The organism is Streptomyces sp. NPDC005195, assembly GCF_040608315.1.
Classification (GTDB): Bacteria; Actinomycetota; Actinomycetes; order Streptomycetales; family Streptomycetaceae; genus Streptomyces; species Streptomyces kaempferi.
This window is the reverse complement of sequence record NZ_JBEXHZ010000035.1, coordinates 1-57,671: the sequence shown is the minus strand read 5'-3', so window position 1 is coordinate 57,671 and position 57,671 is coordinate 1. Positions and strand designations below refer to the sequence as shown.

Annotated in this window: 36 protein-coding genes and 2 pseudogenes (1 of these 38 running past the window's edge); 12 read left to right on the top strand and 26 right to left on the bottom strand. The window is 66.7% G+C overall.

Annotated features, from left to right (window positions below):
• The 3 genes from ABZV34_RS27500 to ABZV34_RS27490 form a co-directional block, all read right to left on the bottom strand.
• A protein-coding gene (locus tag ABZV34_RS27500) for a hypothetical protein (RefSeq protein ID WP_356282036.1) crosses the window boundary here: on the bottom strand, positions 1-177 show its 5' portion. Its footprint begins 249 nt before the window's first position; the window shows 177 of its 426 coding nt (coding positions 1-177); the start codon lies at positions 175-177; the stop codon falls past the left edge of the window.
• Between the two features lie 109 nt (positions 178-286).
• Positions 287-874, bottom strand: a complete 588-nt coding sequence (locus ABZV34_RS27495) for a hypothetical protein (RefSeq protein WP_356282033.1) — start codon at positions 872-874, stop codon at positions 287-289.
• Positions 871-1,431: a hypothetical protein gene (locus tag ABZV34_RS27490; protein ID WP_356282030.1), complete on the bottom strand. Its 561-nt coding sequence runs from the start codon at positions 1,429-1,431 to the stop codon at positions 871-873. The genes ABZV34_RS27495 and ABZV34_RS27490 overlap by 4 nt, the downstream gene beginning before the upstream one ends.
• Before the next feature lie 123 nt (positions 1,432-1,554).
• On the opposite strand from ABZV34_RS27490, the gene ABZV34_RS27485 reads away from it, so the two are divergent.
• Positions 1,555-2,904: a hypothetical protein gene (locus ABZV34_RS27485; protein ID WP_356282027.1), complete on the top strand. Its 1,350-nt coding sequence runs from the start codon at positions 1,555-1,557 to the stop codon at positions 2,902-2,904.
• A 561-nt stretch (positions 2,905-3,465) separates the two neighbouring features.
• Here ABZV34_RS27485 and ABZV34_RS27480 read toward each other — a convergent pair.
• Positions 3,466-3,963: a hypothetical protein gene (locus tag ABZV34_RS27480; protein WP_356282024.1), complete on the bottom strand. Its 498-nt coding sequence runs from the start codon at positions 3,961-3,963 to the stop codon at positions 3,466-3,468.
• Positions 3,964-4,357: 394 nt separating this feature from the next.
• On the opposite strand from ABZV34_RS27480, the gene ABZV34_RS27475 reads away from it, so the two are divergent.
• Positions 4,358-5,836, top strand: a complete 1,479-nt coding sequence (locus ABZV34_RS27475) for a S1 RNA-binding domain-containing protein (RefSeq protein WP_356282021.1) — start codon at positions 4,358-4,360, stop codon at positions 5,834-5,836.
• A 58-nt stretch (positions 5,837-5,894) separates the two neighbouring features.
• Here ABZV34_RS27475 and ABZV34_RS27470 read toward each other — a convergent pair whose 3' ends face one another.
• On the bottom strand, positions 5,895-6,686 hold the full coding sequence (locus tag ABZV34_RS27470) for a methyltransferase domain-containing protein (protein ID WP_356282018.1): 792 nt from the start codon (positions 6,684-6,686) through the stop codon (positions 5,895-5,897).
• A gap of 658 nt (positions 6,687-7,344) precedes the next feature.
• Here ABZV34_RS27470 and ABZV34_RS27465 point away from each other — a divergent pair.
• Together ABZV34_RS27465 and ABZV34_RS27460 are read left to right on the top strand one after the other, a co-directional pair.
• Positions 7,345-7,887, top strand: coding sequence for a winged helix-turn-helix domain-containing protein (locus tag ABZV34_RS27465; RefSeq protein WP_356282015.1), 543 nt, complete (start codon positions 7,345-7,347; stop codon positions 7,885-7,887).
• 47 nt (positions 7,888-7,934) lie between these two features.
• Positions 7,935-8,411 carry a transposase gene (locus ABZV34_RS27460; RefSeq protein ID WP_356282012.1) on the top strand — a complete coding sequence of 159 codons (477 nt, stop codon included), beginning with the start codon at positions 7,935-7,937 and terminating at the stop codon, positions 8,409-8,411.
• 24 nt (positions 8,412-8,435) lie between these two features.
• On the opposite strand, the gene ABZV34_RS27455 is transcribed toward ABZV34_RS27460, so the two are convergent.
• The 3 genes from ABZV34_RS27455 to ABZV34_RS27445 all read right to left on the bottom strand — a co-directional run bounded on the left by ABZV34_RS27455 (position 8,436) and on the right by ABZV34_RS27445 (position 13,834).
• A complete protein-coding gene (locus tag ABZV34_RS27455) occupies positions 8,436-9,260 on the bottom strand; it encodes a HEAT repeat domain-containing protein (protein WP_356282009.1) in 825 nt (274 codons plus the stop codon).
• 253 nt (positions 9,261-9,513) lie between these two features.
• The gene (locus ABZV34_RS27450) at positions 9,514-9,720 is read right to left on the bottom strand and encodes a hypothetical protein (protein WP_356282006.1); all 207 of its coding nucleotides are present in this window, start codon (positions 9,718-9,720) and stop codon (positions 9,514-9,516) included.
• A 112-nt stretch (positions 9,721-9,832) separates the two neighbouring features.
• Positions 9,833-13,834, bottom strand: coding sequence for a LamG domain-containing protein (locus ABZV34_RS27445; RefSeq protein WP_356282003.1), 4,002 nt, complete (start codon positions 13,832-13,834; stop codon positions 9,833-9,835).
• Between the two features lie 250 nt (positions 13,835-14,084).
• Between ABZV34_RS27445 and ABZV34_RS27440 the strand changes: the two genes are divergently transcribed.
• A complete protein-coding gene (locus tag ABZV34_RS27440; protein WP_356282000.1) occupies positions 14,085-22,328 on the top strand; it encodes a ricin-type beta-trefoil lectin domain protein in 8,244 nt (2,747 codons plus the stop codon).
• 63 nt (positions 22,329-22,391) lie between these two features.
• Complete coding sequence (locus tag ABZV34_RS27435; protein ID WP_356281997.1) at positions 22,392-22,904, top strand: hypothetical protein; 513 nt, start codon at positions 22,392-22,394, stop codon at positions 22,902-22,904.
• A gap of 109 nt (positions 22,905-23,013) precedes the next feature.
• Here ABZV34_RS27435 and ABZV34_RS27430 read toward each other — a convergent pair whose 3' ends face one another.
• Complete coding sequence (locus tag ABZV34_RS27430; protein ID WP_356281994.1) at positions 23,014-23,421, bottom strand: hypothetical protein; 408 nt, start codon at positions 23,419-23,421, stop codon at positions 23,014-23,016.
• A gap of 201 nt (positions 23,422-23,622) precedes the next feature.
• Here ABZV34_RS27430 and ABZV34_RS27425 point away from each other — a divergent pair, with 201 nt between their 5' ends.
• Positions 23,623-26,124: an AAA family ATPase gene (locus ABZV34_RS27425; protein WP_356281991.1), complete on the top strand. Its 2,502-nt coding sequence runs from the start codon at positions 23,623-23,625 to the stop codon at positions 26,122-26,124.
• A 413-nt stretch (positions 26,125-26,537) separates the two neighbouring features.
• Here ABZV34_RS27425 and ABZV34_RS27420 read toward each other — a convergent pair whose 3' ends face one another.
• The 3 genes from ABZV34_RS27420 to ABZV34_RS27410 are packed head-to-tail and all read right to left on the bottom strand — an operon-like array spanning position 26,538 to position 28,676.
• Positions 26,538-26,768 (bottom strand): UDP-N-acetylmuramoylalanyl-D-glutamate--2,6-diaminopimelate ligase, encoded by a 231-nt coding sequence (locus ABZV34_RS27420; protein ID WP_356281988.1) that lies wholly within the window; start codon positions 26,766-26,768, stop codon positions 26,538-26,540.
• 35 nt (positions 26,769-26,803) lie between these two features.
• A complete protein-coding gene (locus ABZV34_RS27415; protein ID WP_356281985.1) occupies positions 26,804-27,928 on the bottom strand; it encodes a protein-L-isoaspartate(D-aspartate) O-methyltransferase in 1,125 nt (374 codons plus the stop codon).
• A 28-nt stretch (positions 27,929-27,956) separates the two neighbouring features.
• Positions 27,957-28,676, bottom strand: coding sequence for a radical SAM protein (locus ABZV34_RS27410; protein WP_356281982.1), 720 nt, complete (start codon positions 28,674-28,676; stop codon positions 27,957-27,959).
• 61 nt (positions 28,677-28,737) lie between these two features.
• Here ABZV34_RS27410 and ABZV34_RS27405 point away from each other — a divergent pair, with 61 nt between their 5' ends.
• Complete coding sequence (locus tag ABZV34_RS27405; protein ID WP_356281979.1) at positions 28,738-29,649, top strand: site-specific integrase; 912 nt, start codon at positions 28,738-28,740, stop codon at positions 29,647-29,649.
• A 6-nt stretch (positions 29,650-29,655) separates the two neighbouring features.
• On the opposite strand, the pseudogene ABZV34_RS27400 reads toward ABZV34_RS27405, so the two are convergent.
• A pseudogene (locus ABZV34_RS27400) lies at positions 29,656-30,150 on the bottom strand (IS3 family transposase); the annotation flags it as partial.
• A gap of 592 nt (positions 30,151-30,742) precedes the next feature.
• Here ABZV34_RS27400 and ltrA point away from each other — a divergent pair.
• The gene (ltrA, locus tag ABZV34_RS27395; protein ID WP_356281976.1) at positions 30,743-32,002 is read left to right on the top strand and encodes a group II intron reverse transcriptase/maturase; all 1,260 of its coding nucleotides are present in this window, start codon (positions 30,743-30,745) and stop codon (positions 32,000-32,002) included.
• Here ltrA and ABZV34_RS27390 read toward each other — a convergent pair.
• The 4 genes from ABZV34_RS27390 to ABZV34_RS27375 form a co-directional block, all read right to left on the bottom strand.
• Positions 31,935-32,486 (bottom strand): IS3 family transposase, encoded by a 552-nt coding sequence (locus tag ABZV34_RS27390; RefSeq protein ID WP_356281973.1) that lies wholly within the window; start codon positions 32,484-32,486, stop codon positions 31,935-31,937. The two genes, ltrA and ABZV34_RS27390, sit on opposite strands and share 68 nt — an antisense overlap.
• Positions 32,483-32,788: a transposase gene (locus tag ABZV34_RS27385; RefSeq protein ID WP_356281970.1), complete on the bottom strand. Its 306-nt coding sequence runs from the start codon at positions 32,786-32,788 to the stop codon at positions 32,483-32,485. Before ABZV34_RS27385 ends, ABZV34_RS27390 begins: the two co-directional genes overlap by 4 nt.
• A 909-nt stretch (positions 32,789-33,697) precedes the next feature.
• Complete coding sequence (locus tag ABZV34_RS27380; RefSeq protein WP_356281967.1) at positions 33,698-33,904, bottom strand: hypothetical protein; 207 nt, start codon at positions 33,902-33,904, stop codon at positions 33,698-33,700.
• A 110-nt stretch (positions 33,905-34,014) separates the two neighbouring features.
• Positions 34,015-38,016 (bottom strand): LamG domain-containing protein, encoded by a 4,002-nt coding sequence (locus ABZV34_RS27375; protein ID WP_356281964.1) that lies wholly within the window; start codon positions 38,014-38,016, stop codon positions 34,015-34,017.
• Positions 38,017-38,346: 330 nt separating this feature from the next.
• On the opposite strand from ABZV34_RS27375, the gene ABZV34_RS27370 reads away from it, so the two are divergent.
• Together ABZV34_RS27370 and ABZV34_RS27365 are read left to right on the top strand one after the other, a co-directional pair.
• Positions 38,347-46,935 (top strand): ricin-type beta-trefoil lectin domain protein, encoded by an 8,589-nt coding sequence (locus ABZV34_RS27370; RefSeq protein WP_356281961.1) that lies wholly within the window; start codon positions 38,347-38,349, stop codon positions 46,933-46,935.
• A 129-nt stretch (positions 46,936-47,064) separates the two neighbouring features.
• Complete coding sequence (locus tag ABZV34_RS27365; RefSeq protein ID WP_356281958.1) at positions 47,065-47,487, top strand: hypothetical protein; 423 nt, start codon at positions 47,065-47,067, stop codon at positions 47,485-47,487.
• A gap of 81 nt (positions 47,488-47,568) precedes the next feature.
• Here ABZV34_RS27365 and ABZV34_RS27360 read toward each other — a convergent pair whose 3' ends face one another.
• Entirely contained in the window at positions 47,569-48,891 is a 1,323-nt protein-coding gene (locus tag ABZV34_RS27360) for a tyrosine-type recombinase/integrase (RefSeq protein WP_356281955.1), read from the bottom strand.
• On the bottom strand, positions 48,891-49,076 hold the full coding sequence (locus ABZV34_RS27355; protein WP_356281952.1) for a helix-turn-helix domain-containing protein: 186 nt from the start codon (positions 49,074-49,076) through the stop codon (positions 48,891-48,893). Before ABZV34_RS27355 ends, ABZV34_RS27360 begins: the two co-directional genes overlap by 1 nt.
• Before the next feature lie 137 nt (positions 49,077-49,213).
• Between ABZV34_RS27355 and ABZV34_RS27350 the strand changes: the two genes are divergently transcribed.
• Positions 49,214-49,591, top strand: a complete 378-nt coding sequence (locus tag ABZV34_RS27350; protein ID WP_356281949.1) for a hypothetical protein — start codon at positions 49,214-49,216, stop codon at positions 49,589-49,591.
• Positions 49,592-49,728: 137 nt separating this feature from the next.
• Here the strand turns inward: ABZV34_RS27350 and ABZV34_RS27345 are convergent, their stop codons facing one another.
• From ABZV34_RS27345 to ABZV34_RS27315, 7 genes and pseudogenes are all read right to left on the bottom strand, one after another.
• Positions 49,729-49,896 (bottom strand): hypothetical protein, encoded by a 168-nt coding sequence (locus tag ABZV34_RS27345; RefSeq protein ID WP_356281946.1) that lies wholly within the window; start codon positions 49,894-49,896, stop codon positions 49,729-49,731.
• Between the two features lie 378 nt (positions 49,897-50,274).
• On the bottom strand, positions 50,275-51,609 hold the full coding sequence (locus ABZV34_RS27340; RefSeq protein ID WP_356281943.1) for an IS3 family transposase: 1,335 nt from the start codon (positions 51,607-51,609) through the stop codon (positions 50,275-50,277).
• Positions 51,609-53,032: pseudogene (locus ABZV34_RS27335) on the bottom strand (amino acid permease). The gene ABZV34_RS27340 and the pseudogene ABZV34_RS27335 overlap by 1 nt, the downstream one beginning before the upstream one ends.
• Before the next feature lie 216 nt (positions 53,033-53,248).
• Positions 53,249-54,268 (bottom strand): hypothetical protein, encoded by a 1,020-nt coding sequence (locus ABZV34_RS27330; RefSeq protein WP_356281940.1) that lies wholly within the window; start codon positions 54,266-54,268, stop codon positions 53,249-53,251.
• Positions 54,269-54,493: 225 nt separating this feature from the next.
• Positions 54,494-55,489, bottom strand: a complete 996-nt coding sequence (locus ABZV34_RS27325) for a thiopeptide-type bacteriocin biosynthesis protein (protein WP_356281937.1) — start codon at positions 55,487-55,489, stop codon at positions 54,494-54,496.
• The gene (locus ABZV34_RS27320; protein ID WP_356281934.1) at positions 55,471-56,703 is read right to left on the bottom strand and encodes a lanthionine synthetase C family protein; all 1,233 of its coding nucleotides are present in this window, start codon (positions 56,701-56,703) and stop codon (positions 55,471-55,473) included. The genes ABZV34_RS27325 and ABZV34_RS27320 overlap by 19 nt, the downstream gene beginning before the upstream one ends.
• On the bottom strand, positions 56,700-57,671 hold a 972-nt coding region (locus tag ABZV34_RS27315), incomplete at its 5' end, for a thiopeptide-type bacteriocin biosynthesis protein (protein ID WP_356281931.1). The genes ABZV34_RS27320 and ABZV34_RS27315, both read right to left, overlap by 4 nt.

Below are 57,671 nucleotides of genomic sequence, written 5' to 3'. Positions count from 1 at the left end.
GATGAGCTCTTGGTCCGCCCGCCGCTCGGCGACGGACGAGGCGAGTACGTAGGCCGCGACACGCACCGTACGCCGAGCCTTTTCGGCGACCTGCTGCTCGTACGAGCGCCGCAGGTTCTCCAGCCGCTCGTCAGCGGGAGCGGGGGAGAGATCAGGCCGTCCGCTGGGTGTGGTCACGCCGTGTCCTTCACGGTTGGGGGCCCTGCCACCGGGTGCCAGATCAGGGGTCCCGGCGGCAGGGCGTGGGCCGCGCGCGGCAGGGCGGAGCAGCCGCCGCACGCGGAGTTCAGGAGGTGGTGCTCAGGAGATGGCCGAGGAGTTCTTCGGCGGGTATGGGGCCCGGCCGGAACTGGTCGAGGGCGTCCCACAGCGGCAGCCGCGGGACGAGCCGGTCACCTCGGCACGGGCGCAGCCAGTACGGGCCGGGGGGCTCCGTATGGGTCATGGCGGGGAGGACGAGCTCGTACGGGGCGCCCAGGCACGTGCCCCACCGGTTGGGCTCCCAGACCGCGTGCGTGCCCGGCGGGACGAGCCAGATCAACCAGTCGTGTTCGGGGTCCGCGATCACCGGGCCGCACGCCGGCGCGGTGGGGCGCGCGCCGGGGATGCGCTGGATCTCGTCCATGAGCCGGACAGCCGAGGCTGCAGCCGGGCCGGCCGCGGTGACGACGATGTCGAAGAACGATCCGCCGAGCGGCAGTTTCAGCGGCGTCCCGCGCTGGAGGTCCATCAGGTTCCGCACCCGTGCGGCGAGATGGTGCATGTCCTGGGCGACGTCCTCGGGTTCGATGACCCGGGACGTGCTGCCGAAGGCCACGTGGCCCGGACCGCTTTCGAACTTCCGCTCACGCTGCGGTAATGGCGTCTGGTTCATGCGGCACCGTCCCAGGTCTGGGGGAGGAGGGCCTGAACGGTCTTCCCGATGACCGTGTTGGTGACGTCCCGTTTGGCGTCCCAGGACAGGACGCCGCGGTAATGGGCCACCCACCACAGCCCGGTCGGCCGTCCCGGGACTTCACTGCCCTGGTTGGCGACCTGCTGGAACCCGGGGAACTGCGGCAGGGCGTCATCGACCTCGATGGCGAGAAAGCCGTCGGAGAAGCCGAACACGCGCAGCGTCACGATCCCGCCGTCGCTGGGGAAAGCCTTGGCGTGCCGGACGGCGTTGTCGACGAGCTTGTCAGCAACCCGGGAGGCCTGGTCGGCGTTGCCCGCCCAGTGATGCCTGACCCACGGCATGACACGGATCCGCGCGTTCGGCCCAGCACCCCGGTTGGCGGTCAGGTGGCAGGACTCCAGGAACGTCGCGGAATCCTTCGTGCGCGGCAGCAGCACGACCGTGCCGGCGGCCGGTGCTGGGCCCGCTGCGTCTGCGGTGGTCGCTCCCCCGTGGGCGGGGGGTGTGGGGGTGGCTGAATGCTGCGCGTTCACGGGGGCTCCCTAAAGGATCGCTTCTCGTAAGAGGTAATCGCTTGGTGACGCTCTGCGGGTACCGTTGGTAGCTGGTGGGACCGTGAACACCGTGAACGCCATGAGCTGTCGGGAGTTGAGTACATGGCCACGAGGAAACGAACGCCCAACCCTGCCCTGGACAGGCTGCTTGAGCAGGCACGTTGGACGCGCACACAGCTTGCTCAGCAGGTCAACAGGCTCGGTCCGCAGGCTGGGTTGGATCTGACGTACGACCGGACGGCGGTAGCGCACTGGATCGCTGGTACGCCGCCGAAACCGCAGGTCAGGCCGCTGATCCTTGAAGCGCTGTCCGCGCGCTTAGGCAGGCCGGTCACGCACGCGGAGGCTGGCCTGCAGCCCGCTCTGCCCGTCGGTGGCTCTCTCGCAGTCGACACTGTGGAGGAGTTGATCGACCTCGGAAGGGCGGACATGGACCCATCTCGTCGAAGCCTCCTGGCTGCGACACTGTTCACTGCGGCACTCTCGGTGCCTGCCTTTCAGCAGGGTGCACGGGCGGCCAGCGAGCCGATAACGCCGGGCAAGGCCACCACTCGGATCGGAGCGTCGCAGGTCGCCTCGGTCCGGTCGATGACGAAGCGTATCGCGGACATCCTCGACGAGTTCGGGGCCGGGCACGCGCGCCCGATGGCTGCCGCGTTCCTCGTCAACACCGTCGGGCCGTGGCTTCGAGCGCAGGCCTCCGAGCCGGTGAAACAGGACATGCTTGCCGCTGCGTCCGATCTGACGTACCTCACCGGCTGGATGGCCATGTACGAGAAGGCCCACGGCCTTGGCCAGACGTACTACGTGAACGCGCTCAAGCTCGCCAACGAAGCGGAAGACCACGTTACCTACTGCCGGACCCTGCGCGGCATGTCGCTGCAGGCGTCGAGTCTGAGGCACGGGCGTATGTCCCTTGAGCTCGCGGACTCGGCTGCAGAGGCGGCACCCTCGGCCGGCCCTCGGCTCGTGGCCTTCTTACGCGGGCAGCAGGCGCACGCGGCTTCCATGGTGGGTGACCGGCGGCAGGCTCATACCCGGCTCCGGGAAGCCGAGACGGCCCTGTCGAGGGCGGACAACCGGCGGGACGCGATCGGCGGATACGACAAGACCGCCTACCTGTTCCACGTGTCGCACGTGCTCATGGAAGAGGGAGACTTGGAGGGCAGCATCGCAGCGGTGCGGCAGTCCATCCGGCTGCAGCCCGCTCAAGAGCGCCAAGGCCGTGTCCACGCCTACGCCGTGCTCGCACAGCGCCAACTCCGCATCGGGCACGTGGATGCGTCGTGCGACTCGTGGGGGCGATTCCTGGACGAGTACGAGCATGTCTCGTCCGTACGCGGTGACGACCACTTCGGCACCATGCGCAAAGAGCTCGCCCCGTACGCGACATCCCGCTCCGTCAAAGAGCTGGGCGGGCGCGCCCGCGAGGTGGCTGCGGCCAAGGGCTGAAACGCCGGGCGCCTCCGGAGGAGCTGCCAGCAGCCCCCGGAGGCACCCGTCACGATAGGGCCATCCTGCTTCATACAGGTCGGCCAGGACGAGATTGCCGCTTTGGTTCTTGGCGGCCGATGAACGACTAACCCGCGTCTTCGCCCGGCGCCGGGCCGTGGCGGGGGAGCTCCGAGCGCGGTGAGCTGCTGTTGGGCGTAGTGGCTGCCCTGCTCCTGGCGGCGGATCTTCCGCGCGTGCTCCACTATGGAAGACGGTGCCGTCGGGCAGGAGCTTGACCGTGCGGGCGGTGGCTCGGCCGGCGTATACGGCGTTCGTCGCGGCGTAGTCAGCCGTCTCCAGCGTCACCAGTGCTCACCGTGATGATCCGCACCGCCCGCTGACCCGGGCGGTGCCCGCAACAGCTCTCTGGACTTGGCGAGTCCTGCCCGGCACATGCTCCGAAAACTGCTGTGTGGCGGGGCCGCCGCCTGCACAACGGCACCGCGTCGAGCAGGTCCTGGGGCTGACGTCGTGCGGGCGCGGCTGTCGGCAGGGACGTGCGGTGGCTGGACGTCGTGTTTAGCAGCCGCCGCAGTTGTAGTAGAGGACGTCCCAGTGGTTGCCCTCGTCGGCGTAGATGTTGCCGGAGGCGGACTTGTATTGTGGCGCCCCGTCACCGCGTAGTCTGATGTAGGTGAAGTTGCTGTTGATGTATGCGGTGACGCAGCTGTTTTTGCCGTAGTCGAGTTTGTAGCCGTTCCAGTGCGAGTACGTGCCGCTGGCGTGGCCGGTCTTGGTGCCGCCGGTGATGTTCAGCGTGCAGCCGCTGGCCCCTTTCAACGTCTGGGCGCCCTGCGCGGTGGCGAGGTTGAGCTGCTCGAAGGACGTGCAGGTGGGGTTGTTCCGGTCGGAGCAGCCGCCCGATGAGGACCAGGTGATGCCGGACGAGCGGAGCATCGAGGTCGCCGTGGCGTGGCTGATCTTGGTGACGGCGAAGGCGTCGGTGGAGGTACCGATGACGGCCACGCCCGGGGCGACGACCAAGGTGAGGGCGGTCAGGACGGAACGGAGCTTCATGAGGGACCCTTCCTGCGGATGACCGTGCTTCCTGTGGGGGCGGTTGTGCAGGCGGTGCACGGGAGATGATGCCGGGGGTCTACGCGCGTTCGCCAGAGGGCGTCGGAACCTGCCCGGCCTGAGGACCAGACTGCACCGGCGCGCTGGCGCCGGCACCGCTCACCGACCTCGCCGGCGCATGACCCCCACTGCCGCATACACGGAGGAACCAGCGTGATGGAAAAACCCCAGGCCGACTGCGGCTTCAGCCGCATGCCCTTCGGCGGTGACCTCGCCCCCGGCATGCTGAACCGCCACACATCGCCCTTGTGCACCGGCCGCACTGGCGTCCGCGAACTCGCAGAGCGCTGGCTGCCTTCAGTGGTGGCATCGTCGGCTCGGGCGGGGCGGTGACGTGCTGCCTTACGTGTATCGGGTCACCAAGTACGACCCGGCCGACCGGGACCAGCGGGGAAGCTACATCGGCACCGAGCCCGCGGTCAGTGACCACGGGCCCGTCGAAGCCGCCTACCTGGAGGCCGTGATCGCCTTCGCGCACGAGAGCGGCGTCGGCGAGTTGGCTGTCCGGGAGCCGCATCTCGCCGGATTCGGCCACTTCGGGGTAGAGCCGCCGGTCGACGGCTCCGGTGTGGCCGGCCTGTTCCCCGATGGACTCGCCGGATTCCACGACGGTGCGCAGGTGCCGATCACGGTGGCGGCGGAAATCGTCCGGGCCATGCTCCGGGACAACGGTGCCTGGTGCCGCCTGGAGGCGGAGGGGGCCATGACGGTGCACGTCGGCTGGGACCAGTACCTCTACATCGGCACCAGCCAGCACTGCACAGCAGCCGTGGCCCGCAGCCGCGCGCTCGGGCTGTTCCCGGAACGCCTTGACGCATCACCGTACGACTTCGCCCCGGACGACCCCGCGTACGTGCAGCGACCGGCCGACGCGGACTTCTGGGCCCGCCTGAACTGGGTGGTCAGCGTCCACAGCGCCACGTTCCTGGAGGAGACTTCCACCGCGAACGCTGCCCGGTGGCACCGCCTGACCCGCGACAACATCGAGACGGTGCGCTCCCGACTGGCTCCCCGCGCGCAGTTGACGGTCTGGCCCGACCTGTTCACGGACGTCGACACAGCCGTTGCGGCCCTGCCCGACGAGGGCCTCGTGGAGCTTGTCTGGGAGGACGAGAGCGGACCGATCACCAGCGCGGTCGCCGACGAGACCCAGTTCGCGGCAGTGGCGTCCCAACTCGCGGCCGCGTCCGCCGCCGCCGTCCTGCCCATGCATGCCGATGCGCGTCAGCCGCTGTTCACTGCTGTACTGCCCGACAGCGACGGTGTTCTGTGCGCTCGCTGGCAGACGGAGCCGACGCCGAGCGACCGGGACTGGGCGTTCCTGAAGACCCTGCGGCGCAGCCAGGTTGTGTCCGGCACGGTGACATCCATCGCCGACTTCGGCGTCACCTTCGTGGACATCGGCGGCTTCACCGCGATGATCAACATTCCGCAGCTGTCCTGGCGTCCCGTCGACCATCCGTCCGACGTCGTCAGCGTCGGCCAGGAGATCACCGCCGAAGTCCTCGACGTCGACATGATCCGGGAACGGGTGCCGCTGTCACTACGGGCCCTGCAGGAGGACCCGTGGCCGCAGATGTCGCGGAGGATCGGGCAGGTGGTCACGGGACCCGTCACCAAGATCGCGCCCATCGGTGTCTTCGTCCGCATCGAAGACCGGAGAGACGGCTTCGAGGGGCTCGTAACCACCGGCGAACTGGGCGGATCGCCCAAGGGTGTCATCGAGGTCGGTGACACTCTCAGGGTGAAGATTATTGACGTCGATCCTGTTCGGCGCCGTATCGCCCTCTCACAGAAGCAGGTCGGCCGGTGACAACGCGGACGCGTTGCTGCTGGCACGATGATGTTGCCTGATTCTTCTTCGCGGACGGTCATCTGGTCAGGCCTATGAGCGCGCAGGCCCGGACCTGTTCGATGAACGGCTGGGCTGTCGGCAGGGCCTGGCGGATGTGTTCGGCGAACGCTGCACGGTCCTGCGGTGCGGGCAGTTCGCCCTCGGGTATCGCGGAGTAGATACCGCCGATGAGCTGGTCGAAGTCCAGTTCGTCGCTGCACTCGGTCACGACCTCCTGCACATCGTGAAAACCGGCGCCGTCAAGGGCCCGGGCGTACGCCCGCCGGTCCTGTGTGCTGGTGCCGCACATCGCCGAGAGCTCTGTGCCGAAGTGGCGCTCCAGACAGGTCCTGAGCGCACGAGACCACGAGCTGCCCTGGAGCCAGAGCGGCGTCCCGTTCGCGACCACGGCGATGCCGCCTTGCGGGCGCAACAATGGCTTCAGGTCGCGGAAAAGGTCCTCGTGCCGCATCCAGTGGAGAGCCTGTCCGATGACGGTCATCGCCAGGGAACGGGGCCCCGCCAGCTTGCCGATCGCGGGAACGTCAGTGTCGCCTCCCACGACCCACGTCGCATTTGTCACGCCCTGCCCCGCGGCGCTCTGTCTGGCCAGGAGGAGCATGTCCGGCTCAGGGTCCATGCCGATCACCGAGCGGACCCGTGAGGCGAGAGGAACGGCGAGCTGCCCCGTTCCGCATCCCAGATCGAGAACCGCGTCGTCGGTGGTCAGGGCGAAGGCTGCTTGCAGTGCGTCGAACAGCTCGGACGGGTAACCCCGCCGGAACTTCGCGTAGTATTCGGCGACCTCACCGCCAAATCCCAAAGTCATGGACTCACCCTGCCCCGCCGCCAGCCGGGCAGAACCAGCCCGCTGGAGATGATCGCTACCGGCTGAAGAGCGCAGTGCAGGCCGACGGACCTCAGGGCCGGGTGTGGCCGTCAGCCGGCAGTGGTCTGCACGGATGGTCCGGCACGAGGCGGACGTGGCTGTGTGCCCCAGCGGTCTGCAAGCGCGGCCCCGCGGGCCATCCTTGGTGAGTGTTGCGGTGGTGATGCCGTGCTTGAGCTCGAGGTCGGCGGCGACGCGGCTGGCTATCTCACCGTCGGCGACGCAGACGGCCGTGGTGGATAGCGGCGGCCTGGGCGGCCAGGCGGACCCTGGGATTGGGCCCAGGGTCTGCCGTAGACGTCGCCGCTCTCGTCCAGCCCAGCTCAGCCCAGTCGGACCGGTTCGGTCAGGGGTGAATTGGGCCTGCTCGGTGGCTTCGCCGACGGGTGCGTTCGGCTCTGTGCCGCGGCCTCGCAGGTTCACGGAGCTCGCCCAGCTCACGCTGCGGTGGGCGGCGTGAGCTTTCGGCGGCCGGTAAAGGCACGCCGGGTCACTCGTCCCAGGTGCTCCTGTTCTCGGCCCGGCCGTCTAGAGATCTTTAACGGTGCGGGTTACGTCAAGTCGTGACGGTTGTCGTGAGCCGCGCTATGCAGGGGGAATGAGGTATCCCGATGGCGGTGGATTGACGGCCGGGGAACGGGCTCGGCGCGAGCAAGTCCGGCTCGCAGCCGCTGACCTGATCAAGGCCGGAGCCAGTGACCGGGAGGTGGCCCGGCGGTTCAGGGTGACCCGGATGTCGGCGAACCGCTGGCGGCGGGCGTTGACTTCGGGTGGTCGGCAGACCCTGGCCTCCAAGGGTCCCGGCGGGGCCCGCTGCAAGCTCAATGCGGGACAACTCCGTGTTCTGCAGACGGCGTTGGATGCCGGTCCGGCCGCCTCCGGCTGGAGTGACCAGTGCTGGACGCTGGCCCGGATCGCCGAGGTCGTGCGCCGCCGGTGCGGTGTGGAGTACACCCTGGCCGGGCTGGACCTGCTGCTGCACCGCATCGGCTGGAGCGTGCAGGTCCCCTCCCACAAGGCCACGGAGCGGGACGAGGTGAAGATCGCTGCCTGGAAGGACGAGCAGTGGCCCGTCATAAAAAGAGGGCGGCGGACTTGGGCGCCTGGCTCTGCTTCGAGGACGAAGCTGGCCAGGGCCTGAGGCCGCCCAAGGGTCGAACCTGGGGCCGACGGGGCCACACCCCGGTGGTGCAGGTCACCGCCGCAGGCACCAAACGCGTCTCGATGGCCGCGCTGATCTGCACTAAGGCAGGCCACCGGCCACGGTTGATCTACCGCATCCACCTCGTCCGTGGGCCCGCTAAGGGCCGGCGGAAGGGTTTCGCCGCGACGGACTACGCTCACCTGCTGGATGCCGCGCACCAGCAGCTCGGCGGCCCCATCGTTCTGGTCTGGGACAATCTGAACACGCACGTCAGCCGCACCATGCGGGAGCTGATCGCCGCTCGGTTATGGCTGACCGTGTACCAGCTGCCGCCGTACGCTCCCGAGCTCAATCCCGTCGAGGGCGTGTGGTCGCACCTGAAGAGGTCGCTGGCCAATCTCACCAAACACAGTCTCGACCAACTCACCGCTCTGGTGAAGACACGGCTGACACGAATGCAGTACCGCCCCCGCCTCATCGAGGGCCTCATCGCCAAGACCGGACTCGGCCTCTGTGTCTGAGTGTTGTAGATAGCCTCTTGGCGGTCAGCTCGTCGGCAGTTCCAGGACCGCGCGTGCGGCATCGCGGACATCCGAGTCTTTGTCTGCCGCAAGCCGTTCGAGCGCGGCGCGGACGTGCGGGCCCGGCCGTCGGGCCAGGGACCATGCGGCCCAGAACCGAACCCCGCGATCTGTGTCGTCGGTGCGGGCCACAAGCAGGTCGGTGACCGTCTCATCACGCGATGAGCCGAGGGCCGCCACGGCTGCCCCTCTGACCTCGGGGGCGGGATCGCGGGTGCCCGCGCTGAGGAGGGACAGGGCCCGCGGGGGATTCCCCATGCCGAAGATGGAGCCGAGGGTGCTCATCACGTCGGCGCGCACCCGCGGGTCAGGGTCGGACGCCGCGTCGGCGACCGTCCCGAAGAACTTCGTCCCGCCGAAGTCGATGACGCTCAGGCCCCAGATGCCGACCAGCCGCGTCCCGGGGTCGTCCGAGGCGACGCAGCCCAGGACCAGCCTGAGCGACGCCTCGGGCCAGGAGGAGAACAGGTCGAGGAGGTCGAGCTCCAGAGTGTCCCCGTCGTCATTGCGATCACTAACCCTCGCCCGTAGCAGGGCGGGCAGGGCCGCCGCGCCGCAGGCGCCCGCCAGGACATGGGCGATCCGGTCCCGCGCGAAGGAGTCGTCCGCGTCGACGTGACGGGCGAGTCGACGCTGCAGCTCCGGACGCAGGAACGCCGCCGCCGGTGTTCGCAGTCGTTCCACCAGCGGCTCCACCAGACGGTGCGCTCCGGGCCCGCGTTCGGTGTTCGTGGCAAGCCGCGCGTCCAACTCGCTCAACACACGTCGCAGTTCCGCGCGCTTCGTCACCCCGTCCCCTGACACACCATCCCCCGTCATGCCGCTCACCCTACGGGGCGTGTGGTGTCACCACCCTCCAACACCGCTCGCACGGTCAGCGGCGCAGGCCCGCAACGACGGTTGTCCGACGCTGCGGGAACTCTCCCCAGGCTGAGTTGCAAACCCAAGCCGTAACCTCAGCCGTTAAAGATCTGTAGACGTGCTTGTGCGAGTTGTGCGTTAACCGGGCGTGTGATTCGGAGTGCTTGTTTTTGCATGCGGGTCAGCTGTCAGTCAGGACAAGGGCTGCACCGGTCAGTATGAGGAAGAGTCCGAGCGTGATGCCGATCCAGCCGAGGGTGACAAGAAAGACTGGCCTGTGAATCATCGGCGAGGATGAGGCCGCACCTTGGTTCAGATGCCGACGGCGTATGCCAAATGCCTGAATACCTGCAAGTATTGCAAAGATTCCTATAATGATATACTGCATTTAAACTACTCTTTTCTTGGTTTTTCTGTTGCGCTTACCGCCGATGGGAGGCGGTGCAGTCGATGTCCGCACCCGGAACCTCCGGGTGCGGACATCGGGAATGGCCGGTTCGTCAGTCGAGTTGGCTGACCTTGGGCAGGTCGCCGTTGGCTGCGGCGTCGGCCGGGGGGAGTGCGTTGGGGTAGATGCGGACGTTGCTAATGGTGCCGTTGGTGTATTCGCCGTAGGTCCCGGATGCGAGTTTCCGGCCGATCTGGACGGGGCCGGTGGCGTTCCAGGGCGTGTATGTCCAGTCGTTGGTGGACACGAGTTTCCCGTCGACGTAAAGGTGGATCTCCTTGGCGGAAGCGTCGTAGATGCCGACGAGGTGGGTCCAACGACCGGCCACCGGTTTGCCGCCGTAGGTTGCTCGCCAGACGGCGCCGGTGGCGTCGGTGCTGTGCCGGCCGAACGCCCAGGCTTGGGCGCCGGAGGAGTAGTAGAGCTGGAAGCCGTTGTTGGTGGTGCCGTTCTGGGAGAGGAATGTGCTGTTGGCAGTCAATGAGTTGAGCTTGGCCCAGGCGGAGACGGTGAAGCTCTTGGAAGTGTCGACGGCCGGCCCCGTCGTATTGCCGTAGCCGGTGGTGCCGTTGAGGGTGACTGCGTTTCCTCGGTCGGTGTCGCTTGTCCAGGAGTAGCCGCCGGACAACGTGGCGTTGAGTGTGCCGGTGCTGTCGGCGGTGGTGGTACCGCTGCCTTCAGCGAGCTTCCACCAGTGGGTGGCGGTGTCTGTGACCGATCCGAGCGTGACCGGTGAGGCGAAGCCGTAGGTGGGCGGCGAGGTCAGGACCGGGCTCTGGCGATAGTTGTACTCGACCAACTGTCCGAAGGGGCCGAGAGCGTAGAGGTCGGGGTTGCCGTCCGGGGCGCCGGGGTTGGTGTCGCCGGTCTGGACGGGGCTGTTGACGTCGCCGGGGGAGGCGACCACGGGGTAGAGGGTCGGTGACAGGGTGAGCCCGAGGCTGGTGCGCGCGGTCGGATGGAGCAGGGCCGGCAGCAGGGTGGTCGGGTCGACAGTGACCGGGTAGCTGTACAGCTGGCCGGTGGCGTTGTCGCGGGACCATAGGACCGGCTTGTCCTTGAAGGTACCGGCTGCGATGAGGGTCTGGGTGGTCCAGTCACCGTCGCCGAGCAGAATCGGGTTCTTCAAGTGGTATCCGCCGTCGGACTGGTATATCCAGAGTTCTTTGTTCTCGACGGTGATGACGGCGGGATAGTCGTCGGTGTTGCCGAAGACGTTGCCTGGGGCGATGAGTTGGCTGATATTCCAGTTCGTGCTGTTGTAGTCGGTGGTGCGGCAGCGGGTGTCGTCCGCGACGACATCGGAGGGTGCGCAAGCGTCCTTGACGACGCGGTCAAAGCGCCTGTCGACGAAGCCACCGAAGGTGGACCAGGGCTTTCTCGGAATGGCCGCGTCATCGACCGGATCGAGGTCGTTCTTGACGATGTAGAGGTTCTGGCTGGTCTTGTTGTACGCCCAGAGGTCGTCGCCGTTGGCGCCGTGCAGGTTGCCACGGTGGGTGATGAGGTAGTTGTTCCAGCCGGTGCCGTCGGGTGAGTCCTCCTTGGTGGACACGGTGACCGGGCTGGTGACGGCCGGTGGGGTGTCGGTGACCGGGTCGCTGTGGACGGGGGCGGTGGCCTGTGCGGGGTCCTGGTTGCCGGGGACGAGGTCGAGGTCGCCGGTCTTGGTGGTGGCGAGCAGGTCCGGAACGCCGTCACCGGAGATGTCACCCGGCTTGATTTTCGTCGCCGGATTCCACGGCACCGTGAAAGTGTAGCCAGCGGTGCTGGTGGAGATGTTGCCGGCCTTGTCGACGCCGGCGACGTACAGGGTGTGTACACCCCAGTCCTGGATGGGGACTGGGATGGTGGTGGTGGAGCGGCCCTGGCTGTCGGTGCCGGAGGCCGGGGCGGTCTGGCCGTCGGCGTCGGTGGGTGGCGAGTCGAGCTGCCACAGGAAGGACTTCATGCCGCTGGACTTGCACGTGCCAGGGTCGCAGGTGTCGTCGCTGGCGGGGGCGTCGGTGCCGGCCACGGTGAAGGCGGTGGTCTTACCCGGGCCGGCGTAGACGGGGTCGCCGTCTCTGGCAGTTCCGACCTGCGGGAAGGAGGGGTTGCCGGAGATGTCAGGGGTGGGCGGAGCGGTGAAGTCGGTGTTGAACCAGCAGTGGTCGGACTTGCCCGAGGTCAGGTTCTGGTCGGGTGAGTCGTCCTCGGCGTAGACGTCCCAGCCGTACTGGTGGCCGTCCTTCAGTGTGGCTCCGATCGGCATCGCTGCGTCCGTGCCGGAGGCCAACCAGCCGCTGTCCGGGGTTGAGACGGAGGCGCCGTTGCCGTCGCCGTCGGGGTCGATGGTGCGGTCCCAGACGTAGTAGTGCGCTTTGACCTTCTCGCCGGAGATCTGGCTGGTGACAGTCGAGTGCAGGGTGATGTTGCTGCCGGCGTCGGAGTAGGTGGTGGAACCGATCCAGCCCACGCTGCTGGTGGTGCAGGCGGCCGAGGCGCCGCTGGCGGCCGGCGTGGTGTGCAGACTGGTGGGGATACCGGGCGGGATGTCGAACTTGGTGGTGAGGGTCAGCGTGGTGGAAAGGCGCAGGTAGTCGTCGTTGCTCGACGACTCCGATTCGTTGCCGTACAGGCCGATGGTCCAGGTGTTGGTGCCATCGCCGAAGGTGCCGTCCGCGTCGTAGCCGTTGCCGTCCTGGTCGGCGATCTTCTGGGCCTGGTCGGTGACGTGGAAGGTGGCGGTGCTGTTGCTGCAGGAACTGCCTGAGTTGGCGCCGCTGGGCACTGTGTCGGTCACTGTCGGGAAGGCGGTGTCGTGGACGCCGGGACGGGACAGCCAGTCGGTGCTGGAGCTGATCGCGTTGGTGGTGTGGAGCGTGAGCGGCTGGTCCTGGCTGCAGTTGAAGCTTGCCGCGTACGTGGTGGAAATCTTCACGTAGGCGTCGTAGACGACGAACGAGGAGTGCAGCCCACTGGTGTTGATCGCCCAGTACGAACGCTCCAGGCCGACACCGCAGGCTCCACCCCATCGCTGGTAGCCCGCACCCTGGCCGTTGGTCTGCGCCTTGTCGTACTGCGGGGAGTTGTCGCAGGTCGAGCTGGAGTAGACCTCGGTGTAGTGGCCGGCGGTGGAGGTGACCGGATTGGTGTAGGGGTCGATGTACACCGGGTAGGTGGTGTCGGGATCGGCGAGCATGTCCGCGTCTGGAGTCAGCGTTACGGCTTTGCTGGTTGCGGTCATGGCGACTGGCTCGGTGTCGGCTTCCGGACCGGGGCCCTCCACCGAGGACGATCCGTCGGTCAGCGGTCCGCCAGGCTTGGCCGGTGTGATGGAGGAGTCCCACATCAACGGCTGAGGGGTGGTGTAGGCCAAGTTGCCCTCGGCGGTGGTCGCCTTCATCGTGTCGGAGTCGGTGGTGGCCAGCGTCAGGTCGTGGGCATCGACCGCCAGCTTGAGTTGCTGCAGTTGAGGGTCAGCCGCGGCGTGTGCGTCATGAACGACAAGGACGTCGCTGAATCCGCCCTGATCGGTGACGGATACCGACAGGTCGACGCCGGGAAGCACCGAGGGGTAGAACGCGGTGTCGTTGTCGACGGTCGGTGCCGGCAACTTGAAGGGCAGGGTCAGAGCCATGCTGGGTCCGTCAGCGTGGGTGAGGGTGACCAGTGGGCCGTCTCCCCCGCCCGAGAGGGTCACTGCGTTCGGCGTGGCCCTGGGCGTGTAACCGCCGTGCCCGTCGGCTACCAGTGTGGAATCCACTGGTGCCCATACGCCGTCTTTGAGGACACGGGTGGGCAGTGCGCTGGTGGTGTTGGTGAAGGTGCCGTCCGGCAGTGCTTCGGTCGTGGAGACCTCGGTGGTCAGTGCGTCGACGGGGACGTTCTTTCCGGTCGAGAGGGCCTCGGCCCGGGCTGCGAGGAGCGGGTCCGACGGGGCGGGTGTGGCGTCGTCGGCCACGGCGGGGAGCTGGGGGAGGGCTACAACCAGGCCTAGTGCGGTGGCGATCAGGGCCAGTTTGCCGGCCGCAACGGCGCGTCTGCGGCGGTTGCGTATCGGAGGTCTCAACACCGGTCGGGCTTCCTTCGGTTCGCGGGGCAGCGGGATGGGGAAGCCCGTGTGCCACAGAGGTCTGTGAAGTGATCAATTTCGACACAGAACCTACACAGGATCCGTCATAAACATGCATGGTCTTGTCATGGAAATGGCAAAGGGCCTTGAGTGGCGATCATGGCCGTACCTAGCCTCCACACGATCACTCACCTGTGGTCTTGCTGCATGACGGCCCCTCAAGAGGGGCGTCGTTGGGGGTTTACGCGTGAGTGGCAGACGGCGCTGGTTCGCGAGCACGTGGCACCGGAGGTTCTTCGGCGGTCTGGGGCTGTGGATCATTCCGGTGGCGCTGTTCTCGCTGCTGCTTCCGGTGGCGATCGCCTCAGGGTTCGGCATGCCAGGGTTCCTGGCCGGCCATTCCGACGACGACTTCGGCCGGCACGGTGGCTTCTCGTTCGACGGCAAGGTGTGGCGGCCCAAGAAGCTTCCCGCTACCAATGCCGTTGGGGCGCATCTCCTGCAGCCCAAGACGTCCAAGCACCCCAAGGGCTACAAGGCACTGGGGGCGTACCGCGCGCAAACGGCCCGCTGGCCCAAGGCCGGCAGCGCCGTTGTCGACTTCACTCCCCGGGCCAAGTCCAAGCCGGTCAAGGCAGGTTCACTTCCTGTGTGGGTCGCTGATGCCGACAGGAAGCGCAAGGTCGACTCCGTTCGGGTGCAGGCCGCATCGCACACCCAGACACTGCGCACCGGTGCGAACGGCATGCTCCTGGGCATCACCCCCGCCAGTACGGCGACTGCCGGGGGTCGGCTCAAGGTGGTCATCGACTACTCGGCGATCGCTCGCCAGTACGGTGGCGGTTATGGCTCCCGTCTGCAGTTGGTGGAGCTGCCCGGCTGCGCGCTGACGACCCCGCAGAAGGCGGGGTGCCGGAAGGCCACCCCGCTGAAGTTCACCAACCGGGCCGCCGCCGAGCAACTGACGACCACCATCACCGTGGCTCCCGTGTCAGGCGACGACGACATGGCCGACCCCAGTGCGAGTGACAACACGACCAGTGAGACTCCGTCGGCGAGCGTCAACGCCTCGCCGTCGCAGCCGTCCAGCACCGAGGCCGCCACGCCGAACGCCGGTACAGAATCCCCGAAGCCCGACCAGAGCACTGCATCCGCTAAGCCGTCCGAGAGCACGAACGGGGCGGCGGCGATGTCAGAGCGCACCGCACCACTGAGCGCAGTAGGCACCATGGCGCTCGCCGTGAGTTCTGCAACCTCCGGCTCGCAAGGTGACTATGGGGCGAGCAAGTTGTCGTCCGCTGGCACCTGGCAGACCTCCGCCACCGGCTCCTTCACTTATTCCTATCCGATCTCCGTGCCGTCCGCCGTCGGCAGCAACGCGCCGACTGTCGGGCTGAGTTACGACTCGCAGTCCGTCGACGGCGAGACCACTGCTCGCAACTCCCAGGCGTCTTGGGCCGGAGACGGCTGGAGCTACCAGGTCGGGTCCGTGCAGCGGGCCTACCGCCAATGCGACTCCCTGCTCGACTCCGACGGAGACAAAATTTTTAAGAGCTCCGGCGACGAGTGCTGGGGCGGCGACAACGCCGAGCTGTCCTTCGGCTCGCACTCCGGGACGCTCGTGCCCGACGGCGTCGACTCGAGCGTGCCCGGCGAGATCGAGCAGTGGCGGCTGCAGGGCGACGACGGCACTCTGGTACAGGAACTGTCCGGTGCCGAAAACGGCCTGCAGGATGGGGAATATTACCGGGTCCTGACCACGGACGGCACCGCCGCCTACTTCGGCGCGGACCACGCCCCCAGCGGCGCAGGCAGCGCGGCCATGCCCGCAGACCCCGCCGACGCCTCCACCCACTCCGCCTGGGGCATCCCGGTTCTGCACCCGCGTTCGAGCGACCCCTGCCACGACGACGCCAAGGGCAAGGCGTCCCGGTGCGACAAGCCCGAAGGCTGGCGTTGGAACCTCGACTTCGTGGTATCTCCGACCGGATTCGTGCAGCGCTACGACTACACCACCGAATCCAACTACTACGACCTCGGCGGCGGCCAGGCTACCGAGTCGGCCGATCAGGACGACACCGGCACCCTCACCTCCTATACCCGCGGTGGCGCGCTGACGCTGATCTCCTACGGTTACACGCTGGCCGACGAGCAGGCGGGGCGCACCCCTGCCGCCGAGGTGGACTTCGCCCTGGCCCAGCGCTGCCAGACCACCGGTACCTTCACCGACTGTTCGGCCGGCAACCTGAAGGACAGCACCGCGACCCACTGGCCTGACGTCCCATGGGACCTGCACTGCGACTCCACCGACAAGACCAAGCTCCTCGACGACGCCACAAGCGTTCCCGACGACGTGTGTGTCACGCCGAGCCCCACCTTCTGGACCACCACAAGGCTGGCGTCCATCACCACCATGGTCCACGTGAAGGCGACCGACCAGCTCACCGCGGTCGACTCCTACAAGCTGGGCCAGGTCTACTCGGACGCGGGCGGCACCGTGGACCCGGTCACCGGCACCACGGTGGACCCGAAGGACGCCGGGATGCTGCAGGCCGTGATGTGGCTCCAGTCGATCCAGCACACTGGCAAGGGCACCTACGGCAACGGCAACGACGACATCGCCCTGAACCAGGTGTCGTTCACCGGCACCGAGATCGACAACCGTGTCGACGACGACTCCCCGTCCGCTCCACCGCTGTACCGGCCGCGCATATCCAGCGTGCAGACGGAGACTGGTGAGTCCATCGCGGTCGAGTACAACTCCGCGCCCTGCGCGGGCAAGATGCTCGCCATCGATCATGCGGACAGCAACACCGAATCCTGCTATCCCGTGTACTGGACCGTACCCGGCGCCTCGAAACCGATCGCGGACTGGTTCAACAAGGTCACGGTCGACAGTGTCGCCGTATCGGACCTGACCATCGCCGGCCAGTACAAGCCAGACGCGCAGAACAACCCTGCCGGCTCGGAGACGCAGATCTCCCGCTACAGCTACACCGGCCCGGCCTGGCACCGCGACGACTCCGCGCAGACCGACGACCAGTACCGCACGTGGGACCAGTTCCGTGGCTTCCGCACTGTCACCGTGCAGACCGGGCAGGCCCCGGAACCGGTCACCCAGCAGACCACTACCTACTTGCAGGGCATGGACGGCGACTACAAGGCCGACGGCACTCGTCGCTCCGTCTCCGTCGACGCCAAGGTAGGCGGCCAGACGGTGCTGAGCGTGGCCGACTCCGACCTGATGTCCGGCTCCGCGCTCGAGGACGACACCTACACCAAGGCCGGCGGCACCGTCGATGCCGTTGCCGTCAACGGCCCGTTCAACTTCACCGCCACCGCCTCCAGTAACCAGACTCCCTGGACGGACTGGACCCAGGTGGACAATCCGGGCGACAACGAGCCGGACCTGTCCACTCTGCCCGACCTCGTCGCCCACAGGATCAAGTCCAGCAGTGGCATGAAATATGAACTCCTAGCGGACGGGACCTGGCGGCACACCAATACCGACACCGCGTACGACAGTCGGGGCCGCTTGTCCACCATCGACGAGCACGGCGGCGGCGATCCCCAGCAGGAGAAGTGCGCCACCACGACCTACGCGACGCCGCCGTCAGGTAACCCGATGGCCCTGTCCTACCCCGACCAAGTCACCACCGTCAGCGGCCCGTGCGGCACTGCGGCCGACGCCGCCACGCTCATGGCCGACCGCAAGCTCTACTACGACGGCGACGGCAGCCTCACCAGCCTGGGCGCCTTCGGGCAGCTTGAGCAGACCGGCAGCACGGCGGTCGGCAGGGTTACCGCCGTCCGCACGGCCACCGGCTACACCGGCACCACGGAGAACTGGCAGACCAACTCGGCGATGAAGTACGACGGCGCCGGTCGGATCACAGACACGCTCGACGTCACCGGACAGAACACCCACACCGACTTCACCCCGGCGTGGACCTCGGCCGGCGGCAACACCGACCCTGCCGCCATCACGACCACCAACTCCAAGAGCTGGAAGGTCAGCTCCGTCCTCGACCCGCTGCGCGGCCAGCCCACCGAGAACGTCGACGCCAACGGCCGCAAGACCGAGATCACTTACGACGCGCTCGGCCGGCGCACCGCAGTGTGGCTGCCCGGCCGAGATAAGACAGCCGGGCAGAGCGCGGACCGCACCTTCACCTATTCCATCAACCCCGGCGCCATCCCCGCACCGGGGGACACGATCACTCAGCCGGGCGCGCCGTCCGCGATCACCACGAAGACGCTTCGCGACGACGGAACGTACTCGACCTCCGTCACGATCTACGACGGCATGCTCCAGCCCCGGCAGACCCAGGCCACTGCCATGGGCGACTCCAACTCCGGCCGGGTCATCTCCGACACCTTCTACGACTCACACGGATGGCAGACGGCGGCGTACGCGCCGTACTCCGAGCCGACCACCTTCCCCTCGACCACGCTGTACGCCGCGAACGAGAACCAGATCCCCTCGGAGAGCACCACCGCCTACGACGGAGAGGGACGCTCCCTCAAGGAGACCCTCTGGCACCAGGCCGTCGAGCAATGGCACAGCTCAACCGGCTACCCGGGCGCCGACGAGGTCGACTCCACGGCACCAGCCGGGGGCCGCTCCACCGCCTCCTTCACCAACGCCGTCGGCCAGACCACCAGCACCGTGGTGAAGAACACCGGCTCCACCGTCACCCTGACGGCCGGCTCGGTGATCCCCTCCGGTACGTCGCTGACCTCTGGCAGCGTGCGCCTGACGATGCAGGCGGACGGCAACCTCGTACTGTCCGCCCTGGCGACCGGCACGACCATCTGGTCTTCCGGCACCTCTGGCCACGCCGGCGCCTGGGCCAAGTTCGGCACCGACGGCAACTTGATCGTCTACAGCACGGCCGCGGCCGTGTTGTGGACCACCGGCCTGACCGCGACCACCGGCGCCACCTTCCAGGTCCGTAACGACTCCGCCGCGGCCGTCGTCGCCTCCAACGGCACCACCATGCTGTGGAAGCAGGGCACCGCGGGCGCCGTCGCGGCAGCAGACGCCACCACCAAGTACACCTACACCCCCGCGGGCCAGGTCGACACGATCAAGGACAACGCGGGCAACACCTGGTCCTACACCTACAACCTGCTCGGCCAGAAGCTGACCCAGACCGACCCAAACACCGGCAAGACCACGTTCGACAAGTACGACGTCGCCGGCAACCTGCTGCAGACCACCGACTCCCGCGGCCAGGCGATGTCTTTCACCTACGACTGGGACAACCGCCCCACTGCGGAGTACGCCGCCGCCTGGTCGGCCACGCCCGACCAGGCCAAGCTGCTGGTCTCCCACGTGTACGACACGCTGGAGAAGGGCTACCTGACCTCCGCGACCCGCTACGTCGGCGGTGCCTCGGGAGCCGCCTACAGCCAGGCCGTCACCGACTACAACACGGCCTACCAGCCGCTGGGCACCACACTGACCGTCCCGTCGTCCGACGGCTTCGCGGCCGCAGGGCAGACCAGCGCTCCCGCCTCCGGCAGTGTTACCTACAGCTCGACCAACCGCTACACCGACACCGCCGGCCTACTGTCCACCACGCACTTCCAGGCGGACGGCAACCTGCCGGCCGAGGACATCGACTACGGCTACACCCAGCAGGGCAACCTCGACGGCATCGGCGGCTTCATCAACTCCGCCAACACACCGGCCTACCTGGACACGACTGTCCACGACGCCTTCGGAAGCGTGCTGCAGGCTGACTACGGCCGCACTGGCAAAGAGCTGGCGACTTTCGCCCAGTACGACGCCACGACCGGGCGGGTCACCCAGACCAGCAGCATGCTGCAGACGTCCACGACCGCTATGGACGTCACCAACCTGCGCTACAACCAGGCCGGTGAAATCACCGCCGTCGACGACCTGCAGGACAACACCAAGCACGACACCCAGTGCTTCACCTACGACTCCTTCCAGCGGCTGACCGCCGCCTGGACGGACACCGCCGGCATCACGGACCCGAACGCGGCCACCCCCGGTGCGACCGGCAGCTGCAACACCGCGCGGGTGCAAACCACTTCCACGTCCCCGATCACCGCTTCGACGGTCGGGGGTCCGGCCCCGTACTGGCAGACGTACACGTACGACCAGCTCGGCGACCGCACCGGCACGGTCAACCACGACTCCACCGGCAACGCCCTCAGCGACACTACGCAGAGCATTGCTTACACCGGTACCAACGGCACGGCCGGTGCGACCCTGCCTGACCAGGCGGGAACGACCACCGTCACCAGCCCGGGGGGTACGGCCACCGTTGCTCCGACGTACACCGACCCCGCGTACGGCAACGTCAACGCCGGCGACACTGTCAGCCGGAAGGTGACCAGCACCGGTCCGCTGACCAGCTCCTTCACCATCACCGGCGGCGGTAAGCGGTGCATCGACGACGCGGGCGGCTCCATCACGGCCGGGACCAAGGTGCAGGTCAACACCTGTAACGGCGCCACCAGCGAGAAGTGGAACATCGGCACCGACGGCACCGTGAAGGTCCTCGGTATGTGCCTGGACACCACCGGTAACGCCACCACCAGCGGCACCCTCGTGGTGATCGACACCTGCAAGACCGACGCCACCCAGAAGTGGAAGGTCACCACCACCGGCACCCTGGTCAGCAACGCCAATACGGCGATGTGCTTGACCGACCCGGCCGCCTCCGCCACCACCGGCACCCAGCTGACCCTCACCACCTGCGGCGGCACCGGCCAGACCTGGACTAACGCCGCCACCGGCGCCATCCCGGCCGGCCAGGGCCAGACCTTCACCTACGACGCCGAGGGCCGCACCGCCACCGTCGCCACCACCTCCGGCAGCCACACCAACACCAGCAAGTACCTCTACGACGCCCAGGGCGGTGTCCTCGAGCAGACCGCCGCGGTCGACGGGCTCGACAAGACCCGCGTCCTCTACCTCTTCGGTGGCGCCGAGCAGATCACCCTCAACGTCTCCGCCAAGACCTGGACCGGTCTGCGCAACATCACCGGCCCCGACGGCACCACCGTCACCCGCTCCAGCACCGGCACCGTCACCTACCAGGTCGCCAACGGCCAGGGCACCGCGATGACTGCAGTCGACGCCTCCACCCTGGCCGTCACCCGCCGGTTCTTCGATCCATACGGCAACCCGCGTGGCGCCAAGCCGAGTACCTGGGTGGCCGCAGACGAGAACCATGGGTTCCTAGGCCAGCCGGCCGACCCCGTCAGCGGCCTCGACCTGCTGGGCGCCCGCAACTACGACCCCGTCACTGGACGCTTCCTCACCCCCGACCCGGTCTTCCAGGCCGGCGACCCCAACCAGATGGGCGGCTACACTTACGCCGCCGACAACCCCGCCAGCAGCAGCGACCCCACAGGGTTCGACCCGGCCAGCTGGGGGGAGTCGCCCCAGTGCCAGGCAACCGGCATCGGCTGCGGCGGCGGCAAGAAGACGAAGAAGCACCACAGCGGCGGCGGCACCAAAACCTCCAGCGGCTCGGCCTCGCCCTCACCGTCTACCACTCCGACGCCTCCCACGGGGCCGAGCCCGGCCTCCACGCAGACGCCGACCCCCACGCTTGGCGAAACCCCCTGCCAGCCGGAGGACTTCGGTACAGACCGCTGCGAGAGTTATGACGGCGGCCAACTGATCTATACAGCCACCGGGATGTTGGCAGTGCCGGCCGCCGCGTGGTGTATAGGCACCGGCGTCTTGGACTGCATCGCGGGAGTGTTCACCGGCGCCGCAGATGCCGACGCGGGCGGCAGCATGCTGCTCGGCGTCCGGACAGTGGGCCTGGGCGTGGGTGCCGCACGGGCCATAGAAGAAGGCGGAGCAGAAGCTGCTGCGGGTGCCGAAGCCAGCGCAGCGAACGAAGCAGTCGACGACGCGGCCGACATTGTGGCTGCCAAGCGCGCCAACGCGCAGGAGCGTGCAGCAGAGGCATCCGCCGAAGCTGCTGAGCCGAGCTCGCCCAGTGCAGGGGCATCCGGGACGAAACCCTCGGCGCGGGACTCACGAGCGCCTGTACAGAAAACCGCTCCTGGTCGTAAGGCCTCGGCTGCGGCGACCGTCACCAAAACCACGGTGCCCAGGGGTACACGGATCGAGGATGGTCTTGCTGGCGCCCGGAACCTCCGTAATCGGATGGCGCAGCGCACCCTCTTCCCGAACGGTGACGGCATCCCGGCGAGCAGCGGCATCATGAAGAAGACATGGACAGCCGGCTACAACGCGGAGACGGGAGAGATCGCTGCTGCGTCGTCCGGATGCGGATACTGCGCTGAAGGGAATGTGATCAACGCCCTGGGCGGAGACGCCAACCGTGTTTCACTCACACGTGCTGTGATCTGGGACGCCCAGCTAGGAGCGTGGGACGAGATGCCGATCTGCGGTAGGTGCCAGGTGTTCCTGACTCCTGAGGACGTCGAACCCGGAGCCCTGTTCATGGACGGACCTTGGAGCGATGGGTGATCGGTTTACTCCTATACTCCGGGCTATGGACAACGAGCCGAGAAAATTGCATGGAGGGCGAGCATGGGCGTAAGTGTGTCCTTGATAGAGGCTCAGCGGATTGATTGGAGCTCCTTGCGATGTGGGTGCGGTGAGACGGGTGCTCATATCCCGGAGGTTTTCGCGCGCTTGTTGCAGGCTCGCACTCCGAGCGAGATCGCGGACGCGACACTCGATGGTCATATCAACGTCCAGTCCCTTCTCTTCGAGGTGGCGGTTCCGGTGACCTCACTCATCGCGGCAGCCTTGCAGGAGGACCTGCCCGAAGCCGTCCGCGTTCAACTACTCGATCATCTGCTGACCTGTGTCGCAGGGGAGTCCCATTGGACTGAGGTGGAAGCGGGCGCACCGGAGATCGAGGTTGACTGTCAGATCGTGGCTCGCGAGGCGATCTGGACGCTGTATCAGGAATACGCCAGTGGCCACGCGATGCTCGCCCGATACATCCTCGAAGAGGTGGACCCGGATCAGGAGCGGTTTTCCTTCTTCGATGCAAAGTTGATCAGCCGGATTCAGAAAGCGGTCAAGCGCCACTGAGCTGATTGGTCGGCAAGGCCCCTAGGCTGTTGTGAAACGAGGTCAATTAGCCTTGATCTTTCTTGAGGGTCCGCCGACTCCGTCGGCGGACCCTCAAGAAAGATCAAGGCTAATGGTCTTTTAGTGCCGCTTGTACGTGACGTTCCAGGGCGTCAGCGATCGCCCAACTCGAGCCGTCGTCAAGACGTTTCCAATTGCTGGTGGACCGGCATGTGAGGAGGGCATGGGTCTTGCCATCGGTGATGGTGATGTCTATGGACACGCGGATCTCGGGTCCGTACGGCGTCTTGCAGATCAGCGAAACCTTTCCGTGGCTCAGTTCGAGCACCTCGGAGATCACTGGTGGCTGTGCTTTCCTGATGGCATGAAGGGCGCTGTCGGCCAGCCGGAATGCGGTGGCGCCTGGCGCGTCGGCGGCCACGTGGCGGATGCCGGGCAGCCTTGCCGCCGTCGGCTTCAGGGACAGCCCGTAGTGGGCGACCGTACGGACAGCGGTGACTGTGTCCGCGGTGGTCACGACCAGTGTGAAAAGGACTCCGCAGGTCAGCCCGATGAGTGTGCTCTGTGTGAGCGTGGATGCCCAGGGTGCGTCGCCGCCCACGAGTAGCGCTGTGAGTGTCGCAGCGCCGACCACAAGGTCAGTAGTCCGCAGTTTGGGCACGATTCGCGCGCGTTGGTGTCACAATGCGGAGATCAACACGGCACCCTAGGGGGGCAGATGAAGCTGGACCGTGTCTACGTCCGGTTCTTCCGTTCGTTCAACTTCGACTATGAGCGCAAGGCCCACCGGGAGGTGAGCGCGCTCGAGTGGGAACGAACCAGCCTCGGTTGGTACCCGTTCGTACGATTGGACGTCGATCCTTACGTGACTGCGGTGGTCGGTGCCAATGAGTCGGGTAAGAGCCACCTGCTTGATGCGGTGAGCAAGCTGTTGACCGAAGAGTCCGTTGATCGTCGTGACTTCTGCCGTTACTCGGATCTGTACTCTGTGGAACACGGGGAGCGTCGCGTCTCGGATTTCGCCGGACGTTTCTCGGTTGAGACTGAGGAAGACACCGAGTTGATGGAGGCTCTGGGCTACTCCGGCGACGATGCGCGCGAGTTGCACTACGTGCGTTCGGGCAGCGGATCCTCCTTTGTCTTCACGGCGCGTAATACCGCACGCCGTGATCTTACGGCTGAAGAGGAGAAGGATCTTCGCGCTACGTTCCCGGATGTATTCCGGCTGGAGACGGAGGTGGCTCTGCCGGCGAGCATGCCGATCAGTCGGCTGGCTGGCCAGACCGTCGATGGTCACCCGGATCGCGCTGGCCGCCGACAGCTTCTGGACTCCCTTCCCAAGTTCGCGGTTGCGGACAATGAGATTCCCGCTCTTTGGTCCAGGATCTCCGGATTCCTCACGCCTCCGGTAGTCGATCCCACTATCACCCAGGCTCGTGAGAAGGAGTTCGAGCTCGGGCGTAGGCTGCTGCACGATGTCGCGCGAATCGATCCCGCTGCTTTCCGTGATCTCGACGCCGCTCTCACTGCCGAGCGTGAAGGCGAAGTCAACGCGATCATTCAGCGAATGAACGATGCCATCGCCAAACACCTGAACTTCCCGAAGTGGTGGGCGCAGGATCGCGACTTTCGACTTCTTCTGTCGCCGCGAGAGCGGGAAGTCGCCTTCACAATTCGCGACCGCACCGAGACCGAGTACTCATTCGCCGAACGCAGTCGGGGTCTGCGGTACTTCCTCTCCTACTATGTTCAGCTTCGCGCCAACCAGCGCCCGAGCGGACGCGAGCAACTCCTACTGCTAGACGAACCGGACGCCTACTTGTCCGGGGTCGGCCAGCAGGACCTCTTGCGCATTTTGGAGGAGTTCGCGAAGCCGGAAGACTCCTCGCCCGGTGGGCAGGTCATCTACGTGACGCACTCGCCCTATCTCATCAACCGTAATGCTGCGCATCGCATCCGTGTACTGGACAAGGGCAGCCACGACGAGGGCACACGCGTTGTCACCGATGCCAGCCGGAACCACTACGAGCCGCTGCGTACATCGCTGGGCCCCTTTGTTGCCGAAACGGCGTTCATCGGTGGCGCCAATCTGTTTGTGGAAGGGCTCGCCGACCAGGTCCTGCTTGCTGGGGTCTCCTCGCATCTACGTGGCTGCGGCGCGGCCCCCAGCCAGACACTCAACCTCAATGAGGTCACGATCGTGCCGGCGGGATCGGCAGGGGCCATCCCCTATTTGGTTTTCCTGGCCCGAGGACGGGACGAAATCAAACCACCATGCGTGGTTTTGCTGGACAGCGACAAGTCGGGCAACGATGCGGCGTCGCGTCTTCGTAAGAGTCCGGTCGGCCGACGAGCCTTCATCAATTCTAAGTTCATCCTTTCCGTCGGCCTATGGGCGAAGGACGTCGACCTGGCTATCGAACCCAGCGTGGTCGTCGAGGAACCGGAAGACCTAATTGCACTCGCGGTCGCCGCGGCAGCCTCCCGCCACTACGCCCAGCACGTGATCGGCCTCAAATACGAGACCACAGCCAAGCTCACCACGGGCGCCATCAAGGCGGCCATGGAGGAGAAGCCGCATGTCTGGGACGCAACAGTCAAGGCATTTTCCCTGGTCTTTCCCGGAGAGCACATTGAGAAGGTTGGCTTCGCGCGTGAAGTTGTGTCGGTGCTGGATGCCATGACCTCGGATGACGGGGACAGCGTGCTTGTGGAGGCTGTCGAGGCCACTAGAGAAAACTTCAGTCAGCTACTCGGACATCTTGCCGACCTGCTGCACGACGCCAGGACCATGGAGGACGACGCTCAGCAGCGAGACCGCGTCACCCGGCTCATCCGGGGTTTCCTGCGTGATCACGCGGATGGAGTCATCCGAGATCGTGCTCGCATTCTCTTCCGTGAGATTGAGAAGGCACTGGAAGACACGGATGAAGGTGACGCTCGCCGGACCCGGCTCGCTGACATGCGGCGCCGGTACGACCTCGGCAGTGAGCCGTTGCGACCCGTGCCGGACTACGACAACTTCAAAGAAGAGCTCGACGCCTTGCGTTATCAGGAACGGCTTGCACATCAGGACCGGCCAGATGAACCGGCGACGCTTCCCGAACTACCAGTCACCGAATCGGCCAGGGCAGCAAGCACACCAACGCCAGAGCCGCAGTTGACCTCGACGGAAGCGCCTACGACGTCATCTGTAACCGCTGGGTCGCCCGCAGGGTGACCGGAGCACAGCGGTGAGAATCCATCTGCTGTGAGACGTAGGCAGCTGCGGTGCCGGTGGGAGCTCTTCTCTAGGGCTTCGCTCAGGTTGCCTGCTGCCTGGGCTGTTCCCTGAGTGTGAGGTATTCGGCCCAGTTGCGGCCCCAGCAATCGCTCCAGCGAGGGATGGTTTTGTGTCAGCAGGCCGGCGGCCCCCGCAGCGTCAACGTCCCGTGCCAAATGGACGCAGTGAGCGCGTCGGGCGTTACGCGTAGGCGAGATGAAGCCGCGCAGCAGCGGCGAGGCCCCTCCCGGCTCAGTGGCGTGCACGGCCCCCATTCCGCTGCGCGCGGTTCAGTGGTGAACTCCATCGAGGCGGCGGGGAGCGCCGACTGGGCGAGGTCGCCCGGCAGGATGATGCGGCAGAAGTCCGGGTCAGCTGAGGATTCCGGTGAGGGGCTGGCCGGTGAGAGCCTGGGCGATCTGCCACCGCATTCCGCCCCGCGAGCCCTTGATGATGACGATGTCGCCGGGCTGGAGGAGCTTTTCCAGCAGGTCGGTGGCTGTTTGGTTGTCGCCCACGATGGCGGTGTCCACCCCTGCGTGTGCCGCGCCGAGAGCGAGCTGTTTCGCCAGTTGGTCGCCGACTGCAATCACGATGTCCACGCCGAGTTCGCCAGCCTCCTGGCCGCATCACAGCGTCACGGACCACGTTCCGCGGGAGAGAGTGGTCTGTCCGTCGGGTGTGATGGTGACCCGGGCGCCGTGGACGGGCAGGGACCCGACGGTGTTGAGCCGGTCGCGGATGGATTCGAGGTCGTCCCAGAGGCGGCGGGGCCGCCCTGATGCACCGTCGGCAGGATCAATCGGCCGGACGTGGTCGCCCGCGCCCAGGAGCCATCACGGTGCATCAGCCACACGGTCCGTAAGTCACCGTCGCGGCTCCTGTGGTGCTCGACTCCCGGAACGGTGAGCTCCAGCATCGACATCACGTCCCAGGCGTCCGGGACGTACACCAGCGGGTATCGGCTGACGCCCAGTTCTTCCCCGTCGCCGTGCGCCTTCTCCCACAGGTCCGTGCTGGGGGAGTTGTCCTCGTAGTCCTCGCCGGACCGGACGCGCATGAAAGCAGCACCGTCGTGAGGAATGTGTCCCTCGGCTCCCCCGTCGGCGGTCTTGTCCGCAACGAGGATGAGCCCGGTGTCGGTGATGGTGGTGACCATCCGCCCGTTGGGGCGCAGGGCATCCAGCCAAGTCGTCGGGATCTGCCGCACGGACACGGTGGCGACGATCCGGTCGTACTCGCCGGGAAGGGGCTTGGTGAGATCCGCGACGGCCACCTCCGGGTGCAGCCCGACGGCGTCGAGACGTTCGGTGGCCGCGGCCACCAGGTACGGGTCGACGTCGAGGCTGGTCACGAGCTCGTCCCCGAGCCGCCGGCAGATCAGGGCTGTGCCGTAGCCGGTCCCCGTCGTCACCACGGTGCGGCTGCCCTCACCGAGGGCCGCGTGCCGGTACATGCCCACCACCAGGCTGGGGTGCGTCGACGACGATGTGGTTCTGCCCGACTCGACGACGGCCCCCGAGGCGGCGTGATCGGCGTGGTGGGGGCCGACACGGGTGACGAGCGTGCTGTCGGTGTAGACGGTCCGCATCCACGCTTCGGGGTCGCTCTCGCCGGTGCGGAGCTTCCGACCCGTTTCACCCCTGACCCACCACCGCGGCACGAAGGCGTGCCGCGGTGTGGTCGCAAGGGGCTCGTGCCAGCGCGACTCCGGCCGGACCAGTTCGCCGGCCAACCGTCGTGCGTGCTGCTCCCATTTCATGTCCGCTCCTTGCATTTGGTACGGCAGCTCAACTTGCCGGGTTGCATGTGTCGTTGCCCGACGGCTGACACGAATCGTCGTTCGGTGAGCAGTCGGGCGGGCAGGGGGCCACCCCGCGCGGGGAGGGGATACTCGCGGCGAGCTGGTCCCACTGCGGGCTGGCCAGAATCTTGCCCAGTGAACCCGCCCTGACGTCTCCCACGCTCAGGAAACGGCCGATCTCGCACACCGCGACCCTCCCGTCGGGGAGGATCGCCGCCTTCCCGTCGGCGCAGCGCCCGCACAGCTCCCCCGTGGAAGGGATGCGGGACGTTGCAGCGTTGCCGACGGCGCGAACGCGGCTGATGCTGACGCCCGAAACACCCAACGTAACCATCTCGGCGCGGGCCTCTTCTGCTCGCTGCCCGTTGCCCCCGTCGACGATGGCGACCTTCACGGGGATGTTCCGGCGCACGGCCTCGATGATGTTGGCGCGGGTCGCTTCGTGGGAGCCGAGCCGTCCGGAGATCTTGTCGTGCTGGGCGGAGTCATCGCTGTGGTAAGTCGTCGCGACCCTCACGTGCGGGTCGGAGAACAGCGCCCAGTGTTCGGCGCGGAATCGGAAGAGGTTGGGGTAGATCCGAACCCGGACGCCGGTGTTCAGCGCGTGCTGAACGAGCTGGGTGAAGTCGGGGTGCAGGGTGGGCTCGCCCCCGTTGTCTCCGCTTAGTTGAGCTGTCTCTTTGAGGTCCCGAGAGGCACTAGCCATCCAACCAATCTGCCATCTGTCGTTTGCAGTTGAGTGTGTCTCATACCTAGAGTCGCGCGTCATGCAACAGACGTTCTTCGCCGCCGAGGGCTGGCAGCCCTGGGGCCTCGATGCCAGGCCGGTGATCCCCGACGGCATGCCGGTGCTCGTCGATGACGACTTGCTGTACGAGGACGGCGGAGCGCCGCGGCCGACTGTCGCGGTGAATCGGTGGCTACGTGAGCTGCCGTCGAGCGGCTGCCCGTCACCGCGGTCGTGGCGGTACTACGCGCAGGTGCTGCGCTGCTGGTTGGAACATCTGGCTGCGCACGGCTTCGGCCCGTTCGAGGAGCGCACGCGTCTGAAGGCCGCGCTGAGTTCGTACGCGGTGCTCCGGGCGAACGGTCCACTGGAACAGCGGATCGAGGCCACGACCTGGAACCAGCACATGAGCATCCTTTCCGGCTTCTACCGGTGGGCCGTGGCCGAGGGCTTGGCGTCAGCGGAACCGTTCTCCTACAAGCAGGCCCAGACGTTCTTCGGGGGCCAGGTACGCGAGCGGACCGTGAACATGGCGGTCCGACGCACTCCGAAGGCCCACGTCACGATCAAGTACCTGGAGGCGGACTTCGCCGAGCTGTTCCTGCGCAGCCTGGCCGGGCTGGGACCCGACGGGCGCGAGGATGAACGCTTCCGGGGTCGGGAGACCGCTCGAAACGCCGCGGTCGGACGGCTCGCGCTGTCGACTGGCCTGCGCCGCCAGGAGTTCACATATCTGCTCGCGGCCGAGATCCCGCCGCTTCCGCCGCAGTCGACCACGCTGCCGATCCCCTTCCCGGTGCCGGGCGGGATCACCAAGGGCCGAAAGTACCGAACGACCTGGATCGAGTACGGGGCACTGGCCGAACTCCACTGCTACATCGACCTGTTCAGGCGGCTGTCTGTGGAGGGTGCGGGGTGGAGTCCGCCTGCGGCCCTTGGCCCCGGATGTTGAACACGTCTATGCGGCTTGGGTCAGGGTAGTTGCTGCTGGTCGGAGGGTGTTCTCGTAGGCGATCGGCGACCGCTGGCCGAGGCGGGAGTGCCGGCGGCGGGTGTTGTATCGGGTCAGCCAGCGGAAGGCGTCGAGCCTGGCCTCACGCTCGCTCGGCCAGGCTTTGCGGCCTTTGAGCGTCTCTCTCTTGAAGGCGGCGTTGAAGCTTTCCGCGGCTGCGTTGTCCGCGCTTGATCCGATCGCGCCCATGCTCTGCCGGACCCCAGCTGACCTGCAGAGTTCCGCGAAGGCCCTGCTCGAATATTGAGATCCGTGGTCCGTGTGCATGATCGCTCCGGCCAGGCTCCCGCGGGTCCGCTCGGCCGCCGTCAGGGCGTCGGTGACGAGCTCGGTTCGCATGTGGTCGGCGAGGGCCCAGCCGGCCAGCCGTCGTGAGGCGAGGTCGATGACGGTCGCGAGGTAGAGCGGCTTCGCGCCGCTGACCGGCAGGTATGTGATGTCGGTGTGCCACGAACGCATGAAGAGGGGTAATTGATGTTCAGGTAGGTGCCCTTTGGAATGCGGTGCTGCGTGAAAGATGAAGGTAGGCCCTTCGGAGCCGCCCTGCGGGGGGAGGCTTCAAACCGCCACATGCTGCGTTGGCTGAAGACCGTCGTGGTGAGCGATGTGGAAAAGGCGTCCGCGAGACGTCAGGTGGGGATCAGGAAGGCGAGCGCAAGCGAATCGCTGATGACGTGTCGAAAACATACTCAGACGGCATCGAAACTGGGGGTGTAGATATGGCTCCAGGACAAGTCTGGCGGAAACCCGATTTACTGGCCAGATGGTGCCCGGCATGGAGGCGACGCGAGCCTGGTCTGCTGCTTTCGCGTGGAACGTGGGAAGGCGAGCCTCGTGCTGTTGCCCGTATGGGCGACCGCAGGGAGCGCCCCGAAACGGCGGAAACCGTGAGGGGCTGAGTACCGATACGGGGCTCGCTGGCGGACCGGTCCGTAGTAGTGCTGAAGCCTCTGTAATGGAGGTGGAGCGAAGGGACCGGGTCATCCGTGGCTGTGTTCGTCCGATCAACCAGGCGTTCCCTGGGAGGAGTCGCATGGATGCGCTGAAAGCGTCAGAGAAGTCGTTCACTATCTCGAAGTGGGAAGTATGGGAGGCATGGGAGAAGGTTAGGGCGAACAAGGGTGCGCCGGGGGTGGATGGCTGCACGATTGAGGAGTTCGAGAAGGATCTGAGGAGGAACCTCTACAAGGTCTGGAATCGAATGTCTTCGGGCAGTTATTTTCCGCCTCCGGTGCGAGCGGTAGAGATTCCGAAGTCGCATGGCGGCGTCAGGATTCTTGGTGTTCCCACGGTCGCGGACAGGATTGCGCAAACCGTGGTCGCCGCCCGGCTGGAACGGAAGGTGGAACCGGTATTCCACTCCGATTCTTTCGGGTATCGGCCTGGACGGTCCGCTCTGGACGCGGTGGAGAAATGCCGGGAAAGGACGTGGAAGAGGGACTGGGTGGTCGATCTGGACATCCAGAAGTTCTTCGACAGCGTCCCCTGGAACCTCATCGTCAAGGCGGTGGAGGCTCATACCGACGTCGTTTGGGTGAAGTTGTATGTGGAACGGTGGCTCCGGGCACCGCTCCAATTGCCCGACGGCACCTTGCAGAGGCGGGACCGCGGAACCCCTCAAGGTTCAGCGGTCTCGCCTGTGTTGGCGAATCTGTTCCTGCACTACGCGTTCGACGTGTGGATGGCTCGGGAGTTCCCTGACATCCCGTTCGAGCGGTATGTGGATGACGCGGTCGTGCACTGCGTCAGCGAGCGTCAGGCCAGGAGACTGGTCGAGGCGATCGGGAACCGGATGGAGGAGGTCGGGCTGCGTCTGCACCCGGCCAAGACCCGGATCGTCTACTGCAAGGACGCGAACCGGCGGGGCGCATACACGCAGACGTCGTTCACGTTCCTGGGGTTCACGTTCCGAGCCCGCGCGGCCCGCAGCAGGCACGGGGTGACCTTCCGGTGCTTTCTGCCGGCGGTCAGCAAGGATGCCTTGAAGAGAATGAGTACCGAGGTACGCAGTTGGCGTATTCATCGGCGCACCCGCCATACCTTCGCTCAACTAGCACGGTTCATCAACCCGATCGTGCGGGGATGGATCCAGTACTACGGGGCGTACTACCGCTCCGCACTGGAGCCCCTCCTGCGGCGCGTCAACGCCTATCTGGTGCGCTGGATCCGCCGAAAGTACAAGCGGCTCGCGGGTTTCAAGAAGGCCAAGGAATGCTTCCAGGGAATCACACAGCGATACCCAGGGATGTTTTTCCACTGGCGGTTTGCCCGCCACTTCTGGTGCTCAGGATGACAAGAGCCGTGTAACGGGAGACTGTTATGCACGGTTCTGTGGGAGCCGGAGGGGGAAGTTCCCTCCGGCTACCCGACCCGACGTACTTCATGTTGACCTCGGCCGCAGTGAAGTGACGGCCAATCAGGTCCGGTGCCTTCGCCGCGGCCTGATCCGCGACGGTGGTGCGGTGCCGGCGGCGCAGACGGACTCCCTCGATTCCGATGGTCCGCATGATCCTGGCGACGCGCTTGTGGTTGACCGCCGGGCCGCCCTCGTCGCGGAGTTCCGCGGTGATTCTGGGGGCTCCGTAGGTGCCGTCGGAGTCCTGGTGGACCTTGCGTATCCGGGCCGCGATCCCGGCTTCGACGGCCTGGCGGGCCGCTCTCGCGGATGCGGTGCGGCGCCAGTAGTAGAAGCTGGAGCGGGCCAGGCCAAGGATGTCGCAGAGCCGCTTCACGCCGTGTCGGCGCTGGTGATCGTCAACGAACTGGTAGCGGTTCACCAGCGCGTCTCCGTCGCGAAATACCGGGCCGCCTTGCGGAGAATGTCGCGTTCTTCCTCCAGCTCACGAATCCTCTTGCGGGCGGCAGCCAGCTCCGCCTGAACGGCGTCGCCGACGGCCTGCGAGGCGGCCGACGGTGCGCAGTGGGCGCCAGCTCGGCGCCCATCAGCGGCCCGGATCCAGTTCCTCAGCGTCTCGGTGTTCACCCCGAGATCACCGGCGACCGACTTGATCGTCGCTCCCGGCCTCGACCGGTACAACGCGACCGCGTCCGCCTTGAACTCGGCGGGGTAATGCTTCATCCCCACAGGGGACTCCGTTCTCCTGGACCATCAAGATCCAAGTGTCTCCGGTGTCCAAGATCCGGGGTCAAGGCCCAACGACGACATCGATACCGTGTCGGGTGACGGGCATCCATGCGCGGCTGTTGCCCCTGCCCTCCATGTTCGTGACTCAACTGGGGCCCGGGCCAACCAACTTCGACGCCCGCGTGGCCGCCTGCTTCGCGTGATCACGGTCCCGGAGAACGATCCGCGGGTTCGAGCCGAATCGGCAGCAGCCGGCCGCGTCCACCAGAATCATGATCGTGGGCCAGGACGTGATCCGCGGGGACGTGTTTGGGGAACGCGACAGCGAGCGGCCCCAACATCGCCCTGGCGGGCGAATTCGCACGCGAGCCCTGGGCGCGGGCTTTCACGTAGTGCTCGGAGGGATCCTGTACGCCGACTGCTGCAGCCACATGATCATGTTTCTGGTTGAGGACCATCGTGGTGATTCCAGCGTTCCTCCGCACCGCCCACCTGCACGCGGCAGCTGGGCCGCCCGGGGGCTCGGGTCTACTTCGCTCCGGACGATCCGCAGGGCCAGCCTGCCGCGCTGGACCTGACTACCTCGCGGCGCTTTCTGCTGACCGGCGGAACCGATGAGAGCCTGCTGGACATCCGGGTCGAGATTGACGTCCCCGCAGCCGCGGCACAGAGCCGAACGCACGCGTCGGCGAACGAACCGAGCAGGCCCATGCACCCTGACCGAAGCGTCAAGTTCCTGCTCTGCAAGCCCAAGGACCCAGAAGCCAAGGGAGGCGCGCCGGTAGAGGGACGCCGGGTCACTCGTCCAGGTGCTCCTGTTCTCGGTCCGGCAGTGTAGACGTGCTGGTACGAGTTGTGCGTTGACCGGGCGTGCGGTTCGCGGTCCTTGTTAATGCATGCTGGTCAGCTGCCAGTCAGGACAAGGGCTGCACCGGTCAGGACGAGGAAGAGTCCGAGCGCGGTGCCGATCCAGCCGAGGGTGACAAGAAAGACCGGCCTGTGAATCATCGACGAGGATGAGGCCGCTCCTCGGTTGAGATTACGACGGCGTATGCCGAATGCCCGGATACCTGCAAGTATCGCAAAGATTCCTATAATTATATACTGCATGAAAATACTCCTTGATGGTTTTTTCTGTTGCGCTTATCGCCGAGGGGAGACGGTGCAGTCGATGTCCGCACCCGGAATCTCCGGGTGCGGACATCGGGATGGCCGGTTCGTCAGTCGAGTTGGCTGACCCTGGGCAGGTCGCCGTTGGCTGCAGCGTCGGCCGGGGGAAGAGCATAGGGATAGATGCGGACGTTGCTGATCGCGCCGTTGGTGTATTCGCCGTAGGTCCCGGAGGCGAGCTTGCGGCCCAGCTGCAACGGACCGGTGGCGTTCCAGGGGGTGTATGTCCAGTCGGTGGTGGCGGTGAGTCTGCCGTCGACGTAGAGGCGGATCTCCTTGGCGGAGGCGTCGTACATGGCGAGGAGATGGGTCCACCGGCCGACGACTGCCTTCGTGCCGTAGGTTGCCCGCCAGACTGCGCCGGTGGCGTCGGTGCTGTGCCGGCCGAACGCCCAGGCTTGTGCGCCGGAGGAGTAGTAGAGCTGGAATCCGTTGTTGGTGGTGCCGTTCTGAGAGAGGAATGTGCTGTTGGCAGTCAATGAGTTGAGCTTGGCCCAGGCGGAGACGGTGAAGCTCTTGGAGGTATCTACTGCGGGGCCGCTCGCACTGGCGTATCCGGTGGTGCCGTTCAGCGTGAGGGCGTTGCCGCGGGTGCTGTCGGTGGTCCAGGAGGAGCCGCCGCCCAGAGTGGCGTTGAGTGTGCCGGTGCCGTCGGAGGCGGTGGCGCCGGTTCCCTCGGCGAGTTTCCACCAATGGGTGGCGGTGTCGGTGACCGATCCCAGCGAGACCGGTGAGGCGAAGTCGTAGGTGGGCGGGGAGGTCAGGACGAGACTCTGACGGTAGTTGTATTCGATGAGCTGGCCGAACGTGTCGACGGTGTACAGGTCAGGGAGCCCGTCAGGTGCACCGGGGTTGGTGTCGAGCGGCCGGACCTCGCTGTTGACGTCGCCCGGGGAAGCGACGACGGGGAAGGCGGTTGGCGACAGGGTGAGCGGCAGGTTGGTGTGCGTGGTGGGGTGGAGGAGAGAAGGGATCAGAGTGGTCGGGTCGACGGTGATCGGGTAGCTGTACAGCTGGCCGGTCGTGTTGTCGCGGGACCACAGGATGGGCTTGCCCTTGAAGGTGCCGGCGGCGATCAGGCTCTGGCCGGTCCAGTCGCCGTCGCCGAGGAGGAGCGGGTTCTTGAGGTGGTAGCCGCCGTCGGACTGGTAGATCCAGAGTTCCTTGTTCTCGACGGTGATGACGGCGGGGTAGTCGTCGGTGTTGCCGAAGACGTTGCCTGGGGCGATGAGCTGGCTGACGTTCCAGCTCGTGCTGTTGTAGTCGGTGCTGCGGCAGCGTGTGTCGTCCGTGACGACGTCGGAGGGTGCGCAAGTGTCCTTGACGACGCGGTCGAAGCGCTTGTCGACGAAGCCGCCGAGGGTGGACCAGGGCTTTCTCGGAATGGCCGCGTCGTCGACCGGATCGAGGTCGTTTTTGACCAGGTAGAGGTTCTGGTTGGTCTTGTTGTACGCCCAGAGGTCGTCGCCGTTGGCGCCGTGCAGGTTGCCGCGGTGGGCGATGAGGTAGTTGTTCCAGCCGGTGCCGTCGGGCGAGTCCTGTGCGGAGGACACGGTCACCGGGCCGGTGACCTGGGGTGGGGTGCCGTCGACAGGGTCGCTGTGGATGGGGTCGACGTTCTGGGCGGGGTCCTGGTCGCCGGGGATCAGGTCGAGGTCGCCGGTCTTGGTGGTGGCCAGCAGGTCGGGTATGCCGTCGCCGGAGATGTCACCGGGCTTGATCTTGGTTGCTGGGTTCCACGGAACCGTGAAGGTGTATCCGGCGGTGCTGGTGGAGATGTTGCCGGCTTTGTCGACGCCGGCGACGTACAGGGTGTGCACACCCCAGTCCTGGATGGGGACCGGGATGGTGGCGGTGGAGCGGCCCTGGCTGTCGGTGCCGGAGACCGCGGCAGTCTGGCCGTCGGTGTCGGTGGGCGGTGAGTCGAGCTGCCACAGGAAGGACTTCATGCCGCTGGACTTGCAGGTGCCAGGGTCGCAGGTGTCGTCGCTGGCCGGGGCGTCGGTGCCGGCCACGCTGAAGTTGGTGGTCTTACCCGGGCCGGCGTAGACGGGGTCGCCGTCTCTGGCAGTTCCGACCTGCGGGAAGGAGGGGTTGCCGGAGATGTCAGGGGTGGGCGGCGCGGTGAAGTCGGTGGTGAACCAGCAGTGGTCGGACTTGCCCGAGGTCAGGTTCTGGTCGGGGGAGTCATCTTCGGCGTAGACGTCCCAGCCGTACTGGTGGCCGTCCTTCAGCGTGGCGCCGATCGGCATCGCTGCGTCTGTGCCGGAGGCCAACCAGCCGCTGTCCGGGGTCGAGACGGAGGCGCCGTTGCCGTCGCCGTCCGGGTCGATGGTGCGATCCCAGACGTAGTAGTGGGCTTTGACCTTCTCGCCGGAGATCTGGCTGGTGACGGTGGAGTGCAGCGTGATGTTGCTGCCGGCATCGGAGTAGGTGGTGGCGCCGATCCAGCCCACGCCACTGGTGGTGCAGGCGGCCGATGCGTCGGTGGCGGCCGGTGTGGTGTGCAGACTGGTGGGGATGCCGGGCGGGATGTCGAACTTGGTGGTGAGGGTCAGCGTGGTGGAAAGGCGCAGGTAGTCGTCGTTGCTCGACGATTCCGATTCGTTGCCGTACAGGCCGATGGTCCAGGTGTTGGTGCCATCGCCGAAGGTGCCGTCCGCGTCGTAGCCGTTGCCGTCCTGGTCGGCGATCTTCTGGGCCTGGTCGGTGACGTGGAAGGTGGCGGTGCTGTTGCTGCAGGAACTGCCTGAGTTGGCGCCGCTGGGCACTGTGTCGGTCACTGTCGGGAAGGCGGTGTCGTGGACGCCGGGACGGGACAGCCAGTCGGTGCTGGAGCTGATCGCGTTGGTGGTGTGGAGCGTGAGCGGCTGGTTCTGGCTGCAGTTGAAGCTTGCCGCGTACGTGGTGGAAATCTTCACGTAGGCGTCGTAGACGACGAACGAGGAGTGCAGGCCACTGGTGTTGATCGCCCAGTACGAACGCTCCAGGCCGACACCGCAGGCTCCACCCCATCGTTGATAGCCCGCACCCTGGCCGTTGGTCTGCGCCTTGTCGTATTGCGGGGAGTTGTTGCAGGTCGAGCTGGAGTAGACCTCGGTGTAGTGGCCGGCGGTGGAGGTGACCGGATTGGTGTAGGGGTCGATGTATACCGGGTAGGTGGTGTCGGGGTCGCTGAGCATGTCCGCGTCCGGGGTCAGCGTCACGGTTTTGCTGGTGGCGGTCATGGCGACTGGCTCGGTGTCGGCTTCCGGACCGGGGCCGTCCACTGAGGACGTCCCGTCGGTCACCGGTCCGCCAGGCTTGGCCGGAGAAGTGGAGGAGTCCCACATCAGCGGCCGCGGGGTGGTGTAGGCCAGGTTCCCCTCGGCGGTGGTCGCCCTCATCGTGTCGGAGTCGGTGGTGGCCAGCGTCAGGTCGTGGGCATCGACCGCCAGCCTGAGTTGCTGCAGTTGAGGGTTGGCCGCGGCGTCCGCGTCATGAACCACAAGGACGTCACTGAATCCGCCCTGGTCGGTCACGGAAACCGACAGGTCGACGCCGAGCAGTACCGAGGGGTAGAACGCGGTGTCGTCGTCGACGGTCGGTGCGGGCAGCTTGAAGGGCAGGGTCAGAGCCATGCTGGGTCCGTCAGCGTGGGTGAGGGTAACCAGTGGGCCGTCTCCCCCGCCCGAGAGGGTCACTGCGTTCGGCGTGGCCCTGGGGGTGTAACCGCCGTGGCCGTTGGCGACCAGTGTGGAGTCCACCGGTGCCCATACGCCGTCTTTGAAGACGCGGGTGGGCAGTGCGCTGGTGGTGTTGGTGAAGGTGCCGTCCGGCAGTGCTTCGGTCGTGGAGACCTCGGTGGTCAGTGCGTCGACGGGGACGTTCTTTCCGGTCGAGAGGGCCTCGGCCCGGGCCGCGAGGAGCGGGTCCGACGGGGCGGGTGCGGAGTCGTCGGCCACGGCAGGAAGCTGGGGGAGGGCTACAACCAGGCCCAGTACGGTGGCGATCAGGGCCAATTTGCCGCCCGCGACGGCGCGTCTGCGGCGGTTGCGTATCGGAGGTCTCAACACCGGTCGGGCTTCCTTCGGTTCGCGGGGCAGCGGGATGGGGAAGCCCGTGTGCCACAGAGGTCTGTGAAGTGATCAATTTCGACACAGAACCTACACAGGTTCCGTCATGAACATGCATGGCCTTCCCATGGAAATGGCAAAGGGTCTTGAGTAGCGATCATGGCCATACCTAGCCTCCACACGATCACTTACCTGTGGTCTTGCTGCATGACCGCTCCTCAAGAGGGGCGTCTCGTTGGGGGTTTACACGTGAGTGGCAGACGGCGCTGGTTCGCGAGCACGTGGCACCGGAGATTCTTCGGTGGTCTGGGGCTGTGGATCATTCCGGTGGCTCTGTTCGCACTGCTGCTCCCGGTAGCGATCGCTTCAGGGTTCGGCATGCCGGGGTTCCTGGCCGGCCATTCCGACGACGGCTTCGGCCATCACGGTGGCTTCTCGTTCGACGGCAAGGCGTGGCGGCCCAAGAAGCTTCCCGCTACGAAAGCCGTAGGGGCACACCTCCTGCAGCCCAAGACACCCAAGCACCACCCCAAGGGCTACAAAGCACTGGGCGCGTACCGCGCGCAAACGGCCCACTGGCCCAAGGCGGGCACCGCCGTTGTCGACTTCACTCCCCAGGCCAAGTCCAAGCCGGTCAAGGCGGGTTCACTTCCCGTGTGGGTCGCGGATGCCGACACGAAGCCCGAGGTCGACTCCGTCCGGGTGCAGGCCGCATCGCACACCCAGACACTGCGCACCGGTGCCAACGGCATGCTCCTGGGCATCACCCCCGCCGGCACGACGACTGCCGGGAACCGGCTCAAGGTGGTCATCGACTACTCGGCGATCGCTCGCCAGTACGGCGGCGGTTACGGCTCCCGGCTGCAGCTGGTGCAGCTGCCCGGCTGCGCGCTGACGACCCCGCAGAAGCCGGAATGCCAGAAGGCCACCCCGCTGAAGTTCACCAACCGGGCCGCCGCTGAGCAACTGACGGCTACCGTCACCCTGGCCTCCGCTTCCGGCGACGACGACATGGCCGATCCCAAGGCGACTGACAGCACGACCAGTGCGACTCCGTCGGCGAGCGTCAACACCTCGCCGTCGCAGCCTGCCAGAACCGACGCCGCCACGCCGGACGCCGGTACGGAATCCCCGAAACCCGACCAGAGCACCGCATCCGCTAAGCCGTCCGAGAGCACGAGCGGGCCCTCGGCGATGTCAGAGCGCACCGCACCGCTGAGTGCCGTCGGCACCGCCAGCACCACGGCGCTCGCTGTGACGTCCGGTACCTCAGGCTCACAAGGTGATTACGGGGCGACGCAGTTGTCGGCCGCCGGTACCTGGCAAGCGTCAGCCACCGGCTCCTTCACCTACTCTTACCCGATCTCCGTGCCCGCTGCGATCGGCGGAAATGCGCCTTCCGTGGGCCTGGGCTACGACTCCCAGTCCGTCGACGGCGAGACCACTGCCCGTAACTCCCAGGCTTCCTGGGTTGGCGACGGCTGGAGCTATCAGGTCGGCTACGTCGAGCGGCGTTACCGCAGCTGCAGCTCACTGCTCGACTCCGACGGCAAGAAACTCGTCAAGGGCTCGGCGGACGAATGCTGGGGCGGGGACAACGCCACGCTCTCCTTCGGCTCCCACTCCGGTGTGCTGGTGCCCGACGGCGTTGACCCGAGCGTGGCTGGTGAGATCCGCCAATGGCGCATCCAGGGTGACGACGGCACGGTTGTCCAGGAACTGTCCGGCGCGGCCAACGGGCTGCACGACGGCGTCTACTACCGGGTCCTGACCACGGACGGCACGGCTGCCTATTTCGGTGCCGATCACTCACCCAAGGATCCCGGCACCAGCGTCGCTCTGCCTGCCGATCCAGCCGACGCTTCCACTCACTCTGCCTGGGGCGTCCCTGTTCTGCACCCGCGCTCCACGGACCCCTGCCACGACGATGCCAGGGGCAAGGCGTCGCAGTGCGACAAGCCCGAAGGATGGCGCTGGAACCTCGACTTCGTTGTGGCGCCGGACGGTTTTGTGCAGCGCTACGACTACACCACCGAGTCCAACTACTACGACCTCGGCGGCGGCCAGGCGGCTGCGACCGACGACCCTGACGACACCGGCTCCCTCACCTCCTACACGCGCGGCGGCGCGCTGACGCTGATCTCGTACGGCTACACGCTCGATGACGAGCAGGCCGGCCGCACACCGGCCGCCGAGGTGGACTTCGGGCTGGCCCAGCGCTGTCAGACCACCACTACGTTCACCGACTGCTCGGCGGACCACCTCAAGGACAGCACGGCCACGCACTGGCCGGACACGCCGTGGGACCTGCACTGCGATTCCACGGACAAGACCAAGTTGCCCGACGGCGCGACCACTGTCCCCGACGACGTCTGCATCACTGCCGGACCCAGCTTCTGGACCACGGCCCGTCTGGACTCCATCACCACCAAGGTCCACGTCAAGGCCACCGACCAGCTCACCGCGGTCGACACCTACAAACTGGGCCAGGTCTACTCGGACGCGGGCGGCACCGTCGACCCGGTCACGGGCACCACAGTGGACCCCAAGGACGCTGGAATGCTGCAGGCCGTGATGTGGCTGCAGTCCCTCCGTCACACAGGCAAGGGCACCTACGACAACGGCAACAGCGACATCGCGCTGAACCAGGTGTCGTTCACCGGAACCGAGATCGACAACAGGGTCAACGACGACTCCCCATCCGCACCCCCGCTGTACCGGCCACGAATCTCCAGCATTCAGACGGAGACCGGCGAGTCGATAGCTGTCGAGTACAACTCCGCCCCGTGCGCAGGCAAGACGCTCTCGATCTCGCACGCCGACAGCAACACCGAGTCCTGCTACCCCGTCTATTGGACCGTGCCCGGCGCCTCCAAACCGATCGCCGACTGGTTCAACAAGGCTACGGTCAACAGTGTCGTCACATCCGACCTGACGATCGCCGGCCAGTACAAGCCCGATGCCCAGAACAATCCGGCCGGCTCCGAAGCTCAGATATCCCACTACAGCTACTCGAGTCCGGCCTGGCACCGGGACGACGACGCACTCACCGACGACCAGTACCGCACCTGGGACCAGTTCCGCGGATTCCGCACCGTCACCGTCCAGACCGGGCAGGACCCGGAACCAGTCACCCAGCAGACCACCACTTATCTGCAGGGCATGGACGGCGACTACAGAGCGGACGGCACCCGCCGTTCCGTCACCGTCGACGCCAAGGTCGGCGGCAACACGGTGCTGAGCATCACCGATGCTGATCAACTAGCCGGAACCAACTTCCAGGACACCAGCTACACACAGGCCGGCGGCACGATCGACGCGGTCAGCATCAACGGCCCGTTCACCTTCAGCACCACGGCCTCCTCCGCCCAGACACCCTGGACGGCCTGGACTCAGGACGACAACCCTGGCGGGACGAAGCCCGACCCTTCCACTCTGCCTGACCTCACCGCCCACCGCATCAAGTCCAGCAGCAGCCTGCAGTACACGCTCCTCGCCAACGGCACGTGGCGGCACACCACGAACGACACCACCTACGACAGCCAGGGACGGCTGTCCACCGTCAACGCGCACGGTGACGGCGTCGACCCCAAGCAGGAGAAGTGCGCGACCACGGCCTACGCCGACCCGCCCTCGTCGAACACGATGATGCTTTCCTACCCCGACCGGGTCACCTCGGTAGTGGGTGACTGCTCCACCGCGGCAAGCGCGAGCAGCCTCCTGACGGACAAGAAGATTTATTACCTCGGTGACGGTACCCCCAGCAGCCTGGGTACCTTCGGGAAGGTTTCCGCCTCCGGCGAGTCAACCGCGACGCAGACGGCCACCAGCTACACCGGCACGACCGAGAACTGGCTGACCACCTCGGCCATGACCTACGACGGCGCTGGCCGAGTCACCGACGCCTACGACGCCACCGGACAGAAGACGCACACCGACTTCAGCCCTGCCTGGAGCACCTCCGGCGGTAACACCAACGCCCTTGGCGAGAACTCCACGAACAGCAAGGGCTGGAAGGTCACCTCCACGCTCGACGCCCTGCGCGGGGCCACCCTGGAGAGCGTCGACGCCAACGGCCGCAAGACCGACATGACCTACGACGCGCTCGGCCGGCGCACCGCGGTGTGGCTCCCTGGCCGGGACAAGGCCGGCAGCCAGAGCGCGGACCGCACCTTCGCGTACTCCATCAACCCCGGCGCCGTCCCCGCGCCGGGCGACACCATCACCCAACCGGGCGCGCCGACGTCCGTCACGTCGAAGTCACTGCGGGACGACGGCACGTACGCGACCTCCGTCACGATCTACGACGGCATGCTCCAGCCCCGTCAGACTCAGGCCACCGCCATGGGCGACTCCAACTCCGGCCGCGTCATCTCCGACACCTTCTACGACTCCCACGGCTGGCAGGCATCCTCCTACGCGCCCTACTCGGAGCCGACCACCTTCCCCTCGACCACGCTGTACGCAGCGAACGAGAACCAGATTCCCTCGGAGACCACCACCACCTACGACGGTGAGGGCCGGACCCTGAAGGAGACCCTCTGGCACCAGGCCGTTGAGCAGTGGCACACCTCCACCAATTACCCGGGCGTCGACGAGGTCGACACCACAGCACCGGCCGGAGGCCGCTCCACCGCCTCCTTCACCAACGCAGTAGGCCAGACCACCAGCACGGTCGTGAAGAACACCGGCTCCACCGTCACGCTGACCGGCGGCTCGGTCATCCCCTCGGGCACGTCCCTCACCTCTGACAGCGTGCGCCTGACGATGCAGTCCGACGGCAACCTCGTCCTGTCCGCTCTCTCGACCGGCGCGACCATCTGGTCCTCCGGCACCTCCGGCCACGCCGGTGCCTGGGCCAAGTTCGGCACCGACGGCAACCTGGTCATCTACAGCACGGCCGCGGCCCAGCTGTGGACCACCGGCCTGACCGCCACCACCGGCGCCACCTTCCAGGTCCGTAACGACTCCACCGCGGCCGTCGTCGCCTCCAACGGCACCACCATGCTGTGGAAGCAGGGCACCGCAGGCGCCGTCGCCGCCGCGGACGCCACCACCAAGTACACCTACACCCCCGCCGGCCAGGTCGACACGATCAAGGACAACGCGGGCAACGCCTGGTCCTACACCTACAATCTGCTCGGCCAGAAACTGACCCAGACCGACCCGAACACCGGCAAGACCACGTTCGACAAGTACGACATCGCCGGCAACCTGCTGCAGACCACCGACTCCCGCGGCCAGGCGATGTCCTTCACCTACGACTGGGACAACCGCCCCACCGCCGAGTACGCCGCCGCTTGGTCGTCCGCCCCCGATCAGTCCAAACTGCTGGTCTCCCACGTGTACGACACGCTGCAGAAGGGCTACCCGACCTCAGCCACCCGCTACGTCGGCGGCGCCTCAGGAACCGCCTACACCCAAGCCGTCACCGACTACAACACGGCCTACCAGCCGCTGGGCACCACACTGACCGTCCCGTCGTCCGACGGCTTCGCCGCCGCAGGGCAGACCAGCGCACCCACCTCCGGCAGCGTCACCTACAGCTCGACCAACCGCTACACCGACACCGCCGGCCTACTGTCCACCACGCACTTCCAGGCCGACGGCAACCTACCGGCCGAGGACATCGACTACGGATACACCCAGCAGGGCAACCTCGACGGCATCGGCGGCTTCATCAACTCCGCCAACACCCCCGCGTACCTCGACACCGCCGTACACGATGCATTCGGACGCGTACTCCAGGCCGACTACGGCCGTAGCGGCAAAGAACTGGCGACCTTTGCCCAGTACGACGCAACCACCGGACGCGTCACCCAGACCAGCAGCATGCTGCAGACGTCCACGACTGCTCTGGACGTCACCAACCTGCGCTACAACCAGGCCGGTGAACTCACCGCCGCCGACGACCTGCAGGACAACACCAGCCACGACACTCAGTGCTTCACCTACGACTCCTTCCAGCGGCTGACCGCCGCCTGGACGGACACCGCTAGCATCACCAACTCCGGCGCGGCCACACCCGGAGCGGTCGGTGGGTGCACTACCGCACGGGTACAGACCAGCACCACGTCCCCCATCAAGACCACCACCGTCGGTGGCCCCGCCCCTTACTGGCAGACCTACACCTACGACCAACTCGGCGACCGCACCGGCACCGTCAACCACGATGCGACCGGCAACGCCCTCAACGACACGACACAGGCCATCACCTATCCCGGCACCAACGGCACGGCGCCCGCCACCCTTCCCGACCAGGCAGGAACGGCCACCCTCACCAACCCGGCCGGTACAGCGACCATCGCCTCGACCTACACCGACCCGGCATACGGCAACGTGAACGCTGGCGACACCATCAATCGCAAGGTGACCACCACCGGCCCGTTGACCAGCTCCTTTACGATTACCGGCGGCGTCAAGCGATGCGTTGACGACGCAGGCGGCTCCACCACGGCCGGGGCCAAGGTACAGGTCAACACCTGCAACGGTGCTACCAGCGAGAACTGGACGATCGGCTCCGACGGCACCGTGAAGGTCCTCGGCATGTGCCTGGACACCACCGGCAACGCCACCACCAGCGGCACCCTCGTGGTGATCGACACCTGCAAGACCGACGCCACCCAGAAGTGGAAGGTCACCACCACCGGCACCCTGGTCAGCGCCGCCAACACGGCGATGTGCCTGACCGACCCGGCCGCCTCCGCCACCACCGGCACCCAGCTGACCCTCACCACCTGCGGCGGCACCGGCCAGACCTGGACCAACGCCGCCACCGGCGCCATCCCCGCAGGCCAGAGCCAGACCTTCACCTACGACGCCGAGGGCCGCACCGCCACCGTCGCCACCACCTCCGGCAGCCACACCAACACCAGCAAGTACCTCTACGACGCCCAGGGCGGTGTCCTCGAGCAGACCGCCGCGGTCGACGGGCTCGACAAGACCCGCGTCCTCTACCTCTTCGGCGGCGCAGAGCAGATCACCCTCAACGTCTCCGCCAAGACCTGGACCGGCCTGCGCAACATCACCGGCCCCGACGGCACCACCGTCACCCGCTCCAGCACCGGCACCGTCACCTACCAGGTCGCCAACGGCCAGGGCACCGCCGTCACCGCGGTTGACGCCTCCACTCTGGCGGTCACCCGTCGCTCCTTCGACCCCTTCGGCAACCCTCGCGGTACCAAGCCCAGCACATGGGTCGCTGCGGACGAGAACCACAGCTTCCTCGGCCAGCCCGCCGACCCCGTGACAGGCCTCGACCTCCTTGGCGTCCGCAACTACGACCCCATGCTGGGCCGCTTCCTCAGCCCCGACCCGGTCTTCGAGGCCGGCGACCCCAACCAGATGGGCGGCTACACCTACGCCGGCGACAACCCAGCCAGCGCATCCGACCCGAGCGGCCTGATGCTGGCCATGGACGGCGTCGGAGGAGGCTGTAAATCGGATTGCGCTGCGGCCAACGACAAGGCCGCCGGGGTCACCACCACGTCCAGTGGTAAGCACAAGCACCACAGCAGCGGAGGCTGCTCGGGCTTCTGGGGATGCGCAGGACACTACTTCAAGAAAGCCCTCCCGGTCGCCGAGAAGGTCGCGACCGTGGTTGCGGTCGTCGCCGTGGTCGTGGTGGTGGTTGTAGCGGTCGCCGCGTGCACCGAGACTGTAGTCGCAGCCCCCGCGTGCGTCATGGCGGCAGGCGAAGCAATCGGAGCGGTCGGTGGATTGGCCGGTGGCGCGGACTGTATGGCCATGGGCTGCGGTGGAGGCGAATCCCTAGGCGGAGAGGAAGCCGACTCACCACCCGCAGCAGGCGGTGCCGGTGAGGCCGGCGAGGCTCCGAAGGCTTCCGCCGACGCCGCACCGCACGAGGCAGGAAGCGGCTCGGGCGATGCCGCGGCCGCGTCGGGCGCGGGCAAGGAATCAACCAAGGACTCCGCAGGTACCAATGCCGCGGCACCCAAGAAGGCCAACTCCCAAGACGAGGCGACGTCCTCGAGCAGGGCCGCAGCCGCCCCGGACGAACCCAGCATTGGCAACTCAGGAACCACGGCCGAAAGTGCTGGCAGGGGCGACCACGAGCAGTGCAGCTTCTCGCCCGAGACACCCGTCCTCATGGCAGGCGGCAAAACCAAGGCCATCGGCAAGATCAAGACTGGTGACAAGGTCGAGGCGGCTAATCCCAAGACGGGAAAGCACCAGGGCGCACGCATAGTTCAGTACGTCTGGATCAACCACGACAAGGATCTGCTCGACGTCACCGTTCGGGACAAGCACGGCCACACTGCGACTCTCCACACCACTGCTAACCACCCGTTCTGGGACGACACCACCCACACCTGGAAATCGGCTGGCGAACTTCGTCACGGCGATGCCCTCAACGCGACTGACAACGGCCACGCATACGTCGTATCCACTCGGCTCACGCCCGGTACTGCGAACCGCTGGAACCTCACGGTCCAGGAACTCCACACGTACTATGTACTGGCCGGTAGCACGCCGATCTTGGTCCACAATACTAGTTGCAGTATCGTCGATACGAACGGAAATGCAATTGCAAAGCCGGATGCCTTGGGTTCCCGCCTACTTCAGCATGCGAACACAGCAGCAGCCGAGTGGGATAGTGGCACAATTGGATATTCGGCAAAGGATCTCGCGCGGATTGCACGAAGGCCCAGTCGGGCTAACACCATCAAGGGAAATATCCTCGATGCTCGTGTGAAGGATCTCGCCGATGCCGATCCATCGCTCGGTGATCTATTCTCCACTCCGAATGGCATGCCCGGCCCGGACTGGATCAATACCGGTACGAGCGTCCCAGGTATTGGCTGGTATGATCTGACCACTCCGCGCATGTGGGGTCAGCATGTCTTTGACTATGGTCCGAGATATGGCCCAGGGGTTGGAATCCTTTGGCAGTGATGCCGGGCTTCCCTATTTGACAAAGTCAGCTGGCTCCGGAAGGTGTCAAGATCCTGGGCGCTCGCCCCACGAGTGCCCAGGCCCACCTGGCCGAAGAGCCTTTGCGAGCGGATTGCGGAGTGTGAGTTCATGAGCAACATTGTCAAGTTCTTCGTTGCAACGAACGATGGAGCGATTGACTCCCTTCGCATCGGCCCTGACTCGTCATTGGATAGCATTACCTTTGGGAATTTCGACGCCGAAGAGGCTATTTTGGATTGGGAGTCCCGCCTTAGTGGAGTCCCATTCGAATCACTAGTGGAGAGCGATTTGCCCGAGGTGGTCGAGGAGAGTGACGAGGGGGCGCTGGTTCTGAGGCTTTCGGAGTCGCTTGTAGATTCCCTTGGTCGGGCTTCTGCATCCCAGATCCTAGATTTGGCTTCTTGGTGGGCAAGCGAAGAAAAGGCAGGGAAAATCGAACCTGCTATCGCTGCCGGTATCTTGCAGGGGCTTGTCGAATTGATCCGGGAAGAACGAAGGTCTGGCATGTTCGTGTATTGCTGGACGAGTTAGTGCAACTGCGGTGAAGCGGCCCCATCAGAACGTTTTCGATGGGGCCGCTGGGGTGTTTGACGGCAGTAGTTGACGGCAACATCAGTGGACGGGTGCTGCACGAGCGGGGGGTTCGTCGCCGTCGTCGGGTCGGACGGCAGGGTCGGCGGGGTGCCGGAGGGCGTTGCCGAGGAGGTCGATGGCGTCGCGCTGAAGGCGGAGTCGGACGTGGGCGTACACGGTCGCGGTCACCCCGATGTGCGCATGACCGAGGAGCTCCTTGATCACGACGAGTTCGACGCCTTGCTCCAGGAGGAGGGTTGCCGCCGAGTGCCGGAGATCGTGAAACCTGATGCGTCGCAGGGCAGCTCGGCGGAGTAGGGCGTTGAAGTGCCGGGTCAGGGTGCTGCCCTCGATGGGGTTGCCGTCGGGCCGGGTGAAGACGTAGCCGCTGGCCTTCCAGCCCGTCCCTGCAGCCTGGCGCTCCCGGGCCTGCCGTTCGCGGTGTTGTTTGAGGGAGCGCAGGCACTCGGTGGGCAGCGCGATGCGCCGTTCGGGGCTGTGGGTCTTGGTGGGCAGGGCAGTGAGGCCGGCGGAGTTGGTGCGCTGGAGGGTGCGGCAGATGCTGGCGGTCGCGCCTGCGAGGTCGAGGTCTTCCCAGCGCAGGCCGAGGAGTTCGCCCTTGCGCAGTCCGGTGCGCAGGGCGAGTTCGAACAGTGCGCTGAGCCGGTGACCGTCGACGGCCATGAGGAAGGTACGCGCTTCCTCGCCGGTGAGGGGTTCGAAGCGGCGAGGTCGGGGTGTGCCCATGCGGACGTTGCGGGCGACGTTGCGCGGGATCTCCTCCTCGCGGACGGCGTGCTCCAGGGCAGATTTGAGGACGGAGTGCACGTAGGCCAGCGTCAGCGGTGAGAGTCGCTTGCGGCAGCACGTTCCGGCGGCGCAGCACTGGGGCTGGTCGCGGTTGGTGTCGAGGCCGCGTGCGCAGCACTGGCAGGTGGTGCGGAGCTGGTCGAGCCAGGTGCGGACGTCCTTGGCGGTGAGCTTGGCAAGCTTCTTCCGGCCCAGGCCGGGGATGACGTACAAGCGGACGCAGGCGGTGTATCGGGTGTGGGTGTTCTCGCGGAGCCGGTGGACGGCAACGGTCTCCAGCCAGTACGTGAGGAACGCCGCGACGCTGCCCTGTGCCGAGGGGGCGGCAATGCCGCGGTTGCTGGTGGCGACCTTCTCGGTCAGCAGGGCGAGCGCCTCCTTCCGGGTGGTGCCGTAGACGTGGATGCGCTTGCGGGTGTCGCCTGCGGCGAGGACGTATCCGGCGGCTTCCCAGCGGCCGTCTTTGCGCTGGTAGACGGTGCCGTCGCCGTTGGCGCGGACCCTGCGCGAGCCGGTGCTGGTGGAGGTGGGGTTGGTGTCGGGGTTGGTCATCAGGCTGCCTGTTCGAGTTGGTGGTGGACGAGGGCGGTGAGGGCGTGGGTGGGGATGCGGCGGGCGCGGCCGATGGTGATGGAGGCGAGTTGCCGGGTGCGGATGAGGTCGTAGACGGTGGAGCGGCTGATCTTCAGTCGGGCCATGACCTCCGGGACGGTCAGGAGTTCGGCGTCGGCGGTCACCCGGTCACCTCCGCCGGGGTAGCGGCGGTCAGCGGGTCAGTGGAGTGACCGGCCCGGTCACTCGCGCGTCGCGCCTTCCGTGGATGCGCTGCCTGGCCGGTCCGGGGCTTCGATACAGCGGCCAGGAGGTCGGAGAGGTGGGCGAGTTCGGGCAGGAGGCCGCTTTCCGCGCCGACGCCCAGCTCGACCGGGTGGCGCAGACTGCGGCGTCGCACGGCTATTCCGCGGCCGACATCAATCAGATCTACAACCACCTGTTCGTCGAATCGCATCAGCTCGACGCGGGAATGCTGCGATTCGACGCCAATCCGCGTATCGCCAGGGCCTGGGAACGCCTCCAGAACGGAAATCCGCATCCCAGCGATTTCGATCTGCTCGCGCATGAACTGTACGAGTCGAACTGGATGCGTCAGCACGGCGACCGTAACTATCGCCGCGCCCATCAGGCGACCTTGGACGCTGGCCACACCTGGGACGAACATGCGCCCGCGGCGGACGGCATAGGGTTCAGGTGATCAAATCCGTGGCGCGAGCGAACTGGTGGGAATCTCCGTGACAGCATCACTGACGTGCAGGAAGATCCGATCTCTCGAAGCTGGATTCGTCTACGCCTGGGAAACTGCAGAAGGTGTCACCGGGCCGAAGCACATCCTCAGTGGAATGCCAAGAGGCCGTCCTGCTCGAGTGGCTGGACAACCCGGACAACTTGATTCCCGTCCAGGTTTTCGTAGTAGAGGTTCGCCGTCACGGTGGCGAGTGCGTCGAGCTTGCCCTGCAGCTCGGTCGCCCTGGTGGTGGCATCGCGGAGCCTTTTGCGCAAGTCAGCGATTGTTTCGTCGCGTTGGACTTCTCCGGGCGTACGGAGCACAGGGCGGGCGACTGGGCGTTCCACTCGTCCAGGATCGCCTCGGCCCGGTGGACGGTGGCGTGGCTGACTTTCGCCTCGCGTGCCAGGTTCCCCTTGGTCAGCGCTCCGTCGGTGTGCAGCGGCTCGCCGGCCAGCAGTCGGGCCATGGCCTCGCGGAGCTTCGGCCGTGGGGGCGTTCCACAGACAGTGGTTGACCGTGCCCAGGTGTAGATCGGTGGGATTACTCCAGCCACGGTCCCGATGCGGGCAGGGCGGCGATGCGGCCCTGCCCTTGGGCGGACGTCTTCTTCAGCTGGACCGGCATCAGGCGTTCTCCTTCATCTTGTCGAATCACGCGCACCTACTGGTAGGCGCCACGTCACCACCCGAGGTCGCCGCGGCCAAGAAGCTGGTCTCCCTTCTGCAGGCCCGCCGGGCCGGGAAGGTCATCGCGGTCGGTCCCGGGTCAGGTGTGGCCGGCGCCGCGTCATCGGCGGTGGTGGTCGCCCTCCAGGGCCGCGGCTGGCACGGCACCAGGCCGAGCTCGCGCATCAGCGCGCGGACCAGTTCCGCTCCGGCCTGCACGTTCATCCGCTGCAGCGCGGCGTGGACACGTCGGTAGCCGTAGGTCTCGTGTGAGTCGGAGAAGACCTGGAGGATGACGGCCCTCAGTTCCGCGCGGCGCTTCGCGGTGGCCGACAGCGGCCTCGATCTCCAGTGGTAGAAGCCCGACGTGGATACTCCCGCCCAAGTGCACATCTGCTGCACGGGAAAGTTGCCGGCCTCGCCGTCGATGAACTCGTACTTCTCCGTCACCGGTATTCCTGGGCGAAGAAGGCCACCGCTTTTCCCAGGAACTCGGTCTTCATCCGGAGTTCCCGGTTCTCGCGTTCCAGTTCGCGCAGGCGGGCGCGTTCGCTGATGTTCAGAGCAGGCTCCTCTCCGGCGTGCTCCTGCCGGTACCGGCTGACCCAGGTGCCCAGTGTCGCAGGCGCGCATCGGATCCCCGTAGGGCCAGGTGACTTCGATCTGCCCAGGTGCGCCTTCGGTCTTGATGGCTTCGACGGGTGCGTCGGCCTGGTGGAGGGCGTGCTGGAGGTCGTGGAGGAATGCGGTGAGGGCTGGGGGGTGGTCGAGGGCGTAGTCGAGGTTGTGGGGTGAGACGGGTACCAGGTTGTGGTAGCCGTTGTGGTGGATGCGGTGCGGGTTGCCGCGGTAGAGGAGGAACTCGCTCTCGATGCCGACCCGGGCTTGAAAGCCGAAGTCGGCGAGGTGGGCGATCTGCCGGCGGAGCATCTGGCGGGGCGCGACTTCGATGGGGGTGCCGTTGTGGTGGTGTGCGTCGGCGAGGAGGAGTGCGGTGTGGGGAAGGTAGCTGAGGCGTCGGATGGTGGTCGGGTCGGGGACGGCGGTGAGGTCGCCGTAGCCGTCGTGCCAGCCGGTGAGCCTAAACCCGTTGAGGGGGGTCATGTGGGCGTCGGAGGCCAGGATGTAGGCGCACATCTCGGCACCCGACTGCATCCGTGTGAGGAAGTGGGAGGCGTCGAAGGTCTTGCCCTTGAGACGGCCCATCAGGTGCGGGACGCCGAGCATGATCGTTTTGATGTCATGGGCCCGGACGAACTCGTCGAGCCGGTCTCGGGTCAGCGGCCGGCTGGCGGCGGCGGTGTTGGTCGGGTCGGTCATCAGAGCACGTCCTGGGCGAGAGCGACGTTCTGCGCGGCAGTACCGAGTGACGGAACCTTGTAGTCCCGCCTGCCCTTGGTGATCCAGGTGAGCCAGGCCAGGAGCAGGACCACGGCGAGCGCTGCGCCTGCGTAGTTGAAGGATTCGGCGGTGATCGGGGAGGCCTGGGGGAGGCAGAACACGACGGTCAGCACGATGACGTAGAGGACAGAGACGAGGCCGAGGGGGCGGCTGAAGACGCCGAGGTGCCAGGGGCCGGGCTGGAAGCGGCGGCCGGCGCGGAGGCGGAGGTAGACGGGGATGGCGTAGGCGGGGGTGATCCCGATGACGTTGATCGCGGTCACCGCGGCATACGCGGTCGGCGAGTACAGGCTCGGCAGGGCGAGGAGCAGGGCGGCACTGACGGACAGCCAGACGGCGGCGATGGGGGTGCGGGTGCGGTGGCTGACTCGCCGCCATGTCGTCGAGAACGGGAGGGCGCCGTCGCGGGAGAACGCGTAGACCATGCGGGAGGCGGCGGCAGTCTCGGCGTTGCCGCAGAACAACTGCGCGATGATCACGACGAGGAGCAGTCCCTTGGCCGTGCCGGTGCCGAGGACGTCGATGAAGATCTGTGCCGGGGGCACTCCGGTGGCGGTGGTGAGGGTGGTGTCGTAGTTCTGGATGGCGAAGAGCAGTCCGGCGAGGAGGACGAAGCCGGCGGCCCAGGACCAGGCGATGGAGCGGACGATGCCGCGGGGCGCCGCTATCTGCGCCTGGGTGGTCTCTTCGGAGAGGTGGGAGGAGGCGTCGTAGCCGCAGAACGTGTAGGCGGCGAGGAGGCAGCCGAGGGCTGCGACGTAGACGGGGTGGGTGAAGCCGGTGCCGTTGTTGTAGTGCCCGAACACGAACGACGCGGACTGGTGTTGGGCGGGGGCGAGGGTGAGGGTTCCGACGATCAGTGCGACGCCGGCGAGCTGCCACCATACGGAGATGCTGTTCAGCACGTTGACGAGGCGGACTCCGGCGGCGTTGAGGGTGCCGTGCAGGACCAGGATGCCGGCGAAGATCAGGATGGTGGTTTCGGGTGTGGGGGTGAGGCCCCATTGGAGGCTGGCGAACGCGCTGACGAACAGGGCGCAGCCGTAGTCGATGCCGGCGATGGCGCCGAGCAGGCCCAGGAGGTTGAGCCAGCCGGTGACCCAGGCCCAGCGGGGTCCGCCGAGGCGGTGGGCCATGTAGTAGAGGCCGCCGGAGGTGGGGTAGGCGGAGGTCACCTCGGCCAGACACATTCCTAACAGGAGGGTCATGGCGCCGATGCCGATCCAGCCCCAGATCATGATGGCGGGGCCGCCGGTGTTCAGGCCGTAGCCGAAGAGGGTCATGCGCCGGCCAGGATGCAGATCACGCTGAAGCTGATCGCGAAGTTCCCGAATACTCCCATTCGGCGGGCCAGTTCGGGCTGGTAGCCGTGTGCGCGCAGGGCGGCTTCATCGTCGAGGCGGGCATGGGCAGCTTTTCTTGCAGACAACGGACAAATCCTTTACTGGTAAGGGGTTCTATTTGGTGACGGGAGGTGTGGTGGTGTGGGCTCTGGAGAGCCGGACGGTTTCGACAGGGAGCTGGATCCCGCGGGCGTGCCGGACAGGGGCGGGCATGGTCAGCGGTGGTTGAGGGCTCTGTTGCGGGCGGAGCGGAAGTCGTCCATCCACCAGTCGGGGTTCGTGCCGACGTGCGCCCAGGGGGCGGGGGTGGCGTAGGGGCCGATCGTGGTGAACACGTCGGCGGCATAGCCCACGCCGGTAGCTGTAGCGGCATGTGCGAGATGGTTCAGATCCGTGAGGGAACGGACGTCAGGGAGTTGCTGCTGGTGGCCAGCCGCAGCTGGCTGCATGGTCGGGGTGGGGGCGTTGAACCACCACTCGAGCCCTCGCCGCGCGTAATGCGCTTTCTCCTCGGTTGCCCAGAAGGCGATCACGCTCGCGGAACGGCCGTGTGCGATGGAGCGCCGGTAGTGGTCCACGAACGCATACAAGGGCAGCAGCGTCACCGCGGCGCCTTCGGGTGCGGTGCTGGCCACCCACAGGGCGAAGTCCAGGTCGCCTGTTCCGCGGGCCTGCAGAACCTGCAGGGTCCGGTGGTAGGCCTCACGGTTGTAGGGGTCCCGGGCGTGCACCCAGTTCAGCAGCGTCCACGGTCCCGGGGGCAGGAAACGATCACGGTGTTCGACCCAGTTCAGTGGATCGTGCGGCCACGATCGGTCCACGTCGGTCTGCGCCAGAGCAAGAAGACAGACACCCGGGACCGGGTCTGCCGGCCACAGGCTTGCCGCGGTCCGGCACGCCTGATTCGCCGCGTATGTGGCGCGGCGCAAGTCATCGCCCCGCATACCGTCGCGGAAGGCGTGCATGGCCCGCTGGGTGAGTACGCGGGCCCACATCATCATCGCGTTGGCGTTGTCGGGTTCCTCTTGCCGCCAGGCCTCGATGGCGTGGCTCTGGGCGGCACCCACGGCCAGGACTTGACTGCGCGCGGTGCGCAGCGCCCAGTTCGTGGCGGTCGTGCGGAGGAGTTGTTGCGCTGAAAGCCAGCGGTCCAGCTGCAGGTCTTCCATCGCGAGCCGCAGTTCGTGGTCGCGGCCCGCGGAGTGGACGATCAGATCCGTCACTGCGGTGGGCATCAGCGCGCCTCCGAGTAGACGGGTGCGGATCTGGTCGCCGGTAAGGCGGGGGTGGGTAGGGGGGACATGGTCGGGTGTCCTCAAGAGGGGGTGGTGGAGCCGCCGGGCCGCGTAGAGCGGAAGCCCTGTTTCTTGGGGGAGCCGTAGCAGTTGCGGTCCGTGGCCGATCGGGGGGCATGGTGATGCGTGATGGGGCAGGAGGAGTAGGCGTCGCAGGGAGCTGGTCTACGTGCCGTTCTCGCTGGCGGTGTGCAGGGTTGCGGCCCGGGCTGCCCAGGCCAGCATGCTTTGCCCGCGTAGGGACAGGCCGATTCGATTCCAGTGGAAGAGGACGTGGTAGCTGAGGACCTGTCTCAGGCCGCGGTCGAGTGTCCCGGATTGGACGGCGTCGCTGAGCGCTTGACCCGTGCGGTGGTAGGCGGCTGCCCATTCGGCGACGGGTTCCAGCGGACCGCCGGCGCACATGAGTTCGTCGCTGTCGGCGAGGAGCAGGGGTCGGATCTCCTGGGCGCCGGCGTTGAGCCGGTCTGCTGGAACATCGCTGAGGGCGGAGCGGTGTTCAGTGGTGATGACGCGATGCCAGACGTCTCCCTGCTCGTACCACTCCAGTCCGGCGGCTCGCATCATGATCGTGCAGAGGAGAACGGACAGTTCTCTCGGTCCTACGCCCAGGTCGCCGCGATGTCTCAACTGTTGTGCTTGTCGGCTGTCGACGACGAACAGGCGGTGAGCTGCCGTCATGCTGCTCGGGCCCCCGAACGCCACTGTTTCCGGTTCGTAGATGCCGGGCCACCAGCGTTGCAGGTGTGCGTGGGCGACGAGTTGGTCGAAGCCGTCGTTGAGGCTGAGTTTGAGGCCAGTCGTGGGCTGTAGGTGGAGGCGCAGGCGCCAGCAGGGGTGTTTTCTGGTGTACCACCAGCCGTCGATGGTGCCCGCGTCCTCTGCCTCCCGCAGGAGGGGCAGGACGTGAGTGGTGAAGATGGCGTCGGTGTTCGCCCAGTCGGTGAAGTGGAGGTAGACCTGCCACCAGCCGGTCGTTGCGGTGTGGCGGTCCAGGGCCTGGCGGCCGGCCTGGTCGTAGACCGTGATGGCGTCGGACAGGATCACGGGGTCCATCCGGAACTGGTGAGCGGCGTCGGCGATCGGTAGGCCGCTGAGGACTGCACGGACCGCGCGATGGGTCGGGCTCGGATCGGTCTGGATCAGTTGATCAAGAGACATGCGTCCCATCCGGTGATTGGCGCCTGCTGCGAGGCGAACGTGGTGAGGGCGAGCGCGGTGCCGGCGGCGCCGTTGATCAGGCCCGTCTCCGGGGGTCCGCCGGATTGGGCCTGCGCGGCGAGCGTGGTTCCGAGCCGCTTGGGGAGGACTCGGAGGCGGGGGTCGATAGCGTCGGCGGCTGCACGGACGGCGGTCTGGTAGATACCTGCCCAGCCGTGACACAGGCCGGTGTCGGTGACGCGGGCGAGCTGCACGGGGTCGGTCAGAGCCCGGAACAGGGCATCTTCGTAGAACGCCTGGAGGTCACGAGCCCGCAGAGCGAGTCCGGCGAGTTGCCCGGCGCGCGCGATGCCCGTTGTGCCGTAGCACCAGCTTGGCCTGGCCGGAGCGTTGTGGTGGGGCCGTCCGCGGTCGAGGTCGCGGCGCGAGATGTGCTCGGGCCACCAGGGGCCGGCTGGGCTGTTCTGGCACCAGTCGCCGAGGTGTTCGCAGATGGTCCACATGGCCTCTCGATGGGCCCTGACGGTGATGCCGCGGCGCAGGGCCTGGGCCAGGAGGAGGAGTGGGCCGGTGATGCCGTGTGCGGCGCCGAAGTTTCCGTGCCCGCCGGGGAAGTGAGGGGATTCGCCGCGGGCGGGGTCATGGCTGACCCACCAGCCGGGCAGGCCGCGATCGTCGGGAGCGAGCGGGCGGGTCAGGGTGACGAGGTACTGAAGGATCCGCTCCAGTGCTGTGCCTTCGGGCTCGGTGCGCAGCAAGTATGTCCCCAGGCCGGTGAGGCCGTAGAAGAGGTCGTACTCCCTGAAGGTGGGCAGGTCGCGCTTGCGGACACGGGTGAGCGCTGCGTCGACCCTGCGATGGGCGAGATCGGTGATGTGCTGGTGGAGGGTCTTGCGTGCCGGGTCGTAGAGGTGCTGGAAGGGAGGGGGGACGGTGGTGAGGAGGAAGCCGATGGCGGGGGCACCGAGGAAGAGGCCCGTGGTGTCGGCGGCGGTGAGGGGCCCGGCGGCTGCGGCGGTGATCCATTGGTGGGCGGCCCGCCAGGAGCCGCCGAAGCGGCTGGCCATCTCGGCGTGAAGGAGGCTGATACCGGCGGCGCCGTCGGCAAGGGACTGAGCGGCCCAGGGTTCGTTAGGGGGCGGCGGAGCGGGTGTGGTGAGACGGGCCGTGTACTGCTCCAGGATTGCCGCGGCGGTGGCGGCCGGCGCCGTCACCGGTTCGTCATCCGGTGCGTAAGGGCTGCGGTCCGTGCGAGCCGCAGTGTGACCTCTTCGGCGCTCGGGTTCACGCCCAGGGCTCGGACATGGTGCTGGTGCAGGAGAGTCCGGGCGACGGCAAGCGGGTCCCGGTCTTCGGCCAGAGTGGTCCGGTAGACGCGCAGGGCGACGGCGCGGGTCCGCCATGCTTCGGCGACGTGAGAGCCCCCGGGAAGGGCTGAGAGAGCGGATGTCCCTCCGGGCGCGGTGAGTGCGAGTACCTGGTCCCGCAGAGTGCGGTCCAGTCGTCCTGTGCCCTGGGGGAGCTTGTGTACAAGCCAGTCCTCGGCCCGAGTGGGATCAGGTGCGAGGTGTGTGACGAGGTCGAAGGCGCTGGCTGCGGTGAGGGCCTGCGGGGCGAAGTCGGAGGTGTGCCCTGCGAGGTCGATCTGGGTGAGGGCGGCGGCGGAGTCGGCCGCGAAGACCTGGTGCGCGGCGTCCATGGCCTCTGCGTGGCCGTAGCGCCCGGTCTGCGGTTGATAGGTGGCCAGGACAAGTCCTGACGACAGGCGGAGGGTATGGAGACTGCTCGCCCATGTGTGGGTGTGTTCAGCCGCGGCGCCGTACGTGCCGCGCGGCAGATGCAGCGTGAGGTCGAGGTGCTGGCCGGCGTCGGGGCGGGCCATCTCCCGGTACCGGGTGAACCACCAGGTCGGCGGCAGGTCGCCGAATGCGGCGAGGAGGCAGGGCAGGTGTTGGCTCAGGATTTCGTCGTAGCGCTGCGGGTGGGCATGGAGCTGGGCATGAAGAACGTCGCCGGCGCCGGGAAGACGACGCCCGGTGAAGGCTGACGTGGTCGCGCGCGGTCGGGGTGCGCTGGTGGTCTCGTGCTGGGGGTGGCCGAGGGAGAGCCATATCTCGTGCGCTCGTCCGATCCAGCCGTGGGCGTCGCCGTCCGGTACCTCGCGCAGCTCCAGGCGCTGGGC

Coding starts and splice junctions, on each gene's coding strand:
- ABZV34_RS27495 (WP_356282033.1), bottom strand. CDS start 874: ATGAACCAGACGCCATTACCGCAGCGTGAGCGGAAGTTCGAAAGCGGT.
- ABZV34_RS27485 (WP_356282027.1), top strand. CDS start 1,555: ATGGCCACGAGGAAACGAACGCCCAACCCTGCCCTGGACAGGCTGCTT.
- ABZV34_RS27480 (WP_356282024.1), bottom strand. CDS start 3,963: ATGAAGCTCCGTTCCGTCCTGACCGCCCTCACCTTGGTCGTCGCCCCG.
- ABZV34_RS27470 (WP_356282018.1), bottom strand. CDS start 6,686: ATGACTTTGGGATTTGGCGGTGAGGTCGCCGAATACTACGCGAAGTTC.
- ABZV34_RS27465 (WP_356282015.1), top strand. CDS start 7,345: ATGAGGTATCCCGATGGCGGTGGATTGACGGCCGGGGAACGGGCTCGG.
- ABZV34_RS27450 (WP_356282006.1), bottom strand. CDS start 9,720: ATGCAGTATATCATTATAGGAATCTTTGCAATACTTGCAGGTATTCAG.
- ABZV34_RS27435 (WP_356281997.1), top strand. CDS start 22,392: ATGGGCGTAAGTGTGTCCTTGATAGAGGCTCAGCGGATTGATTGGAGC.
- ABZV34_RS27425 (WP_356281991.1), top strand. CDS start 23,623: ATGAAGCTGGACCGTGTCTACGTCCGGTTCTTCCGTTCGTTCAACTTC.
- ABZV34_RS27415 (WP_356281985.1), bottom strand. CDS start 27,928: ATGAAATGGGAGCAGCACGCACGACGGTTGGCCGGCGAACTGGTCCGG.
- ABZV34_RS27410 (WP_356281982.1), bottom strand. CDS start 28,676: ATGGCTAGTGCCTCTCGGGACCTCAAAGAGACAGCTCAACTAAGCGGA.
- ABZV34_RS27405 (WP_356281979.1), top strand. CDS start 28,738: ATGCAACAGACGTTCTTCGCCGCCGAGGGCTGGCAGCCCTGGGGCCTC.
- ltrA (WP_356281976.1), top strand. CDS start 30,743: ATGGATGCGCTGAAAGCGTCAGAGAAGTCGTTCACTATCTCGAAGTGG.
- ABZV34_RS27385 (WP_356281970.1), bottom strand. CDS start 32,788: ATGAAGCATTACCCCGCCGAGTTCAAGGCGGACGCGGTCGCGTTGTAC.
- ABZV34_RS27380 (WP_356281967.1), bottom strand. CDS start 33,904: ATGCAGTATATAATTATAGGAATCTTTGCGATACTTGCAGGTATCCGG.
- ABZV34_RS27365 (WP_356281958.1), top strand. CDS start 47,065: ATGAGCAACATTGTCAAGTTCTTCGTTGCAACGAACGATGGAGCGATT.
- ABZV34_RS27360 (WP_356281955.1), bottom strand. CDS start 48,891: ATGACCAACCCCGACACCAACCCCACCTCCACCAGCACCGGCTCGCGC.
- ABZV34_RS27340 (WP_356281943.1), bottom strand. CDS start 51,609: ATGACCGACCCGACCAACACCGCCGCCGCCAGCCGGCCGCTGACCCGA.
- ABZV34_RS27330 (WP_356281940.1), bottom strand. CDS start 54,268: ATGCCCACCGCAGTGACGGATCTGATCGTCCACTCCGCGGGCCGCGAC.
- ABZV34_RS27325 (WP_356281937.1), bottom strand. CDS start 55,489: ATGTCTCTTGATCAACTGATCCAGACCGATCCGAGCCCGACCCATCGC.